Below are 45858 nucleotides of genomic sequence, written 5' to 3'. Positions count from 1 at the left end.
AGGATGTCGATTTCCATGTCTGGTTCGATTTCCTCGGCTTCACCCTTCTAAACCCGTGGTATCGGCTGATAAGGTCGCTCTTCAACAGAGCAGTTTTGACCGCTCTGTAACGGGTGAAAACACATCTTTTTGCTACTCGCATCGGTATCGCCGACCGATGGGATCCGTTCCTCAACCGAGCACTCCGCGTCGTAACCAGTTATCCGTGACTCGCGAAAGCAGGCCACGAGACCAGTCGGTCGACGATCCGAAAACCAGGTACAAGAATGACTGAACGGTCATCCGACCGCGACTTTCGGACGCTTTTCCAAGACGGTGACGCGATCGGGACGTGGATCTCGATCGGTCATCCCGCGATCGTAGAGGCCGCGGGGAGAGCGGGATTCGACTTTGTGCTCGTCGACACAGAACACAGTGAGGTGAGCCTCGAAACCGTCGCGGAACTCACCAGAGCGGCGGCAGGCGCCCCAGACGACCTCGCCGTGATCGTTCGGCCCGCGTGGAACGACCCGGTTCGGATCAAGCGCATACTCGACATCGGTGTGGACGGCATCATGGTCCCGATGATAGACACGCCGGACGCGGCCGAAGCGCTGGTCCGTGCGACGAGGTATCCGCCGGACGGTGACCGCGGGGTTGCGTCGGGCCGTGCGGCTGGCTACGGTCAAAACTTCGTGGACTACGTCGAGGAGAGCCACCGATCGCTGATCACGATCGCACAGATCGAGACACCGACCGGAGTCGGAAACGCGGCGGAGATCGCGGAGACAGACGGTATCGACGCGCTCTTCGTGGGTCCGGCGGATCTGTCGGCGTCACTGGGGGTCTTCGCCGAGTGGGACGCTTCCGAACTGAACGATGCCATCGATAGCGTGCTCAACGACGGCGCGAGTGCTGGCGTTCCCGTCGGCACACTCACCGTCCGCGAGGAGGACGTGAAAGACCGCGTTGAACGAGGATTTGATTTCCTGATTGCGGGAAAGGACATGACGACGCTGATAGAACAGGGTGAACGGATCCGAGACACGTACGAACAAAGCGACGCCGACCGTTCCTGATCGACACGACGCGGGACTATTCAACTAGACGAAAGGGGGAGGTAGACGATAGTGACTATCGCCTCCCACTCACGCGTGAGACCGATCTCAGTCGTTCATCCAGACGCCGGACTGCGGTTCGTAGGGGTCGGTCGGGATCTCTACGAGAGTCGGTCCTTCGCTCGCGATCGCGTCGGCGACGACGGTTTCGACTTCGTCAGGGGTCTCCGCCCGCTCGACGTCGAGACCCAGTCCCTCGGCGACGGTGGTGTACGAGACCGGAGTGTCATTCCAGCCGTACTCGCCTTCGTCCATCCGATAGCTCCGACCGGCCTCCTCGCTGATGATCGCGTAGTCGCTGTTGTTGAGGACGATGACCGTTACGTCGATATCCTCGTCGGCCAGCGTATGGAGTTCGTGGACACACATCAGCAGGCCCCCGTCACCGGTGAGTGCCACGACGTCTTGGTCGGGGTTGGCGACCTTCGCTCCGATCGCGGAGGGTACTCCCGAGGCCATCGTCGCCCACGAGCCAGGATTGACGTAATTCCGAGGATCGAACGCCGGGAACGTCAGGAGCGTCCAGAGTCGGAACCCGCCCGCGTCGACGGCGATAACCGCGTCGCGCGGCGTCCCCTCCCGAATCGCGTCTAACGCCGTGACCGATGTTAAGGGGGCCTCCGTCACTCCACGCAGTTCCTCGAGGCGAGCTTCGACACCGGCTCGCGTTTCGCGAGCCCGTTCGACGCCGGTCCCACCCGCAATCGTTCGCTCGGCGAGCTCGTCGTCCAGCGAACTGAGCGTTCGCGCCGCGTCGGCGACGATCCCCACTGCCGGATCGTAGCCGGTCCCGATATCGTCGGCACTGATGGTGACGTGAACCAAGTTCTCGGGAACCTCGATCGACCAATTGTGGAGCGAGACCGCGTCGAAATCGGTTCCGACACCCAGCGCCGCGTCAGCATCGGCGATGAGCTCTTTGACGTCGGTCCCGGTGCCGCCACAGAGCACGCCCCCCATCAGTTCGTGGTCGTCCGGGAAGGTTGCTTTTCCCTTGTACGTGACGACCACCGGCGCCTCGAGGCGCTCGGCTACTGCTCTCAGCTCGTCGCTCGCCTCAGACGCGCGAATGCCGCCGCCAGCGATAACGATCGGCGTCGACGCGTCCGCGAGGAGGTCGGCCGCGGCCTCTACTTTCGCCTCGGGAACGCCGCTGAACGTCGCCGGCTCCACCTCGCCCCGTTCCGCCAGGATGACGTCCATCTTGAGGAAGTTCTTCGGGATGCCGATCCGGACGGGGCCTTTCGGGGCCGTCTGTGCGATGTCGATGGCCCGCTGTAATTCGGCGACCGTGCTCTGTGGCGTCTCGACCGTGATGTTCTCTTTGACGACGTTGTCGTAGGTGTCCGGAGGCGTCTCGTGAATCCCGTCGCCGCCGCGGATCTCCGGTTCGGTCTCGACCGCCATGTGGAGGAGCGGCGTACAGTCGTTCAGCGCGTTCTTCAAGCCATTCATCGCGTTCATGTCGCCCGGTCCCGGGATAACGACCGTGCCTGCCATCTTCCCGCTCGTTTCTGCATATCCCCACGCCTGATGGGAGACGGCCGTCTCGTGTCGAGCCATGACGAATCGGATGTCATCGCGCTCGCTGATCGATTCGTTAAGCGGAAGCGACTGCTTGCCGGGAATGCCGAACAGGGTACCGATGTCGTTTTCGGTCAGACAGTCGATAATAGCCTCGTTGACCTTCATTGAAATGGGGTCCGTAGGGTAGTAGTGTAAAGCTTTAGGTGAGAGTGTCCCGGGGCGAGTGAGCCGGATCGTCCCGTGTTGTAACGATCGTGTCCCCGATCCTGCCCTCTCTCTCTCGATATTTTAGGCGAGGCCGGTACGCTTTTACCCTGATAATTGATGAGCGTAGCATGGACGTTCTACATACGGCCGTCTGGGTCGACGACATCGAGACGCAGCTGTCGTTTTACTGTGACGGACTCGGACTCGAGCGCACGCGCGAGTTCGATCTCGACGGCGTGACGAACACGTACGTAGCTGGAGAGAGCGACACGGAGATCCAGTTCAAGCACGATGGTACGGAGCGAAATCCGGGACCGGCCGGAATCGACCACATCGCCGTGGGGGTCGACGACGTAGATGCGACCGTCGAGCGTCTCGTCGACGACCACGGGAGCGAAGTCGTCAACGAGGCCCGAACGCTTGCGGACAAGGGTGTTCGGATCGCGTTCGTGACCGACCCCGAAGGCTACGTGGTCGAACTCATCGAAACCCTCGAGGAGTGAGCGAACGAGCGTAGTATGAGAGGCGAACGACGGGGTCCTCTTGGCAAGGTGCTTGCGACCGAGCGGCGATTCTACGCCCGGATGCCTGGCAGAGACATCTACAGCAAACTGTTCTTCCGGACGCTGTTGTGGTTCACGCTTTTCAGTGCCGCTTACACGCTCCTACGTACCGTATGAAGACCGACCCGCATGGGTTATATCACGGTCGACCGCATACGCTCCGGCTTGACAACGATCCACTTGTCACCGGAGCAATCGAATCCGGCGTGAGTGCACTAGTTGGATACTCGATCGGACGAGGTTTCAGCGCGGTTTGGGATGAACGGGACGCGTAACCGGATTCGATAAGCACTCGTCAGCGAGTGATTGTTTCGGACACGAATATATCCGGAAAACTCAGAGAGCCTCTGGATCCGTTTCCGATGTTTCGCTCATCGGAGAGTATCCGCGGACTCGTCACGACGATTCCGCGCGGCGATCCTCAGCGCGATTCCGTGCCGCGATCTCAGACGATACTCGGCGTATACGGGTATTCGTACACCTCACCGTTGTTGGCTTTCACCGTGGCGATGAGTACCAACACCAGATCGATGATCGCGAAGATCGGGATCAACAGTAGGCCGACGAGCACGACCGAGAGGAGCCCCGAGACCACGAACGCGACGAACATCACGATCTGGAAGTTCAGCGAGTTCTTCGCGTTCCGTTTCACCAGGTCGTCGTCGTCGTCCGCGAGCACTAAGAACAGGACCGGTCCGAGAACCGAGGCGACGAGCGCCGAGGCGTGTGCCAGCGCCGCCAGCGTCGTGTCACCCTCGACCGTTCCCGGCTCGCCGTCGTCAATCTCTACGGACATATGTCACGGATGAAATAGGAGACTCATAAATATTGCGTCGATACCGTCGTTTTTACCCGCCCCGGAGCCGAACACGGCACCGAGATGTCCTCGCGAACGCGAGCACACGTGTACGTCACCGGGAACGTCCAGGGCGTCTTCTACCGGGCGACGACGCGGGACGCCGCCCGCGAGCGCGGCGTCGACGGCTGGGTTCGGAACCTCGACGACGGGCGCGTCGAGGCCGTCTTCGAGGGGACCGACTCCGCCGTCGAGGGGATGGTCGAGTGGTGTCACACGGGCAGTCCGGCCGCCGAGGTCGACGAAGTCGACGTGACGTACGAGGACCCCGACGGGATCGAGGGGTTCGAGATCCGGCGGTGAGGCGCGTTCGAGATCCCCCTCAAACCCGCGCTTTGAGTTCGATCCGGTAGCCGAACGGGTCGCGGACGTAGGCGGCCGGGGCCTCCCCGGTCGCACCGAGCGGCGACTCGAGCGTCCGCTCGAGTTCGATCCCGGCCTCGTCGAGTTCCGCTTCGATCGCATCGAGCGACTCCTCGACGACCACGCAGACGTGGTCGTAGTTCGTCGCCGTCGGCGGCTCGAACTCCGCGGTCGGCCAGAGATGTATCACCCCGGTCGCCGAGAGCCGCACGTCGAGGAAGGGCTTCTCGTCCGCCTCGAAGAGCGCGTCTTCGATGCCGAAGCCGAGTCCGTCGCCGTAGAACTCTCGAGCCGTCTCGACGCCCCCTTCGGGGATCCGGAGGTTGACGTGGTCGATGTGACGTGCCTTCACGGGGAGAGATTCGGCCTCGACTCGCAAAACCGTGGGGGTCGACCGCGGCGTCCGGGTCCGGGGTCGACCGCGGCGTCCGGGTCCGGAGTCGACCGCGGCGTCCGGGTCCGGGATCGATCAGCGGCTCAGGCGAACGCGCGGAGCACGCCCGCGCCGTCGGTGCTCGTCGCCACGTCGGGCAGCGTCGCGCGCTCGGGATGGGGCATCAACACCGCGACCGTCTCGCGCTCGCCGAGGACGCCGGCGACGTTGTCGGTCGACCCGTTCGGGTTCGCCTCCTCGGTGACGTTCCCGGCCTCGTCGCAGTAGCGGAAGAGGACGCGGTCCTCGGCGACGAGCTCGTCGTGGGCGTCGACCTCGATCTCGAAGCGCCCCTCGCCGTGGGCGATGGGGACCTCGATGGTGTCGCCCTCGTCGTAGGCGGCGGTCCAGGGGGTGTCCGCGCGCTCGACGCGGAGGTGGACCGGCTCACACTGAAACCGCGCGGAGGCGTTGGTCGTGAACGCGCCGGGGGTGAGCCCCGATTCCGAGCCGATCTGCGCGCCGTTACAGACGCCGAGGACGGGGACGCCCGCCTCGGCCGCCTCGCGGACCTCCGCCATGACTGGGGCGCGCGCGGCCATCGCGCCCGCCCGGAGGTAGTCGCCGTAGGAGAAGCCGCCCGGCAGGACGATCCCGTCGGGCTCGGCGGGGAGACCGTCCTCGTGCCAGACCCGCTCGGCGTCGATCCCGAGGTGCCGGAGCGCGCGGACCGCGTCGCGGTCGCAGTTGGACCCGCCGAACTGGACGACGGAAACCGTCATCGCTGCGCGACCGCCACGTCGTAGTCGTGGATCGTAGGGTTCGCCAGCAGCCGCTCGGCCATCTCGTCGGCCCGCGCCTCCGCCGACGCGGCGTCCTCGGCCTCGAGGTCGAGTTCGAACCGGTCCGCCGAGCGGAGCGCAGAGAGCTCGAACCCGAGCCGCTCGAGCGCCTGTTTCGTCGTCTCGGCCTCCGGGTCGAGCACCCCCCGCTTCAGCCGGACCGTCACGGTCGCGGTGAATTCGGTCATCGTCCGATAGTGCGGGGTCGTGTGTAAAAACCGTTTTGGAACACCTCGTCTATACACGAGCGTGGATCTATTTCGGTCGATCATCGGGAATCCCGGCCGAAACGGAACGAAAGGGGCAAACCCCTCCGGGGTCTGGTGAGGGTGTATGCCCACGTTCGAACCGGCGGAGGTGATCGGCGCATGACCCGCGAACTGACCGAGATCACGGTCGTCGGAGGAGACGAGACGGGACTCATCGCGCGGGTCACGTCCCTGCTGTTCGAGCGGGGAATCAACATCGAGGGGCTCGACCAGGCGGTCCGCGAGGGGGTCTTCCGGATGACGACGCGGGTCGACACGTCGGAGATGACCACCTCCCGCGGCGAACTCCGGCGGGCGCTCGCCGAGCTCGGCCGCGACCTCGACGTCGACATCCAGGTTCGGTTCCCGAGCGACCGGGACGCGAGGCGGGTCGCGCTGCTCGTCACGAAGGAGACGCACGTCCCCGAGGCGATGTTGGAGGCCGAGGCGAACGGCGACCTCGCCGAGGACGGCGAGGCGGAGATCCCGGTCGTGATCGGCAACCGCGGCGACCTCCGGTCGCTCGCCGAGCGCTACGACAAGCCCTTCTACGACGTCGGCGACGGGAGCGGCAACACCGACGAGGGACGGCTGCTCGATCTCTTGGCCGAGTACGACGTGGACCTGATCGCGTTGGCGCGCTACATGCGTATCCTCTCGCCGGAGGTCGTCTTCCGCTACGAGGGCCGGATCATCAACGTCCATCCCTCCCTCCTCCCCGCCTTCCCCGGCGCGGAGGCGTACCGACAGGCGAAGGACGCCGGCGTCCGGATCGCGGGGGTCACCTCCCACTACGTGACGACGGACCTCGATCAGGGTCCGGTCATCGCCCAGCGCGCCTTCGACGTCCCCGACGGCGCGACCGTCGAGGAGATCAAACGCCGCGGACAGCCCCTCGAGGCCGAGGCGTTGCTGGAGGCGGTCCGGCTCCACCTGGCGGACGCGATCGCGGTCCACCGCGGCACCGTCCACGTGCGGGAGGAAACGGAGTCAGAGCCGGATCTCGGGCTTCCCGCGGCCGCGATCGAGGCGAACCCCGAGGAGCCGGTCGACGGCGAGCCGCTGACTCGCCCGGACGCGCCGACCCCCGGGTCCGACTGAGCGGTCGAGCCGATCCGGCACCCGGATCGACTTCGCGGATTCTTCGTGGATTCCTCGCGGACTCCTCGCTGTCACCGACCCGCTCACCGGTGTGCCGCGAGAGCAAAGACCGCTTGAAACCGTCGGCGTCAGGGCGAGCGTCGCGGATCGCGTCGACATCGAGCGATCGGACGACGCCGAGCGATCAGACGACGAACTCGATCGGGTACTCGGTGAGGTTCTCGTGGCCGTCCTCGGTGACGACGACGAGGTCCTCGAGCCGGACTCCGCCGACCGCGGGGTCGTAGAGACCGGGCTCGACGGTGACGACGTGGCCGGGTTCCAGCTCGCCGGCACCGCTCGAGAGGCGGGGGGACTCGTGGACGGCTAAGCCGATCCCGTGACCGGTCGAGTGGATGAACCCCGTCTCCGTCTCGGGGTCGGTCCGGAAGGTCGGCTCGCCGGCCGCCTCGTACACCTCGCAGGCGGCGGCGTGGACGTCCTCGCCGGTCGCCCCCGGTTCCACGGCGTCGAGGGCGGCATCGAGCGCCCGCTCGGTGAGGTCGTACCACTCCCGGGCCTCGGAGTCGGGCTCGCCGACGCAGAACGTCCGCGTCATGTCCGCGTGGTACTTCGTCGCCTTCGACCGCGGGAAGACGTCGACGATGATCGGCTCGTTCGCCCGGAGCGGCCCCGAACCGCGGTCGTGGGGGTCGGCCGCCTGCGCGCCGCCGGCGACGATCGTCTCGTCGAGCGCACAGCCGTGTCGCAACAGCGTGACCTCGATCTCCTCCGCGACCCGCTCGCTGGTGAGCGGCTCCCCGTCGTGGAGGAGCGTCCCCGGCTCGACGGCGTCCACGTCGCCGGTGTCGCTCGTGTCGCCGTCGGCGACGGCGTCGCTCGATGCGCCTCCGCCGCCGGCGACGTCGGCCTCGGCGAGCAGCGACTCCGCGGCGCGCATCGCCGCCTCGTTCGCGTGCTGGGCGTCCCGGATCGCGGCGATCTCCTCGTCGGTCTTGACCGCTCGGACCTCCTCGAGGACGTCCTCGTCGTCGACGACGACGTCGATCCCGCGCTCGCGGAGCGCGTCCGCGGTCCCGACCGGACCGCGAGGCGGCATCGAGACCGACTCCACACCATTCTCGCGGACGAATCGGGCGTACATGTCGTACCGTTCCTCGCGCCCGCCGTACTCGTAGTCGTAATCGGCGTGGCGCTCGACCGTGTCGGCGGCGGCCTCCGTCCGCGCGCGTCCGTACTCGAGTCCCGAGACGAGCACGTGGATCTCTCCGTCGGCGTACAGGGTGAGGAAGGGGTCGGGGCCGGTGAACCCCGAGAGATACAACTGGTTCGCGTCGTCCTGAGAGGCATCGAGGAGGTAGCCGTCCGTGTCGGTGTCGCCGAGAAGGCGGTCGAGCCGCGTCCGGTTCATGCCGATCCTGGCGGACGGAAGGTCAAATCGGTTGCCCTCGCGGAACCGCTCGCGGACGAAACAGATATATACTGGATTTTCGGGGAGAGACGGCTCGAACGGTCACGAACGAACACGACGGTCCATCACTCCCGAAAACGTATCGTATCGCCTCATCACCCGGGTAAGACGGCCGTTTCTCGTTCGATGTCGAAAGAAAGATTTATCCGTCTCTCCTCCTTATCGACGGGTGAGGAAAACGAAACCGAGATCCATCTCTCGGTCCCGCGGTCCCTCCACGAGTACCAAACACAATGAGCGACAACGTTCGAACTTACACGACCGAGCGGGTCGACGACGAACAGGAGGCCGAAACCTCGGCCGACGAGGAACTCCGCTGTCCCGAGTGCGGCGGCCAGCTCGCGACCGACACCGAACACGGCGAGACGGTGTGTGCGGACTGCGGGCTCGTCGTCGAGGAGGACGAGATCGACCGCGGGCCGGAGTGGCGCGCGTTCGACTCGCGAGAGAAGGACGAGAAGTCCCGCGTGGGCGCGCCCACGACGAACATGATGCACGACAAGGGCCTGTCGACCAACATCGGCTGGCAGGACAAGGACGCCTACGGCAAGTCGCTCTCCGGTCGTCAACGCGAGAAGATGCAGCGGCTCCGCACATGGAACGAGCGGTTCCGCACACGCGACTCGAAGGAGCGCAACCTGAAGCAGGCGCTCGGCGAGATCGATCGGATGGCGAGCGCACTCGGACTTCCGGACAACGTCCGCGAGACTGCCTCGGTCATCTATCGCCGCGCGCTCGACGAGGACCTCCTCCCCGGCCGATCCATCGAGGGCGTCGCGACGGCGTCGCTGTACGCGGCCGCGCGACAGGCCGGAACCCCCCGAAGCCTCGACGAGATCGCGGGCGTCTCGCGCGTCGAGAAGGACGAGATCGCGCGGACGTACCGCTACGTCGTCCGCGAGCTCAAACTGGAGATCCAGCCCGCCGACCCCGAGAGCTACGTGCCGCGGTTCGCCTCCGACCTCGGCCTCTCCGACGAGTCGGAGCGTCGCGCCCGCCAGCTCCTCGACACCGCGAAGTCGCAGGGGATCCACTCCGGGAAGTCGCCGGTCGGCCTCGCGGCCGCCGCCGTCTACGCCGCCGCCCTCCTCACCAACGAGAAGGTGACCCAGAGCGAGGTGAGCGAGGTCGCGAACATCTCCGAGGTCACCATCCGAAACCGCTACCACGAGCTGCTCGAGGCCGAGGACGGCATCACGATGGACTGATCGCCTCCCGGGTTCACCGCACACCGCCGACCGCCGCCCACAGCGCGTCCAGCCGCTCTTCATCGGCGGCCGCGACGTACAGCGGCCCCTCCCGGCGGACCGCCGCACCGGACTCCTCCGCGAACAGCTCGGTGACGGCGCGCTCCTCCTCGTCGGGGTGGAACTGGACGAGCCCCTGGAGCCGACCGCGAGCGAAGAGGCCGGAGTGGACCGTCGGGGCCCAGCTGTCGATGGTTCGTTTCACCTCGGCGGCCAGCCCGTCGCGTATCTCGTCGGCCCGCCGGGAGAGGTCGGGGTCCCGCGGGACGTCACGGCCGACGATCGTCGCGACCGTGCTCGCCTCGAGGGCGACGTCGCTGTCGGCGGTCGCCCGCTCGCCATCGTAGGCGACGCCGTCGTTCCGACGCGCGAGGTACGTCTCCCCGGTCGCCGGCTGCCTGACGGCCGCGAGCATCGGCTCGCCGTCCGCGAGGTCGACGACCGCGACCGACGTGGCGAAGGTCGGCAACCCCGCGGTGAAGTCGTTGGTGCCGTCGAGCGGGTCGATCACCCACCGGTAGGGACCAGTCCCGTCGAAGCGGCCGGCCTCCTCCGCGAAGACCGGGTGATCGGGGAACGCTCGTCGGACCACGGGGAGCATGCGCGCCTCCGCCGCCTCGTCGGCGGCCGCCTTCACGTCGGTCGCGCCGTACTCGCCGGCGGCGTCTCCGTCTCGGTAGCGTTCCCGAAGCTCCGCGCCGCCGGCCAGCACCGCCGCGCGGGCGACGGCTTCGAGGTCGTCCAGATCCGTCATCACCGGACGTTCGACCACCGAGGTGATAGAACCACGTGGAAGGCGGCGACGGAACGCCCGTCGACGCCGTTATTCCGAACGTACAAATCGAGTCGGCACGAGCGGGTCGGTATGGAGACGACCCGCCACTTCACGGCGACCACGTACGTCGTCAACGACGGCGCGACCGCCCTCCACGAGCACGATCGGCTGGGCATCCACCTCCCGCCGGGCGGCCACATCGAGCGCGACGAGCTGCCGCACGAGGCTGCGCTGCGAGAGGTTCGCGAGGAGACGGGACTCGAGGCCGAGCTCGTCGCCGACCGTGCGGACGTCGAGACGCCGAACGGGCGGCCGCTCCCGGAGCCGGCCCACCAGATGCTCCACGACATCGACGTCCATCCCGACGGATCGGTGAGTCACCAGCACATCGATCACCTCTTTTACGCGCGGGTTCCGACCCGTCGGATCGATCCCGTCGGCGACGACGAGGCGGACGCGGAGGCGTGGTCGTGGTACACTCCCGAGGAGCTTCGGGAGAGCGAGTTCGACGCCGACGTGATCGACTTGGGCCGAGAGGCGATCGAGACGGTGAGCGACGCGAAGCGATCGGGGGACGACGCGGCGTGATCGCGATCGATACGACGTCATCGCGATCGACGCAGCACGGCCGACCCGGGTGAATCCGGGCGATCCGGTGTCTGACGGCCGTCTCACGGTCCGGAAAGTATTTGGGTCGGTGCTAGCGAACTAGCGGTAAGAATGGACGCACAGCGAAGGGAGGACATCACCGGGTGGGACGCGCGGGAGTTCGACGGCGGGTTCGACGGGCTCCGCCGGTTCGCGGACCGCGGCTTCTCCGGCGCGGCGACCGACGGCACCGGGTGGTTGTTCATGTTCGACGGTCGCGTCGTCGGGACCGTCGACGCGGATCTCGACGGGTTCGCGGACGCCTCCGGGACGATCTACGAGGCGCCCCACCAGGCGCTTCCGGTTCTTTTCGCGATGCAGGAACGGGGCGGCGAACAGCGCGCGCGGTACTACACGAAGGACACGCCGCTCTCGGAGGCGGACCGGAAGCTCTCTCAGGGGGGGTTTACCGGGTACGTCGAGCTCTCCGAGAACGTGCTCTCCGGGGACTACTACGTCACCTACACCGGCGGCGAGTCGATGGCGGCCGCGTTCGTCGGGAACGCGCGACGGCTCGAGGCCGGCGAGGACGCGTTCGATCTCGCGAACGACGAGGTGGGTATTTACACCGTCTACGAGGTCGATCTCGACGTCAGAGAGGTCCCGGAGGCGGATCGAGGAGCCGACGTCGACGCGTCCCAGTCGAACCGATCCGACGGAACCGGAGCCGACGGAAACGGGGCCGACGGAAACGGGACCGAGAGAACCGAATCCGATGGAATCGAATCCGACGGGACCGAAGCTGGCGGGACCGGATCCGACGGGACCGGATCCGACGGGACCGAATCCGGCATCGCTGCCGGCGCCGGCGCAGCAACCGCCGAGGAGACGGAGCCGAACGACCGGGACGGCGACGTCGACGGCAACGGCGAAGTGTCGGCGAACGCGGCCGCCGCAGACGAGGACGACGACCGCGCGCCCGAACACGGTGACGGAGATCCCGGGCAGCGGGACGACCACCGCGGCCGCCGCGAGAGCGAGCGTCCCGACAGCGGCGATCGGACCGACGACGAGCGCGGGGGCGACGAGCACGGAGACGCGACGGACCGATCGACCGGGCCGGGGACCGATCCGACGGGAGTCGAGAACGCCGAGTCCGAGAGCCGAGATGCCGAATCCGAGAACCGAGCGACTCCGACGGAACGGCGAGCCGATCGACGAGTCGAGCCGGCGACCGGATCGAACGGTCCCTCGGACGACGACGTCTTCTCCGAGGAGGCGCAGTGGCGCGAGACGAAGTCGATCCCGGCGCTCGATCCGTCAGAGACCGACGAGCGCGTCGAGAACCCGAACCGGTCGTCCGCGAGCACGAACCGTCGGACCGGCGGTTCCTCGAACCGATCCGGCGGGTCGTCGGGGGGGTCGGGAAGCCGATCGCGAACCGACGGGAACTCCTCGGAGGGGCCAACGGCGGACCACGGTTCCGCCGGGGGATCGTCGCCGAGCCCGCGCTCGACGGACCGGCCCGGTTCGGGGCGAGCGGCCGTCTCCGGACGGGCAACAAGCGAGGTCCGCGAACGGATCGAGGAGCTCGAGTCGGCGCTCTCGACGGCCGAGTCCGCCCGCGAGGAGATCGCGGCCGAGCGCGACGAACTCGAGGCGGAGCGCGACCGGATCCGCGAGGAGCTGGACGTGGTAACGGGCGAACGCGACGAACTCGAGACGGAGCGCGACCGGCTCGAGGACGAGCTCGAGCGGGTCCGAAACGAGGTTGACCGCCTCCGTGACCGGCTCGATCAGGCGGAGTCACGGCTCCCCGAGGGCGAGCGGAGCCTGTCGCCCGCCGAGGCGCGTGACGGGACCAACCTGTTCATCAGGTACGACTCGAAGGGCGGCGCGACGCTTGACGACGCCCACGACGGGGCCGTGGGGCGCGACGAGCTTCGGGATAACCTCCGGATCGAACACCACACGAGCTTCGAGACGGAGGGGCTGGTCGTCGACGGCGAGCCGTTCGAGTCGTTCCTCCGGGGAACGATGGAGTACGGATTCACTCGCTGGCTCGTCGAGGATCTTCCCTTCGAGGTGGGCGAGACGGGCAACGGAAGCGCGCTGCGCGACCTCTACGACGCGCTCCCGGAGATCGACCGCGCCGAGATCGGCGGCTCCGTCTCGGTCGTGATCCAGGAGAACGGCGAGGAGGTCCGCGAGCAACGCTCGTTCGACCTGGTGTTGCGCGACCGCATGGGGAACCCGCTCTTCGTCGCCGAGCTCAACGACTCGCGCGCGCCGACGGCGGGCGCGACCCTCGAGTCGCTCGTCGCGAACGGCGGAGTGATAGCGGAGTCGAACGAGGCGTTCGCCGGGGCGTTCGCGGTGACGGCGAGCTTCTTCGAGCCGGACGCGCTGGAGGCCGCGAGCGACGCGGTCGGGGGCGGGCTGTTCAACCGTTCGAAGCGGAAGAGCTTCGTGAAGCTCTCGCGCAAGCGCGGCTACCACCTGTGTCTCGTGGAGTCGCGCGAGGGCGGGTTCCACCTGACGGTCCCGGACCTGTAGAGCGGAGTCGGACGAAGTCGGTACTCACGTCGTCGGGAAGGCGAGTCAGTCGTCGGGTCGTTCGGACGGCGCGTCGAAACGGGACAGTCGATCAGTTCTCGACTTCGGCGGCGTCGTCGATCCGCATCGAGCCGAGCTTCTCGACCGTGTCGTCGAGCTTCTCGTCGAGTTCGTCGACGAACTCGTGGGTTCGCTCGGTCGTGATCGCTCCCTGACTGGAGGGTTCGATGAGGTTCTCCTCTTCGAGGACCCGAAGGGAGTATCGGACCTTGTGGTGGGGGTAGCCCGTCTCGTTGGACATCTTGACGATCCCGATCGGTTCGTTCTCGATGACCATCCGCAGCACCTGAAGGTGCCGCTCCAGCATATCTACCTCTTTCTCGAGTCGATCTATCATGCCATATGTTAACTCGTCATGCCCCTTTTTAAAAGTTGCTGTCGAGGGGCGGAGGACGAATTCCGGCTTAGGGATTGACATGCGAGTAGTTAACGGTTCGGATCGACGATCGGTCGATGACGCGGCCGAAACTCGGTCGAGAAACGCACGAACGACGACATCTCCATGAGATCGGTTCGAAAACGATCCACGTTCGTGTGGTTATCACGTCGATGGACCGTAATCTGTTTTACCCCCCGGTCGGAAGGGGGTAGCGGTATGACAGTCACCATCGTCGGCTCCCAACTCGGGGACGAGGGCAAGGGCGCGCTCGTCGACCGGTGGGGAGGGGACGCGGACGTCGTGGTCCGTTATCAGGGCGGCGACAACGCCGGCCACACCGTCGTCGAAGGCGGCGAGGAGTACAAACTATCGCTGGTACCGAGCGGTGCCGTTCGCGGCACGATCGGCGTGTTGGGCAACGGCTGCGTGGTCAACCCGCGGACGCTATTCTCGGAGATCGACGGGCTGCGCGAGCGCGGGCTCGACCCGGACGTCCGGGTCGCGCGCCGGGCGCACGTCATCCTCCCGTATCACCGCGTCCTCGACGGGATCGAGGAGGCGGGGAAAGCCGACGACGACTCCGGCGTCGAGGTCGGAACGACCGGCCGAGGGATCGGCCCCACCTACGAGGACAAGGCGGGGCGACGGGGGGTCCGGATCGGCGACTTACTCGATCCGGACGTGCTCCGCGATCGGCTCGAGTACGCCGTCTCACACAACCGCGCCGTCGCCGAGGGCGTCTACGGGCTCGACGTGAGCGACTCCGAGCACGCGGAGGCCTTCGACGTCGACGCGCTCTTCGAGGAGTTCTCCAAAGTCGGCGAGCGGCTCGCCGACGACGGGATGACCGTCAACTGTAGCGACTTCCTCCACCGCCGCCGGGAGGCCGGCGACCGGATCCTCTTCGAGGGCGCACAGGGAACGTCGATCGACGTCGACCACGGGAACTACCCGTTCGTGACGTCCTCGAACCCGACCGCCGGCGGGGCGGCAGTCGGCTCCGGACTCGGCGTCACGACCGTCGGGTCGGGCGAGGTCGTCGGCATCGTGAAGGCGTATCTCTCGCGGGTCGGCGCGGGACCGATGCCCACCGAACTCGACGGTGACGACCGCGAGGAGTCGCTCGCGGACGATATCCGCGAGAAGGGCGGGGAGTTCGGGACGGTCACGGGTCGACCGCGCCGGATCGGCTGGCTCGACCTCCCGATGTTGCGCCACGCCTCGCGCGTCTCCGGGTTCACGGGGGTCGCGATCAACCACGTCGACGTGCTCGCCGGCCTCGAGGAGCTTCGGGTCTGTGTCGGCTACGAGCTCGACGGCGAGCGCATCGACACCGTGCCGACGACGACCCAGCGGTGGGAGCGGTGTGAGCCGGTGTACCGCGAGTTCGACACCTGGTCGGAAGTGGACTGGACCGCGGTCGCGGCGGAGGGGTACGAGGCGCTCCCCGAGGCGACGCGGACCTACGTGGAGTTCGTCGCCGAAGAGACGGACGCGGCGGTGTACGCGGTCGGCGTCGGGCCGGACCGCGAGGAGACGATCGAACTGGCGAACCCGTTCGAGACGTCCGACGCGTAGACGGGTTCGATCGGACGATAAACGAACCCCGCGTTTTTCGTTGTTTCACGAACGTTTTGTCGCGGTGGGTCGGAGTACCGGGCATGGACCTACTCGACGAGAGTATCGTGCCGGAACGCGCACGGGAGATCAAACGCGAGGCCCGCGAGTTCGCCGACGAACACATCGCGCCGAACGCCGAGGCGTACTACGCGTCCGGCGAGTACCCCTGGGAGATCCTCGAGGCCGGGATGGACGCCGGACTCGTCGCACAGGACATCGGCGAGGAGTACGGCGGGAAGGGGTTCGACCTCGCACAGGTGCTCGCCATCGCGGAGGAGTTCTATCGCGCCGACGCCGGCATCGCTCTCACCCTCCAACTCGCCAGCTTCGGCTGTGAGATGCTCGAGCAGTACGGGACCGAAGAACAGAAGCAGACGTACCTCCGGCCGGTTGCCGAGAACGACCAGATATCGGGGCTCGCGGTCTCGGAGCCGGAGACCGGCTCCGATCTCGCCGGCATGACCACGGAGGCGGAGAAGGTCGAGGGGGGCTACGAGATCACCGGCGAGAAGTACTGGGTCGGCAACGCGGTGGAGGCCGACTGGCTCACCGTCTACGCGAAGACCGGCGACGGCGACGATCGCTACTCCAACTACACCCTGTTTATCGTCGAGACCGATTCGGAGGGGTACGAGGCCGAGCACATCCCCGAGAAGATGGGGATGCGCGCGTCCAAGCAGGGACACATCGTCTTCGACGACTGCTTCGTCCCCGAGGAGAACGTCGTCGGCAGCGAGGGCGGCGGCTTCTACGTCCTCGCGGACTTCTTCAATCACGGTCGGGTGATCGTCGGCGGCCACGGACTGGGGCTCGCCGCCGCCGCCATCGAGGAGGCGGAGGCGTTCGTCCACGACCGCAACGCGTTCGGCCGCACCGTCGACGAGTTCCAGGCGGTCCAACACACGCTCTCCGACATGCGGATCGGCTTCGAGTCCGCCCGCGCGCTCAACTGGCGCGCCTGCGAGAAGGTCGCGAACGGCGAGGACGCCGGCTACTGGGCGGCGCTGACGAAGACGAAGTCCACGGAGGTCGCCGTCGACTGCGCCGAGAAGGGGATGAAACTCCACGGCGGGCGTTCGATCCTCACGGACCGCCGGATCGCGCGCGTCTACCGCGACGCCCGGATCCCGGTGATCTACGAGGGAGCAAACGACATCCAGCGCAATCTCATCTACCGGCAGTCGCGTTGAAAGGGTCGGACAAAACGATTTTCTGCGGCCCTCTGCCCGGTTCGATCCCCGTTCTTCAGTCCGCCGACTCCGCGCCCGTCGGGGACGGCTCGGTGTCGGCCTCGATCCCGTGAGCCGCGTTGTCCTCGACGTACGCTACCGCGTCCGCGCCCCCGACGGCGACGATCGCGAACCCGACCTTCGAGACGAAATCCAGGTAGACGAACACCAGCATCTCCGTCGCGGGCGTGAGCAGGCCGAACCCGGTCGGCGCGAGCAGCCAGACGACGGGATACAGCGTCCAGAGGACGACGGTGATGTTCCGGAGCGTGTAGAAGACGGCGCGCACGCGGTCCGCCCGCGCCGCGGCCGACCGCGGGAGCTTCACGAGGAGCCCGTACACGAGCCCGAGGTACGCGAACGAGGCGACCGCGAACGCTCCCCACGAGACGGTGCCGCTCGTCGAGACGGCGACGACCCCGCCCGCGATCACGACCACGTCGACCGCGATCAGCGTCGCGATCGTCGCTCGATCGGCCCGAACGAGTAACGCGAGGTACGCGATCAGAAGCGGCGTCGTGAGCAGCCAGTCGGCGTACCGCGCGGCCGGAAGCGTCCCGCCGGGCGTGGGGACGTTGCCGACGCCGAGCCCCATCGCGGTGTACGCGACCGCCGCGATCCCCGTGACGCCGGCGAGCGTCGCGTAGTACTTCGCCTCCGAGGGCCGCCGGTACCACAGCCACAGCGAGGGAACCGTTCCGGCGAGCATCCCGAGCGCGCCGATCCAGGCCCAGACGGTGACGTTCGCGAGCATCTCAGTTCACCCCCTCCGGGTTGCCGCCGGCGAAGTCGAACGCGGTTCGGCCGCCGTCGGCTCCCGGGTCGTCGTCGTGGTCGAGGTCCCGGCCGCCGTCGGAGGTCGCCACTCCTCGCGGGGAAGCTCCCTCCAAGTCGAAGTCGACGTCGCCGGTCTCGTCCGCTTCGTCGGCGTCGTACTCGAAGCTCTCGACGGTGCGCCGGAGGCGGCCGGCACGGCTCGAGAGGGCCTCGGCCGCGTTCTCGACCGCGACGAGGGTCCGCTCCTGTTCGTCGACCGCGCCGGTGACGTCGCCGGCGGCGCTCGCGGTCTGCGCACTGATGGCGGCGACGTCCTCGACGTGGCCGACGACGGTGTCGACCGTGTCCGCCTGCGACTCGGTCGCGCGAGTGATCTCGGTCATGCTCTCGTCGGTTCGCTCGGAGGCCTCGGCGAGCCGCTCGAGCGCGTCGATCGAGGTCTCGACCGTCTCGACGCCGGTCTCGATCCGGTCTTCGGTCTCCGCTATCGACTCCACGCCCGCCTCGGCACGCGCCTGGACCGCCCCGATCCGGTCTTCGATCTCGGCGGCGGACTCCTGGGTCCGCTCGGCGAGGCTCTTGACCTCCTCGGCGACGACGGCGAACCCCGCGCCGTCGGCGTCCGAGCGCGCCGCCTCGATCGAGGCGTTGAGCGCGAGCATGTTGGTCTGTTCCGCGATCTCGGCGATCGTGTCGACGACCTCGCCGATCTCCGCGATCTCCTCGGCCAGCGCCTCGACGTCCTCCGTCGTCTCGGAGGTGACCGCCTCGACGGCGTCCATCTGTGCGAGCGCGGCCTCGGCCGCCTCCTGTCCCTCCTCGCCGACCGCCGCGGCGTGCTCGGCCGTCTCGGCGACCCCGCTCACCGTCGCCGCGACCTCCTCCGCCGAGGAGGCGAGCGACTCGGCCTCGTCGGTCGTCGCCCGCAGGTCGTCGCGCTGGGTCCGCGCCCCGTCGGCGATCTCCGAGACGGCGCCGGAGACCGTCCCCGTCGTCGATCGGAGGTTCTCGGTCCGGTCGTCGACCGTTCCGGCGACGGTCGCGGTGTCCTCGGCGACGGACGCGACCGACGCGACCGTCCCCTCCAGCTCGTCGGCCATCTCGTTGAACGCGATTCCGACGCGTCGGATCGGCTCGCTCTCGCAGTCGGGATCGACCCGACGGGTGAGGTCGCCGTCGGCGAGCGCCCGCATCGCCTCCTCGTAGGCGGTCGCCTTGCGCTCGATCGTCGCGGCCCGCTCGTCGGCCTCGCGCCGCGCCGCCTCGGCGTCCGCGCGCGCCTCCTCGGCCTCGCGGATCTCGCGTCTGAGCGAGCCGCGCATCCCGTCGAACGCCGAGAAGAGGCGCCCGATCTCGTCGCTCCGTCCGGTGTCGAGAGCGACGTCGAGGTCGCCGTCGGCCATCCGCTCGGCCTTCCGGGTGAGCTGTCGCAGCGAGACGACCGTGTTCGACCCCACGGTCACCCCGATCAGCGCGATCCCTATCACGGCGAGTAACGTCATGCCGACCAGCCCGGACCTGACCTCCTCCCCCGCGGGACCGAGATCCCCCGTACGAGCGTAAACGACGACCCCGTACGCGACCGAGACACCCATCACCCCGACCAGCGACGACGCGAGCTTCACGCCGTAACTGGCTCGGAGTTGAGATAGCGGTTCGAATCCCATCGATAGTGGATACGAAGGGAGTTTCCACGGATAAAATCGAGCGTCGGAGTATCAGACGTGAGATCTCGGCCGTCACGGTCCGTCGACCGGAAGGGAACGGAGCGCGAGTCGGACGGCGTCGTCGCGATCGGACCGGACGGACGAAAACACCAAGCGACCCCGCCGAGACGTCCACCCATGCGACTCGAGGACTACTGGGGGATCGGCCCGAAGACGAGCGAGCTGTTGACCGCCGAGCTCGGCGTCGAGCGGGCCGTCGAGGCGATCGAGTCGGCCGACGTTCGCGCGCTCGTCGACGCCGGGCTCCACCGCGGGCGCGCGACGCGGATCCTCCGCCGGGCGAACGGGGAGGCCGGGATGGGCGTCCTCGCGACCGGCGACACGCGCGAGGTGTACGACGACCTCCTGGCGATCGCGGCGGGCTACGCCCTCACCGAACACGCCGCCGACCGGATCCGCGTCCTCACGCCCTCGCTCGACCGGGACGCGATCGAGGCTCGCCTCGAGGAGGTCGTCGCCGCCCGCGACGCCTGGCGCAGTCTCGACGACGAGGAGCGCGACCGCGTGGTCGATGCGTTCGCGGCCTACGACGAGGCGGGCGGCACCGACCGGGCGGCCGTCGAGACCGCGCTGGCCCTCCGTGAGGTCGGACTGACGGGTGAGACGTTCGACGCCCTCGACGACCTCGACGACGACGCGCTCCGGGAGGCCGCGGAGGCGCTCGGCGACGTCGAGGGGTCGCTCGGCGACGACGACGTCGAGGTGACCACCGGCGCGGACGACGAGCTCGACCGGCTCCGCGAGCGGCTCGCGGCGGCCGAGGACCTCTCGGATTCCGCGTTCGACGTGCTCGAGACGGTTCGAGACGGCTCCCTTCGCGACTTCGAGGCGCTGGAGGCGGCGACCGTCGACCACGTCGCGACGGAGACGGGCGTCGACCCCGCGACGGTCCGGGCGGCCGCGCCCGACGACGCGCTCGACGCCGCCGACTTCGTCTCGGCCACCCTCCGCGGGCTCGTCGAGGAGCTGTCCGCCGCGGTCGACGAGCGCGAGGCGGCGGTCGCGGCCGACCTCCGCGACCGGATCGGCGACGCCGGCGGCGACGTCTCGCGGGCCGTGGAGGTCGTCGCCGACGTCGCCGTCGACCTCTCGCTCGGCCGGTTCGCCGCCGAGTACGACCTGGTCCGGCCGCGGCTCGTCGGGGACGGCCTCGCGGTCCGGAGCGCCCGGAGCCCCTTCGTCGACGGCGACGTCCAGCCGGTGTCGTACGCGGTCGGGGACCACTCGCTCGCCGGCGACGCGGGCGTCTCGGCCGCCGACTCACCGCCGACCGGCGACCGGGTGAGCGTCCTCACGGGCGCGAACTCCGGCGGGAAGACGACGCTCCTGGAGACGCTGTGTGCGGTGGCGCTGCTCGCGTCGATGGGCCTCCCGGTGCCCGCCGAGGAGGCGGAGGTCGGGACGTTCGACCGGATCGTCTTCCACCGCCGACACGCCTCCTTCAACGCCGGGGTGCTGGAGTCGACGCTGCGGTCCGTCGTCCCGCCGCTCGTCGAGGAGGGGCGGACTCTCATGCTCGTCGACGAGTTCGAGGCGATCACCGAGCCGGGACGGGCCGCCGACCTCCTCAACGGCCTCGTCGACCTCACCGTCGAGCGCGGCGCGCTCGGGGTGTACGTCACGCACCTCGCCGACGACCTCAGCCCGCTTCCCGAGCCGGCCCGGATCGACGGGATCTTCGCGGAGGGGCTCACGAACGACCTCGCGCTCCGCGTCGACTACCAGCCGCGGTTCGGCACCGTCGGGAAGTCGACTCCCGAGTTCATCGTCTCGCGGCTCGTCGCGAACGCGAGCGACCGGGCGGTCCGCGGCGGGTTCGAGCACCTGGCGGCCGCGGTCGGCGAGGAGGCCGTCCAGCGGACCCTCTCGGACGCGCGCTGGACGCCGGAGGACGACCGATCGGCGGATGAGTGATCCCGAGCGCTCCGGCGAGGGAACCGACCCGACCCGGATCCGGTCGATCGCGGTCCACCGCGAGGACGTGGCGAACGCTCTGGAGGCGACGCTGCGGACCGACAGACGGGTGGTCTTACGCGTGACGCCGCCGTACGCCGGTCGGATGCGCGCACGGATCCACGTCGTGGAGGAGGTGCCCGAGGTCGACGCCGACGGGGCCAGGGGACCGATCCACGTCGACGCGGCCGACCTCGTCGCGGACCAGCCGCCGTACCCCGAGGTCGACGAGACCGCGGCCGCGTTTCCCGACGCCGACGTGGAAACCCGCCGCGAGCGACACGCCGAGGCCGTCGACGACTGGCGGGCGGCCGTGCGCGAGGCGGTCGGCGGGACCGTCGAGATCCCGGTCGACGGGGCCGAGAAGCGGCCGGAGGAAGGGACGGAGGAGAGAGAAGTTCACGAGGTCGACGTGGTCGCGCTCGGGTGACCGCGGCCGGCGATCGGCGGCCCGACGACCGCCGTCCGCCCGCCACGACGTCACCGGAGGGGCGTCAGCGCTCGGCCTCGATGTGGCGGCCGATCCGGTCGAGCCCCTCCTCGAGCTCCTCGGTGTGGAGGCCGAAGCCGATCCGGAACCGGTCGGGATGGCCGAAGACCTCGCCGGGCGCGAGGACGACGCTCTCGGCGTCGAACACCGAGCGACAGAACTCCTTGCCGTTCTCGAACCCGTCGGGGACGGTCGGGAACCCGTTGACGCCCGTCGGCTCGAACCACTCGAGGCCGTGGCGATCGAGGAAGTCGGCGACGCACTCCCGGTTCGCCTTCGCGTGCGCGCGGTTCGCCTCGAGGATGTCGTCCTCCTGCTCGCCGAGCGCCTGTCTCGCGAGGTGGCTCCCGACGAGCGGCGGCGAGATCGTCGTGTAGTCCTTCCACCTCCGTACTCCCTCCGCGATCTCCGCGTCCGCGACGACCCACCCGACGCGCGCGCCCGCCATCCCGTACGACTTCGAGACGCCGGCGGCCGAGATCGCCCGCGGCCCGAGCGCGGCGGCCGGCGCGTGCGGGTCGTCGGCCAACATTCGGTACACCTCGTCGACGAGGAGGTACGCGTCCTCGTCTGCGACGAGGTCGTACAGCGCCCGCATCGTCTCCGGGCCGAGGTACTTCCCCGTCGGGTTGCTCGGGTTCGTGAGGACGACGAGCCGGGTGTCGGGCCGCATCGCCTCCGCGACGGCGTCGACCGAGAGCTCCCACGTCGGCGGCTCCGTCCGGACCTCGGTCACCTCGCCGATCGACTCGGGGACGCTCGCGAGCGACTGGTAGGTCGGGGAGACGACGACGCTGTGGTCCCCCTCGTCTAAGAGCGACATGAACGTGAGGTAGTCCGCCTCCTGCGTCCCGCAGGTGAGGACGACCTCCTCCGCGTCGCGGCCGTAGCGCTCGGCGATCTCCGCGCGGAACGCCGGCTCCCCGTCGGTGGGGATGACGTAGCCGAGCTCGCCCACGTCGAGGTCGAACCGGTCGACTGGGAGGCTCCGCACGCCGCTCTCGGCGAGCATCAGGTCGGCGTCCGGTTCGTACTCGTCGAGCCAGCGTTCGAGTTCGAAGGGGGGAATCTCCATGGTTGACCCGTATAGACGGGCGGCCGGTGATAACCGTTCGGTGTGGGCGAACGCGGCCGGATTCGGGCGACTCCAACCGGATCGGCGGCCGGAGCGCCTACAGCCGGATACGCTCGACCGCGGTGCCCGCGGCCTCGAACTCGTCGCCGGTCGCGGCCGCGACCACGACGGTCCGGGCGTCGTCGTCCGCGAGGCTGATCTCGAACTCGCCGTCGGTCGGCGTCGCGATCGCCGACCCGTCGGCGGTGAGGACCGCGACCCGCTCGCCGGTCGTCTCGCCGGCGACGACGATCGCGTCGTCGACGAGTTCGGCGGCGGCGGTCAGCTTCGGCCCCGCGGGGCGGTCGGACTCGACGAAGCGATCGCGGACGACCGTCGGCGTCTCGACGGGCTCCCCGGCGTCGACGCCGTGGGCGAGCCGGATGAACCCCGCCATCGACCAGGCGAGCGGGGTCGCCCCCCCGGTCCCCTCGCCGAACTCCCACCCGTACTTCGTGGGGTGCTCGCGGTCCCACACCTGCTCCGGGAGCATCCGGCCGTCGTTTCCGAAGCCGGCCATCGTCCCGAGCAGCGAGTCCGGCTCGAGTGCCTCCTCGTCGGTGCCGCCGAAGTCGTCGGGCCCTCCGGCGCGGGCGCGAAGCTCGTACTCGCCGCGCTCGCCGGTGAAGATGGGCCAGAGTCGGCCCTTTCCGTCGCCGGTTCCAGCCCACGGACCGCCGGGGTCGCCGTAGCCGAGCTCGCCGTAGGCGTCGCCGATGTAGCGGTACCAGGCCGGGCCGTGCGGGGTGTCGACCCGGATCGAGTCGTCGACGACCTCGACGGAGTTGCGGACGACCGGGTCGTCGGCGGGCTTCACGCCGAGCCGGACCAGCTCGAGGAAGCCGCCGTCGACGATCTCGCGCTCGTCGTAGGTCGGGCCGTCGTTGGCGATCGTCCGCGGACGGCCGGCGTTCGGGTCGCCGTCGGCGGTGATCCGGAGGTAGTAGGGCGTCTCGTCGTGGCGGTCCGTCCCGGTGTCGGTCGCGCACCACTCCTCGACGCGGTCAGCCCAGTCGTCCGCGAGCGCGAGCCACGCGAGCGCGTCCGCGCGGAGGGAGTCCGGAGTCGGCGCGTCCTCTTCTGGATCCGCCGCGGTCGACGCGCCGGACGCGTCGTCACCCTCGCCGGCGTCGTCGCCGGCCGACTCGAGCCGATCGGCCTCCGCGAGCGCGAGCGCGGCCGCGCAAGTGAGCCCCGCGATCTCGGCGGCGATGCTCGAGGGCGAGTAGCCCGCCTCCTCCTCCCAGCGCTCCTGGGCGGTCTGCGGGCCGTTTCGCGCCACGTAGGCGACCGACCGACGGATCTGGTCGTAGTCGTAGTCGGCGTCCGGAAGCGTCACGCCGTGTTCGTACAGCTGCCAGGCCATCACGGACGGGAACGCGATGTTGTCCATCTGCTCGCCGCCCCAGCGGGTCCGTCCGTCGATGTAGGTGTTCTGCGGGAGGAACCCGGAGTCGTCCTGTTGGGTGTTGTAGAGGTACGCGAGCGCGTCCGCGCCGCGCTCGATCTCGCCCACCTCGATCAGGGCGGTGAACACCTGATAGAGGTCGCGCGACCAGACGAAGTTGTAGCCGTAGCCGCGGTCCACCTCGGCGAACTCCGTCTCGCCCCACGGGACCGAGGGGCTGGCGATCCCCGCCCCGTCGTGACGCTTGTCCTCGACGGCCGCGAGCGTCATGAGCGCGAACCGGTACTGCGCCTCGAGGTCGGGGTCGGCCGTCACGGCGTCCGGGTACTCCCGCCCGGCGAGCCACTCGCGCCAGGTGTCGACGTACGCCGACTCGACGGCCTCGAAGCCGCGCGAGAGCGCGCCCTCCCCCTCGCCGAGCGCCGCCACGGTGTCGCCCTCCTCGGCGAACCCGAGCGCGACCGTCTCGGAGACCGTCGTTCCGCCGCCGAGGAGGCCGGCAAGCACGACGTTTCCGCTTGCGTCCTCGCCGGCCTCCTCGGCCGCCGGCCGCTCGCCGCCGCCGAACAGCGACTCGAGCCCCTCGTCGCCCGCGGCGAACGCACCCGCCCAGTCGAAGCCGTCGGCGCTCGTGAGCGCGGCGGCGACCTCGAACGGCTCCCCGTCGTCGTCGACCAGCTTCCCCGGCGGGCGGTTCCCGTTCTCGCCGTGAGCGAGCAGGTGGTAGGGACCGTCGCCGACGCGGCTCCCGCGGTCGTCGGTGCCGACGTTCGCGAGCGCGGTGTCGGCGACCGCGTACACGTCGTACGCGCGGGCGCCCTCGAACTCGACGTCGGCGAGGATCGCGTCGCCCGCGGTGTCTACCGCGTACTCCACGGTGAGCGTCCAGCTGTGGCCGTGGCCGTCGCCGGACTCGCGGATCGTCTGTCTGTACGCGAGCGCGTCCTCGGCGCTCGGCTCCGTAGTCCGGGTGATCGTCTCGGTCGTCGTCACGTGTCCCGTCCCGTCGAACGTCCGGACCGTGTGTCCCGTCTCGGGGTCGGCGATCAGGAAGTCGAACGTCCGGAGGTTCATCACGTCGATCCGGGGGAATCGCGCCTCGGTCAGCGCCCCCTCAGTCAGCGTGAACCAGACGGGGACCGGGTCGTCCGCGGCGTGGTCCGCGGGCGTGCCGACGCCGAACTTCCGGCCGGTCGTCCACCGCGGGGCCTCCGGGCCGCTGGGGCGGTCGTGCGGCACCGGAAGCGCCCCGTGCCGCGCGAGCGTCGCCGTCGCGTCGAGCCGGAGGGCGTGCGCCCACGCGATGGGCGTCGCGCTGTCGAGGTCGCCGTCGTCGAAGACCTGCTCCGCGAGCAGCCCGGACTCGTTCGCGAAGGGGCCGTCGGGCTCACACAGCGCGTACAGCCGGCGGGCCGCGGAGAAGAGCGGCTCCGACCGCTCGTCGCGCGACTGGAGTATTCCGCCGACGGTTCCGGCGGCGACCGCGCCCCACAGCGTCGCGATCGACCACACCTTCGCGCCGCCTTGTTCGGCCGTCCGCCAGTCGTCGCCGACGAACCGGACCAACCCCTCGACGTGCTCCGTCTCCCGACCGAGCGCGTCGATCGACGTCCGGACGTGCGTCGACACCTGCGAGATCAGCGCGTCGAGGTCGACCGCGTTCGGGACGGGATCGAGCGGGGAGTCCGCCTCGGTCGTCGCGTCGGCGACGGTCGGGCGTTCCTCGGCGAGCGCGACGTACTCGGCGAGCGCGTCCGCGAGCGCGAACGTGCTGGCGTCGGCGCGCTCGTCGCCGTCGCCGTCGCTGGCGCGCTGCGGGAACCGCTCGAGTTCGGGGATCCAGCGGTCCTGGAGGCCGGCGGCCGCGTCGTCGGCGGCGGTCGCGGCCGCGATCCGCAGATCCGCCTCGAGCGGCGCGCGCGCGACCGACGCGAAGGCGCGGAGGTAGACCGCGCCCGTATGCGTGAACCGGCCGATCGCGTTCTCCCAGCAGTTCTGACAGCGGCGGGGGAGCCCGTCATCGAGCGTCGTCTCCCGGAGGAACGCGACGCCGTCGGCGATCGCCTCGTCGACCCGGCCGCGGAGGGGTTCCGGCACGTCGGTCGTCCGCCGGAGCTCCGCGAGGAACGCGACGACCGAGGCCGGCTGGTCCAGCTGGTCGTTCGGGGTGTCCCCGTTCCCGGACTCGATCCGGGCGTTCGCCCAGCCCGGCGCGACCTTTCCGGAATCGGCCCAGACGCGGTGGGGCCAGCTCCCGTCGGCGTCCTGGGTGCGACAGAGGAAGGCCGCCGACGCGAGGAGCTCCGCGCGCGCGTCCAACCCGAGTTCCTCGCTCGCGTCGAGCAGCGCGCTTGAGGCCTCCGCCTCGTCGCGGAACCAGGTGTAGCCGTAGCCGCCGGAGGTGGCGTAGAAGTGGTCGAACTCCGGACCGGCGATCCGGCCGCCGGAGGCGGATTCGAGGAGGTCGAGCGCGCGGAGGTCGCTCGCGACCGTCGAGCCTCGCGGCGCCCCGTCAGGGACCGTCGGCGCGCGCGCCTCGGCCGCCTCGCGGACGCTGTCGGTGGCGGCGTGGGCGGTCGCGACCCGCGAGACCGCCTCGAGTCGCTCGGCGCGGTTGGCGTCCTCCGCGAGCCGCGTTCCGTCCGGAGGCTTATCCGAGTCCGGTCTCGCCTCGCCCGATCCCGTCCCGTTCTCGTCAAGGACCGGCCGGCTGACGAGGGTGACGCGCTCGGTCCGGCCGTCGCGCTCGAAGGGAGCCCGGACGACCACGTCGGGCGTGAGGCTCGTGTCCTCTCGCTCGTCTATCTCCCCGCGGTGCGGGGTCCGGCCGTCGTCCTCGCCGAGCAGTTGCGGGATCGTCTCCTGTCGTTGGCCGTGCGCCGCCGAGAGGCCGGTGGAGGCCGTGAGGAAGTCGTGCTCCCGGCGGTGGAACACCTCGATCACGTCCCCGCCTTCGGGACCCGATCCCTCGTGGACGAGGTTGCCGACGCGGCCCTCGACCATGTCGGGCGCGAACGCGCAGCTGGCGACGAGGTCGGCGTTCGCCGGGGGCGATCCGCGGAGGACGACGTGGGTGAGGTGGGCGTCCCCGACGACGAGATCGAACTGGTGGACCGTGTATCGGCCGGCGTCGTACTCGGTCTCGACGAGCGGGGTGTCACCGTCGTAGTGCTGTCGGGTGGTCTCGAGGTCGGCAAGCCACCGGACCCCGCCGCTGCCGGCGATCCCGATCCGGATCCGGTCGGTCCCGCCCACGCCGGAGAGCGCGTACGAACAGTCGTGAGCGTCGCCGTCCGGCCCGACGTGGACCAGCCGACCGCCGTCGCCGGTGAACGCCCCGACGGTGGTGGGCCGCTCCGTCGAGTAACGTTCGCCGCGGCGACGTTTGTGTTCCGAGATCGCGGTTCGCAGTCGCATGCGAGTCCTGCCGGCCGCGGGAGCAAAAGCCTTGACGGACCGGGCGAAGTTACTCACCGCCTCTCGGCGCGCCAGTTTGGCGTCGAGAGCAACAACGAAGACCCCGGGCGTCGATGGGCCGACATGCACCACCCCGGACCCCCACGGTTCGTCTCCGCCGGCGAGACGGTACAGCTCGCGCCGCGGGACCCGGACCCGGACGGACGCTACGCGTGGCGGGTCGCGGACGCGCCGCCGACGAGCGAGTCGACGGTCGGCGCCGAGGCAGTGACCGAGTTCACCCCGGACGTTCCGGGCTGGTACCGGCTCGGACTCGAGGCTCCCGACGGGGATCACCTGTTGACCGTGCTGGCGTTCGACGCGGCCTACGCGGGCGTGGACGTCGCCGGCGGCAGCGGCGAGGCGATCCGCGACCGCGACGCGGACCGCGCGGGGATCGGCTACGCGAGCGGTCGACCCGCCGACGACGGCGGCCCGCCCCGAGTCCGTCTCGACGCCGAGATCGAGGACGGTGGGATCGTCGTCCGTGCGGTCGCGACGCCGAACCCGTCCTCGTCGCTCGCGGCCGACGACCTCGCCGTGCGGTTCGTGATCGACGACCGCGACGTCGCCGAGGCGGTCGCAGCGGGCAGGACGAACCCGCGCGACGCGGTGACCGTGACCGAGACGGGAACGGAGGCGGAGACGACCGCGACCCTCCGGCTGCCGACCGGATCGGTTCCCGACCGGCTCCGCGTCCACGCGGTCGCCGTCGCCCGCGATCCCGGCGAGGACGCCCGCGTCAGCGTCGCCGACGCCGTCTCGATCGACCGGGTCGACGCCGGCAGAGCCGATCCGTTCGCCGGGTCCGAGGCTCCCGGCGACCCGACGGTGGGCGAGTCCTTCGCGGTGACGCGACCGAACCGACCGCCCGCGTGGACCGCGGACGCGACCGTCTACGAGGTGTACGTCCGGACCTTCACCGACGCGGAAACGGGAACGCTCGCCGCCATCGCGGATCGGATCCCCGAGGTGGCCGAGCTGGGCGTGGACACGCTGTGGCTCACGCCGGTGCTCGAGAACGACGGGGAGCCGCACGGGTACAACGTCACGGACTTCTTCTCCATCGCCGACGACCTCGGCGACCGCGAGGACTACGAGCGACTCGTCGAGACGGCCCACGACCACGGGATGCGGGTGCTCTTCGACCTCGTGTTGAACCACACCGCGCGAGATCACCCGTGGTTTCGGGACGCCTACCGGAACCCCGACTCGCCGTACCGCGACCGCTACGAGTGGCAGGCGTCGGGCGAGCCGGGCACCTACTTCGACTGGGAGCTGATCGCGAACCTGAACCACGCGAACCTGGCGGTCAGGCAGTACCTCCTCGACGTGGTCGACGAGTGGGCACCCCTCGTCGACGGCTTCCGCTGTGACATGGCGTGGGCGGTTCCGGACTCGCTCTGGCGGGAGATCCGCGACCGAGCGAAGGCGGGCGACCCGGAGTTCCTGTTGATGGACGAGACGATCCCGTACGTCCCCCGGTTCCACGAAGGGATGTTCGACGTCCACTTCGACGCGACGCTGTATTTCACCCTCCGTCAGATCGGTCGCGGCCACGAGCCGGCCGACGCCGTGATCGACGCGGTCGAGAGGCGCGCCGCGGTCGGCTTTCCCGACCACGCCGGCTTCCTCCAGTACGTCGAGAACCACGACGAGACCCGCTACCGGGTGGAGTGCGGCGACGACGCGGCGGCCGCGGCGATCGCGGCGACGTTCACCCTGCCGGGCGTGCCGATGGTGTACGCGGGCCAGGAGATCGGCCAGCGCGGCCGGCGGGACGCGATCGCCTGGGAGCACGCCCGCGAGGAGGTCCGCGAGCGCCACGCGCGGCTGTCGGCCGCCCACGACGCGCACCCGGCGCTCGGCCCCGCGGGCGACCTCGAGCGGGTCGACTACCGCGTCGCCGGCGGCGGGTCGGAGGAGCGACCGATCGCCGCCGAGGGCGACGCGGTCCACCCCGACGACGTGGTGGCGTTCCGCCGCGAGCACGGGTCGGAGGCGCTCGTGGTCGTCCTCAACTTCGCGCCGGGCGAGGCGCTCGTCGACGTCGACGCCGACCACGGGCGGTTGGACGTCGTCACGGGCGACCCCTGCGTGGAGACCGATTCCGGGGGGGAAGAACGGATCCGCGTCGACGACGTCGCGGTCGTGCCGGTGGGATAGGGCGGAACCGCAACGAGACGCCCCACGCGGACGCAACGCTTGAGTCGGTGGCCGTCGCAGGCGTATCCATGCGATTCGATCGCTCCGACGGAGTGTTCTGTCACGTCACGTCGCTGCCGGGCCCACACGGGATCGGCGACCTCGGCGACGGCGCGGCGGCGTTCCTCTCGTTTCTCGGCGAAGCCGGCGCCGACTACTGGCAGGTGTGCCCGCTCGGTCCGACCATCGGCGCCGCCGGGGAGTCGCCGTACCAGTCGCCCTCCGCGTTCGCCGGAAACCCCCTCCTGATCGACCTGGAAGGCCTCGTCGACGACGGCTGGCTCGAGGCGGACGATCTGGATCCGGTCCCCGAGTTCCCGACCGACCGCGTCGACTACGAGTCGGTCCGGGAGTACAAGCTCCCGCTGTTGCGGACCGCGTTCGGCCGGTTCGAGTCGGCGGAGGATCCGACGTCGACGGAGGAGTTCGACGCCTTCCGCGAGCGGGAGCCGTGGGCGAGCGAGTACGCGCTGTTCCGAGCGCTCTCGGCCGCCAGACCGGAGGACACCTGGGTCGAGTGGCCGGAGCCGCTCCGCACGCGCGACCCGGACGCGCTCGCGGCGGCGCGAGAGGAGCACGCCGAGGAGGTCCGGTACCACGAGTTCTGTCAGTGGACGTTCGACCAGCAGTGGGCCGCCCTGCGCGACCGCGCCGCGGAGGCGGGCGTCGACATCGTCGGCGACGTGCCGATCTACGTCGCACTCGACTCCGCGGACGTGTGGGCGAACCCCGAGGCGTTCCGGCTCGACGAGGGGAACCGCCCGGCCGCGGTGGCGGGCGTGCCGCCGAACGCCGGCGACGACGGGCAGCGCTGGGGGAACCCCGTCTACGACTGGGAGCGTCTCGCCGAGAACGACTACGGCTGGTGGATGGACCGGTTCCGCCGCCTGTTCGATCTGGCGGACGTCGCCCGCCTCGATCACTTCCTCGGGTTCGTCCGGTACTGGGCGATCCCCGCCGACGCCGACGACCCGGCCGCCGGCGAGTGGCGCGACGGACCGGGGCGGGCGCTCTTCGAGGCGGTCGAACGCGAGTTCGGTGAGGCCCCATTCATCGCGGAGGACCTCGGGTTCGAGGACGCGCGGATGGACGATCTCATGGCCGAGTTCGGCTTCCCCGGGATGCGCGTCCCGCAGTACGCGAACTGGACGGAGGCGGGCAACCCGTACCAGCCGATGCACTACCCGGAGCGGGTCGTCGGCTACACCTCGACGCACGACACCGACACCTGGGTGGGCTACTACGAGGACCTCGATCCCGAGCAACGCGACGCGCTCCACTACAACCTCGGTTACGGCGGCGACCGCCCCGCCGAGTGGGCGATCGTCGACGAGGTGTGGGGCTCGGAGGCGATCCTCGCGATGACGACGGTCCAGGACCTGCTCGGGCTCGGCAGCGACGCGCGGTTCAACGAGCCCGGAACCGTCGACGGCAACTGGGAGTGGCGCGTCGAGCGCGACGCGCTGAGCGACGACCTCGCCGGGCGGCTCCGCGAACTCGGCGAGTTCCACGTGCGGTGACGGCGACCCGAACCCTCCCGCCGTCGGCGCGCGCGAAACGAGCGTAGCGAGTCGCGCGCGAGGGAGCGCCGGCCGGGCCGCCGGCTCCGCTCGGCGGCCCGGCCGGTGCGAGGCTGGGGAGGGTGAGGTGCGGGAGGATACGGACCGCGTCGTCCGTGGTCCTCAGTAGCCGCCGTCGCGACCGATGATGAAGTACAGCACGATGCCGAGCAGGGGGGCGAAGAAGACGACGAGCGCCCACAGGATCGGCGGATGCTCGCTCCGTTTTTGCGCGTCGTTGTACGTCCAGACGATCATCGCGATGTGTACCGCGAACATCAGGAGGGCGAAAAGCAGGGAGAACACCGCGATGGCTCCACCCTGCAGCGGGACGACTGGTACCATACGACCGCGGTCGATTCCCGACGACAAGTGTTTTTCCCTCGAGATCGACGCCGGTTTCGTCGTCACCGAACGACGACTCGTGAACGACGAACCGTGAACGACGGCTCGCGAACGACGAACCGTTTTTATCCCGGCGGAGAACCCTAGGCGTATGGAACTCCCAGTCGACGCGGACCGACTCAGAGCGGACATCGAGGCGAACGCGGCGTTCGGCCGACTCAATCTCGAGGACCCCGAGTCACGCGGGCGAACGAACCGCACCGGCAGCGAGGCGAACCGGCAGGCCCGCGATCACTTCGTCGAGCGGCTCGAGGACGCCGGCATGGACGTGACCGTCGACGCGATCGGCAACGTCGCCGGCGAGTGGGTCCCGGACTCCGCGGACCCCGACGCCGCGCCCGTCGCCTGCGGAAGCCACCTCGACAGCGTCCCCGAGGGCGGGATATTCGACGGGCCGCTCGGCGTGTACGCCGCCCTCGAGTCCGTGCGCGCGATGCGCGACGCCGGGGTCGAGCCCGACCGCCCGGTCGTCGTCGTCAGCTTCACCGAGGAGGAGGGCGCGACCTACGGGAACGGGCTGCTGGGTTCGAGCGTCGCGACCGGCGGGACCGACCTCGAGGAGGCGCTCGGCTACGAGAACGACGACGGCGAGGCCCTCGGCGATGCGCTCGAGTCGATCGGCTACCGCGGCGAGGGAACGGAGACGCTCGACCCGGCGGGCTGGGACGCCTTCTACGAGCTCCACGTCGAACAGGACACCACGCTCGAGGAGGCGGGCGTCGACGCCGGGATCGTCACGACGATCACGGGGATCGGCCACTGCGAGGCGACGATCCTCGGGGAGGCGAACCACGCGGGCGCGACCGCGATGGACGACCGGACGGACGCGCTCGCGGCCGCGAGCGAGTTCGTGCTCGACGTCGAGGCCGCCGCCAATGACGTGGTCGCGGAGTCCTCCGAGACCGCCGTCGGCACGGTCGGGGCGCTGTCGGTCTCGCCGAACGCGACGAACGTGGTTCCCGGCCGCGTCGAGGCCGGCGTCGACGTCCGGGACGTGAAGGCGGAGTCGATGGAGACGATCGCGGAGGCGGCCCGCGAGTCGCTCGACCGACTGGAGCGCGAGCGGGGCGTGGAGACCGACTTCACGCGGCCGTCTACCGTCCTCCCCGAGCCGATGAGCGACCGGCTCCGGGAGATCGCCCACGGTTCCGCGGACGCCGCGGGCCGGTCCGCGATCGACCTCCACTCGGGTGCCGCACACGACGCGATGCGCGTCGCGCGGGTCACCGACGCGTCGCTGCTGTTCGCTCCCTCGCGCGACGGGGTCTCGCACAACCCGCGCGAGTGGACCGACTGGGCGGACTGTGCGGCCGCGACGGAGGTCCTCGCGGGGGCGGTCGCGTTGACCGCTGGCGCGGACGAGTAGTCGACTCGGGCGCGGCCGGAACCGTTTTGCCGCCGCCCGCTGACCACCCGTCGTGAGACGATCGGTCCCGCTCGGCTCCGTGCTCGTCGGAGTCGTCGCTGCCGCGGTCGGTGTGTTCGTTGCCACCGCCGAGCCGCTCGCCGGGTGGCCCGCGGTCGGCGGGCATCCGTCGAACCTCGTCGCCGAGCGGCTGGCGTTCGTGCTCGCGCTGTTCGCGCTGCTGTTCGGTACCTACCGGCTGCTCGCGGACGTGCTGATGCGCTCCGCGAACAAGCGCCGAGCGTACAACACGCGGAACCTGCTTCGGCTCGCGTTCGGGTTCGTCGGGACCGTCGGGACGCTCGCGGTGTTGACCGACAACTGGCTCGGTCTGCTGTTCTCGCTCGGCGTCATCGGATTCGCGGTCACCTTCGCGCTCCAGCAGCCGCTGCTCTCGCTCATCGCGTGGGTGTACATCACGGTCAAGCGGCCGTACGGGGTCGGCGACCGGGTCCGCATCGGCGACGCCAAAGGCGACGTGATCGAAGTGGAGTTCCTCGTGACGACGCTGTGGGAGATCAACGGCGAGCTCGTCAGCACGAACCAGCCGTCCGGCCGGGTCGTGACCGTCCCGAACAGCGTCGTGCTCTCATCGAACGTGGTCAACTTCGGTGGCGGCGGGTCTCCGTACGTGTGGAACGAGGTCGCGGTACAGGTCGCCTACGAGACCGACCTCGAGTTCGCGCGCGGGATCATGCGCGAGGAGGCAACGGACCTGCTCGGCGAGGAGATGGCCGACGGGATCGCCGCCTACCGGGACGCCCTCTCGGAGACGCCCGTCGAGCTGGAGGTCCACGACGGGCCGACCGTCAACGTGACGCAGGGCGAGTCGTGGGTCGAACTCCGTCTCCGGTATCTCACGCACCCGCGACGCGGCCAGCGGGTGAAGAACGCGCTGTACGAACGGATCCTCGACCGCTTCAACGAACACCCGAGTCGGGTCGCGTTCCCGGTGAGCCGGAACCGGTAGTCGGGAGCGACGACCGGGATGAGACCCTCGGCGGGAACGACGCGGAGCGGTGGAGTTAGGTGCCGCCCTCACGATTTGAACACGATGGAAGCGGCACTCTGGTACGTGTTGACCGGAACGCGGGGCGGCGCGAACCGCGTCCGGCTGTTGCGAGCGCTCGACCAGCGCCCGCGGAACGCGAACCAGCTGGCCGAGGGCCTCGATCTCGACTACAAGACTGTTCGACACCACCTGGACGTCTTGATGGAAAACGGCGTCGTCGAGAGCAGCGGCGACGACTACGGCGCGGTCTACCTGCCGACGCCGCGAGCGCGCCAGCACTGGGAGACGATAGAAACGATCATGGAGCAAACCGATGACACGTGAACGGAGGCCTCGATCGCCGGATCGGCGCGAAATTCGGAACGAATTTGGGAAAGCGGTTATACCCCCACACCCGATAGCAGGTGTACGATGAGTTTCTGGTTCGACGTGGCACGGTTCTCCGCGGGGCTGAACGTGGTCCTGCTCCTCGCACTCGTCTGGGTGTGGGGACGGAACTACCTCCAGTTCCGGTCGAAACACACCCTCGGACTGGTGATGTTCGGGGGGTTTCTGCTCGGGGAGAACGCGCTCGCGCTCTACATCTATCTGGTCGATCCGATGCTGTCGGCGTGGTTCGCGAGCGAGGCGGTCCCGCCGGTCGCCTGGCGGGCGATGATGGGGCTCCACGTGCTCCAGACGGTCGGACTGCTGTTCCTCGTGTGGGTCACGTGGGACTGACGAGAGCGACTGTTACCGACGACCCGTCTTCCGTTCCGCGCGTGTCCCACCGCTGATCACGGACCGAGAACCCCCTTCGTCTGAGCGACGCCACCGCACCCCGTACCGTCCTCGTCGGAGGTCGGATCGCCGTCTCCACGGTCGATCCGGTTCGGTTTCGGAACGAATTTGGGTGGGAAGGTGGCCGTAGTTCGGCAAATCGCTTTTTACGTCCTCTCGGTCGACTCTTCCATGCGCAACAGCGCATTCACATCGGCGATGGTGATCGTGCTCGTCGTGTCGGCAGTCGCCGGCGCGGCGGGCGCGGTCACGGCACAGAACACGGAGCAAGCGGCGAGCGTGAGTTTCTCCGGCGGGACGTCCGGCGGGTCCACGGTCGTCGTCGACGAGGTCCGCGTTCCCGACGGCGGGTTCGTGACGATCCACGACGACACGCTGACCGACGGTGACGTGCTCGGCAGCGTCGTCGGCACGAGCGCGTACCTCGAGGCCGGGACACACGAGAACGTGACCGTCGAGCTCACCGACGGGATCGACACGGGGACGTTCCACGCGATGGCCCACCGGGACACCGACGGCGACCGCGCGTACACGTTCGTCTCCTCGAACGGCGAGGTCGACGGTCCCTACACGGTCGACGGCGAGATCGTGATGGAGAACGTCGAAGTAACCGCGTCGGCGACCGTCGAGGCCAGCGACCAGCCCACCGAGGGGAGCTCGGTCGTCGTCGACCGCGTCGAACTGAGCGAGGGCGGGTTCGTGACGGTCCACGACTCCTCGCTCGCCGACGGTGCGGTCTTCGAGAGCATCCGCGGCACCAGCGGCTACCTGGAGGCCGGCGTTCACGAGGACGTTCGCGTGCGGCTCGACGACCCCCTGGCCGAGAACGACTCGCTGTTCGCGATGGCCCATCAGGACACGAACGACAACGAGGCGTACGACTTCCCCGCCACCGAGGGCGAATCGGACGGTCCCTACCTCGACGGCGACGACGAGATCGTGATGGCCGGGTTCGACGCCCAACTCGACGAGGAGGCTCGCGCGACGTTCGAGGCGCAGGCGAGCGGCGGCAACGCGGTCGTCGTCGACGAGGTGTACCTCCCCGACGGCGGATTCGTGACGATGCACGACTCCTCGCTCGCCGACGGCGCAGTCTTCGAGAGCATCCGCGGCACCAGCGACTACCTCGAACCGGGCATCCACCGGGACGTCGTCGTCTCGCTCGACGAGCCCCTGACCGATGACGACTCGCTGTTCGCCATGGCCCACCGGGACACGAACGATAACGAGACGTACGACTTCCCCGCCACCGAGGGCGAGGCGGACGGTCCGTACACGACCGACTCCGGCGACATCGTGATGGACGACGGCGCGGTGACCGTCTCCGCGGGCGTCGCCTTCGACGGGCAGACCGTCGACGGAACGACGGTCACCGTCGACCGGGTCGACGTGAGCGAGGGCGGATTCGTGACGATCCACGACGCGTCGCTCGCCGGCGGTGCGGTCTTCGATTCGGTGCGCGGTACGAGCGAGTACCTCGAGCCCGGCGTCCACGAGGACGTCGTGGTCGAACTCGACGATCCGATCCGCGACACGCATCAGCTGATCGCGATGCCGCACACGGACTCCGACGACGACCGAGTCTACGACTTCGTCGAGACCGAGGGCGAGAGCGACGGTCCCTACGTCGACGGTGACGAGGAGATCGTGATGGCCGACGCGACGGTACAGCTCACCGCGTTCGTCGAGGCGGCCGACCAGGAGACCGACGGCGAGACGGTCGTCGTCGAGGACGTGACGCTTCACGACGGCGGGTTCGTGACGGTCCACGACTCCTCGCTCGCCGATGGCGCGGTCTTCGAGAGCATCCGCGGCACGAGCGACTACCTCCAACCCGGCACGCACACCGCGGTCGAGATCACGCTGGACGACCCGCTGACGGAGGACGACACCGTCCTCGCGATGGCCCACCGGGACACGAACGATAACGAGGCGTACGACTTCCCCGCCACCGATGGCGCGTCGGACGTGCCGTACGTCGCCGCCGGATCGCCGGTGATGTCGCCGGCCGAGCTAACGATCCCGGGCGACGACGGGATGGACGGAGAAGACATGGACGGAGAAGACGCGAATGACGACGAGACGATGGACGGCGGCGACGGCATGGATGCTGGAGAGATGAACGACGAGGGAGAGATGAACGACGAGGGAGAGATGAGTGACGACGGTGAAATGAACGACGACGGTGAGATGGGTGACGACGGTGAAACGAGCGACGAGGCGACTGCGGACGGAACGACCGGCGACGACACGCCCGGATTCGGCGTCGTCGTCGCGCTCGTCGCGTTGATCGCGGGTGCCCTCGTGGCACGCCGCCGATCGTGAGATCCGACCAGGAACGCCCGAGAAACGATCCGTATCCGACTGCCTTCTTTATATATCTCGGATTTCACGGTATCCGGTAGCACGGTTCGTCCGTCGGATCGGATTGAGTCGAGTATATCGGCCTCAATCGGCCGCACATCCGCTATCTGTCGGTTTCATTGATGATATACTGAGCGAAACATTTATACACTGTAGACACTTACTGTTTGTTAACGAATCGGGCATCCCCGGCCCCGCATTTTCGTCGGGAGTTCGATCGGAGAACACCCATGACAGAGACACGCATTCGAAGCTACGATCGGGACGAGGAGATCGACCGAACCGCCGCTTCGGAACGAACGGACGAGGAGATCGCCGAGAGCGAGTCGGCGGAGAACAGCCGGGTGACGAGCTGTCCGGAGTGTACGGGACGCCTCGTGACGGACACCGAGCACGGCGAGACGGTGTGTGAAGACTGCGGGCTCGTCGTCGAGGAGGACTCGGTCGACCGCGGGCCGGAGTGGCGCGCGTTCGACTCGGCCGAACGGGACAGCAAGTCCCGCGTGGGCGCGCCCACGACGAACATGATGCACGACAAGGGCCTGTCGACCAACATCGGCTGGCAGGACCGGGACGGGTACGGGAAGTCGCTCTCGAGCCGCCAGCGGCGTCAGATGCAGCGGCTCCGCACCTGGAACGAGCGGTTCCGCACGCGCGACTCGAAGGAGCGCAACCTGAAGCAGGCGCTCGGCGAGATCGACCGGATGGCCTCGGCACTCGGGCTCCCGGACAACGTCCGCGAGACCGCCTCGGTCATCTACCGCCGCGCGCTGGGGGAGAACCTCCTCCCCGGCCGATCCATCGAGGGCGTCGCGACGGCGTCGCTGTACGCGGCCGCCAGACAGGTCGGGAATCCGCGAAGCCTCGACGAGTTCACCGCGGTCTCGCGCGTCGACAAGATGGAACTCACGCGGACGTACCGCTACGTCGTTCGCGAACTCGGCTTGGAGGTACAGCCGGCCGACCCCGAGAGCTACGTCCCGCGATTCGTCTCGCGGCTCGACCTCCCCGAGGAGGTCGAACGCCTCGCGCGGGAGCTCCTGAAGAGCGCGAAGGACGCGGGGATCACGAGCGGCAAGTCGCCGGTCGGGCTGGCGGCCTCGGCCGTCTACGCCGCAGCCCTCCTGTCGAACCGGAAGGTGACCCAGAGCGAGGTGAGCGAGGTCGCCGACATCTCCGAGGTCACCATTCGCAACCGGTACAAGGAGCTGCTCGAGGCCAGCGACCACCTGGCCGCGTAAGCCCGCCGGCGAGAACTCGCGAGGACTTCCCGACGACGAAGAGCTCCGTGTGGATAGTGACCGCGTCACGTATGTTTTTAATCCGACGGACTGTACGTGCCGGCATGGTCGAAGCGTTCGTCAGATTGGTGTGTCCGGAATGTACCAAGGAGTGGCAAGAGAACCCGTCCGAACTCCCGAAACTGCGCACGAACTTCAGCTGTTCCAACTGTCACGCGACCCGGCGGCTCACGGAGTTCATGCGGACCGAACGCGATCTCGAGACGGTCCGGCAGTTCCAGTGACGGGACCGTCGAGGACTATATAGACGGGTGGTGTGGTAACTAGACTCAGGATAGTAATATAAGCCTCCGGTAGCAAAGGACCGTTACTCATGAAGAAACAGGAGCTCATCCACCTTCACGGCCTCCTGGCCGAGGTACGAAAACAGTGCGAGTTCTGGAACGACGACCTCGACCTCGACGCGTATGAGGAACTCGGCGTGAAACCGACATCGATACACAAATCGAAGACCGACCACAAGGCGGCTGTTTTTAAACTGACCGAAGGGATCACGGAGCCGATGGAGGAGGCAGAGTCGGAGCCGCTGGCCCCCACCGCGGACTGATACTCGTCGAGTAGCCTACCGTCGTTCGATACGTCCTAAGTGGCGACCACGTCGATGAGCCGAGGCGATCACTCGCTCTCGTCGGTCGAGGAGCGTTCCGTCGTTTCCTCCTCGTCCATCTCCTCGACGGAGAGGACCTTGAGCGGGATGTTTCGGAGCCGTTGGCCGATCTCCTTTCTCGCGATCCGTCTGGCGTGTTCGCCGCGATCGACGTTGAACACGTCCATCCGGAGTTCGAGCGCGACGAGCGCCTCGTCGGCGGCGATGAACGCGGGAGGGAGCTCCTCACCAGAGGGAGAGGTGCGGCTCCCCATGTCGATCTCGACGTAGTTGAGATCGGGGTTCAGCATCTCGCCCGTCTTCGAGACCGCGATCCGGACCGCCTCGTCGGCGGTCCCAACGTCGTACACGGGAACGGCGGCCTCCACGACGACTCGACAGTCCATCACGTGAACACGTACCGTGCGAACGAGTATGAAGGTTCGGCCGCAGGGACGACTTCCCGCCCCGAACGGCTCACTTCCCGCCCGCGCGGAGGTGGTAGAACACGTACGTCTGGGCGTATCCGGCGTACTCACTGCCGAATCGCTCGCGAATCGCACGAGAGGTATCGACGTAGGACCCGCGGTCGCAGTCGGGGAAGTACTCCTCGATGGTCGTGTTGATCCACGTGTCGAGCGGCACCGCCTCGAGGAATCCCAGCGAAAAGAGCGCGACGCAGTCGGCGACTTTGTCGCCGACGCCGACGAACCGAGTCAGCGACTCCCGAGCCTCCTCGTACGGGAGATCGACCGCCTCGCCCGGGTCCGCCTCCCCCGACGCGACCATCTCCGCGGTCCGTCGGACGTAGGGCGCTCGGTATCCGAGGGAGAGGTCGCGGAGTTCGGACTCGCTCCGATCCGCGAGCTGCGCCGGCGTCGGAAACGTGCGGTACGTCTCCCCGTCGAGATCGACGGGATCACCGTACGTCTCCCGAAGCCGACGCTGCATCCCGTGTATTCTGGCGACGCGCATCTGCGCCGAGCAGATGAACGAGACGAGACACGGGAACGCCGGGTCCCGAACCAGTCGCATCCCTTCGTATCGGTCGAAGGCTCGCTCCAGCAGCGGAAGGTCGGGGGTCGCGTCCCGGATCGCGTCGAGGTCGTCGTCGAGTCGGAGCAGGTGGGTGAGAAGCGGCACCGCGTCCGTCGACGCCTCCCACTCGAGCGTCCCGTCGTGAACGCCGCCGACCTGGCGGACTCGGAGGGGAACCCGCTCGTCCGTGACGTCCGGGATCGGGGCGACGACGGTCTCGTACCACTCGTCGCCGCCGTGGGCGTGGAGGTCCTCGTAGGTTCGACCGTCGGCGCGGTTCCACAGGTAGCTCTGTCCGCTCTCGACGGTCGCCTGGAGGTCGAAGGGTCCGGCGAGGTCGGCGACGTCGATCGCTCCTCGTTCCATCGGATCCCGGAACGTGACGCGGGCGTATCGGCGTTTCGGTACCCCGGACCGCCGACGGCGACGGCGCGGGACGGGGCGGGACGACGAGAACGGAGCGAGACGGCGACGACGGCGCGCGACGGCGAAGGGGCTTTTCCCGTCGGCCCCGTAGGTCGGGCATGCCGACGTACCGCCGGAGGACCCGGATAGCCGCCCCCATCGAGGACGTGTGGGCGTTCCACTCGACGGTCGACGGACTCCTCGAGTTGACGCCCGGCTGGATGAACATGCGTATCGAGGCCGTGGAGGGACCCGACGGCGAGCGTGACCCCGAGGTGTTGACCGCGGGCTCGCGGATCCGGATGTCGATCCGGCCGTTCGGCGTCATCCCCCGCCAGCGGTGGGTCTCGCGGATCGTCGAGCGCGAGCCGGACGGGGAGACGTCGCCGACGGGGAGCGCGTACTTCGTCGACGACATGGTGGACGGTCCGTTCCGGACGTGGGAGCACACCCACGCCTTCCACGCCGACGGGGAGGAGACCGTGCTCGAGGACACCGTCGAGTACCGCCTCCCCCTCGGCGCGCTCGGCGACGCGGCGGGACCGTTCGCGAAGCTCGGGTTCGAGGGAATGTTCCGGGACCGACACCGTCGGACCGCCGACCGCTTCGACGCGGCGTGACCGCAGCGGCGCCGACGTCGGGGAGCGACCCGAGCCCGAAACCGGAGGTAGGGTAGGGCGGGACCTACTGCGGCACCGTTCGAGGCGGAGCCATCTCGAGGTCGAACTCGAAGACCGCACCGTCGTCGTTGTGGACGTCGACGGTCCAGTCGTGCGCCTCGGCGATGCGATCGACGATGGCGAGCCCGATGCCGGAACTGTCCGCGGTCGAGAAGCCGGAATCGAACACGGACTCGCGGACGTCCGGCGAGACCCCCGGCCCGTCGTCGGAGACGTACATCCCCACGACGCCGTCCGATCCGACCCGCGGACCGACCTCGATCGCGACCTCCGGCCCGCCGTGGTCGACCGCGTTCCGGAAGAGGTTCTCCAGGGCCTGCCGGAACCGTCCGGGATCCGCCTCGACGCGCCCCGTCCCGTCGGCGACCGTGAGCGTCGCGTTCGGGGCCCGGACCGACTCCCACGCCTCCTCGGCGAGGGACGCGACCGGCACCGTCTCCGTCTCGCCGATCGTCTCGCCGCGCCGTGCGAGCATCAGGAGGTCGTCGATGAGCGTCTCCATCCGGTCGACCGCGTTCTCCATCGCGTCGTAGTGTCGCGACCGAACGTCGTCGGCCGCGAGATCCAGATAGCCGGAGAGCACGTTGAGCGGGTTCCGGAGGTCGTGTGAGACGACCGCGCTGAACTGTTCGAGCCGTTCGGCCTGCGTCCGAAGCTCCATTCGCCGCTCGTTGCGCGTGACCGCGGAGGCGATCAGGTCCGCGAGCGTTCTGTACAGGTTCACCTCCCGCTCGGTCCAGGAGCGCCGCCCGTCGACCTCGAAGGAGACGACCCCGGTCAGCTCCCACTCCGTGACCAGCGGCACGTGGACGGTCGCCGGCGGAACGTCCTCCGTGCCCGAGGCCGGGGCTCCTCCTCCGTCGGCGGAGACCGCGGGAACGGAGACGTTCTCGAACGTCGACAGGCGATCCGGCTCGGGGAAGTCGTCGAACGCGCGCACCGTCGGCGAGAACCCGTTCGGAGACCAGTAGTACTCCGGCGAGAACCCGTCGTCGCCGTCGAGATAACAGACGATGCGATCGAGTTCGGCCCGCTCCCCCACGCTCTCCATCGTCCACTCGATCTTCGTCTTCACCTCGTCCGAGCGCGTGCTCATGAGCGTCGTCGCGGCGTCCAGGAGGACGGTCGTGAGCCGTTCGAGACCCGGATCGGAGAGTCGGTTGCGGGCGGGACCGATCGTCGCAGCCAACCTCGCGACGAGCGGGTCCGATTCGGGATCAGAACCGGAGAACGGCCCCACGGTGTCGGCTGCGCCCGCGCGAAACGCCGTTCGGACCGCCTCCGGCTCCCCCTCCGGAACGACCACCACGCCGGGGAGCCGCCCGAACGGGTCCGACGAGGCGGCCGTGTCCTCCACCGCCGAGGAGAGGACCGAGGCCGTCGTCACGACGCCGCAGGCGTCGGCGAGCCGGTCCGGGTCCGCGTCGTCCGTCGGGAGGGATCCGGGGTCCGCCCGCCGGACGACCGGAGCGTCCGGACCCGGAAAGGCGACCGCCGTCGCGGCGGTTACCCGATCGAGGAGTGGCGAGCCCGCGTCTGCGAGAACGACGATCGAGCGCCGATTCATGTCCACGAGTTCGCGTCTCACCACTTGAACGTTGAGCCCCGAGTATCGGCATTGAAAACCGACTCAGCGGGACCCCGTGGTCGTGAGGTAGATCCCCGAGAGGACGATCACGCCGCCGAGGACGGTAAAGCGGGTCGGAACCTCGCCGAGGAGCGCCAAGGCGAGGATCGTCGCCCCCACCGGCTCTCCGAGCAGCGACACCGAGACGACGCTCGATTCGAGATACCCGAGCGCCCAGTTGATCACGGTGTGTCCGAACAGCCCCGGCCCGATCGCCAGACCGAGAAAGACCGCCCACTCGCGGGGAGGGTATCCGATGAGCGGGTTATCCTGCGCGAGCACGAGAGCGAACAACGAGACCGTACAGACCCCGTAGACGACGACCACGTACGGGACCAACGCGAGCCGTTGCCGCAGTGACCGCCCGGCGAGGACGTAGCCGGCGGCCGTCACCGCCCCGATCAGCGCCAGCGCGTTGCCGTAGAGCGGCGCCGGGCCGACGAGGACGCCGCCGAGGAAGTCCCCCAGCGACATGACCGCGATCCCGCCCACGGCGATCCCGATACCAACCGCGATCCGGCGGGTCACTCGCTCGCGGAGCAGCAGCCACGCGCCGAGGGCGACGAACACCGGCTGCGCCTGAACGAGGGTGACGCTCGCGGCGACGCTCGTCCACTCGAGGCTCTCGAACCACGAGGCGAAGTGTATCGCCAACGCGACCCCCGACAGCGTCGCGAAGCCGAGATCCCGCCGGTCGATCCGGGCGAAATCCTCGCGATACCGCCACGCGGCGACCGGAAGCAGCGGCAGGGTGGTGAAAAGAACCCGATAGAAGGCGGCGACCGAACTCGGCGCGTCGCTCCACCTGACGAGGATCGCCCCCGTACTGACCGCGAGAACCGCGGTCACGAGTCCCAGTTCGGGGGGCACCCGTGGAGCGGCTCCGTTCGAGGTCACACGCTCGCTTTCCGGCGAACCCGGTTACCGCTTTCGGGAGGTCGACGGAGGTTTGAATCGCGGAGTCGAAGGGGACGACATGTGTTCGGACACCTTCGGCGTCGGCGTGCGCGTCACCGAGGAGGAGCTACGGTTCCTCGTTCACGTCCCGACGGACATCGACTCGGGATGGACCGACCCGGAGACGTTCCAGTCGCTCGTCGCGGAGGTCGTCTGGGAACGGCTCGACAGGCGATCCGTCCTCGAGACGATCGCGACCGAGTACGACACTGGAGACACGGTGACGCTGGGAACCGTCACGCTCGATCCCGACGGCTCGGTCGTCGGTCACGATCTGACGGATCCGAGACGCTCCGACGAGGAAGGATGACCGTCGCGTGCGTCATCCCTCGAGTTCCCGAGCCGGGTCGTCGTCGGAGACGACCGCGAACGCGACGCCGACCGCCGCCATCCGAACCGGATCGTACGCCGTGAGGTCGTATCTCGTCGATCCGACCGTTTCCGCCCACGTGTCGAGGACGCCAAGCGAAACGAGTCCGGAGAGCGTCGCTCCGAGCGTTCTCGGTGTCGTTTCGGGGTCGGAAAGGGCGGCGTGAATCTGCTTCGACTGCGGGTAGTTCCGAGTACAGGACTCGACGCCCCGCTGGGCCTCGGCCCAGTAGCGTCGCGTATAGCCGAACGTGGTCGGGTCCTCGGCTTTGAGCCGGTCGACCGCAGCCGTCAGCTCCGGATCGACTCCCTCGACACCGTCGGCGCGGTCGAGAACCGACGGCAGTACGGACACCGCCTCCCCCGTGAGCGACCAGCCGATCGTGACCGGCGCCTCGACCGCGGCGGCCTCCACCGCGATCGACTCAAGCGCGCCAACCGCCTCTGATACCCCACGTGCGGCGGCGAACGGCGCGAGATCGTCGAGTATCACTCGCGGTTCCGACCCTTCGAACTCCGCGAGACTCTCGGAAACCGTCTCCAGGATCCGATCGATACCGACACCCGATCCGAGGACCGTGTACGCGAGACGCCGCTCCGGGAGGACCTGCGTCGTTGCCGGCGCGGTCGCGCTGCGAGAGACGTCGCTCGCGACCACGATGGCCTCCCGCCGTGGCGATCCCCCGATCCGGTCGCGCCAGGCACGTCTCCACGCCTCGAGATCCGTCTCCAACAGGATCGAGACGACCGATCGATCCGTTACCCCGTCCCGAACGGACGGCGATCCGGCAGATGCGACCCGGATCGTAACGTCGCTCTCGCGTGTCGTCGGGACGGTCATGAACGTATTGTCTTCAAACAGAAATAACATAAACTTATTGGTGAAACAATCAATATTGAGATCTCCGAAGCGACCGAACGCTCGATAGAACGACAATTCAGCGCGAATACGAGCCGTTCAAAACGTGACGTCGTCCGCGCTCTCCGATCGTTTCGAGATCGACACGTCGGTTCGGTGGACGGGAAGCGTGGCTACTCGCTCAATACACGTGAAAACAGCCCACGAACGCGATGTCCGTGGGCTGTGGAAAACGGGAATGATCCCGATGAATGGTGAGGCGGCGAACCGCGGTTCCCA

General features: G+C 68.9%; 41 protein-coding genes. 23 read left to right on the top strand and 18 right to left on the bottom strand.

From position 1 onward, the window contains the following. Positions 1-266: 266 nt before the first annotated feature. Positions 267-1058, top strand: a complete 792-nt coding sequence (locus FN829_RS15140) for an HpcH/HpaI aldolase family protein (RefSeq protein WP_142987779.1) — start codon at positions 267-269, stop codon at positions 1056-1058. An 87-nt stretch (positions 1059-1145) separates the two neighbouring features. On the opposite strand, the gene FN829_RS15135 is transcribed toward FN829_RS15140, so the two are convergent. Beyond that, entirely contained in the window at positions 1146-2789 is a 1644-nt protein-coding gene (locus FN829_RS15135; protein ID WP_142987778.1) for a thiamine pyrophosphate-binding protein, read from the bottom strand. Positions 2790-2959: 170 nt separating this feature from the next. On the opposite strand from FN829_RS15135, the gene FN829_RS15130 reads away from it, so the two are divergent. After that, complete coding sequence (locus FN829_RS15130) at positions 2960-3334, top strand: VOC family protein (RefSeq protein WP_142987777.1); 375 nt, start codon at positions 2960-2962, stop codon at positions 3332-3334. Between the two features lie 505 nt (positions 3335-3839). Here the strand turns inward: FN829_RS15130 and FN829_RS15125 are convergent. Next, positions 3840-4190 carry a DUF4870 domain-containing protein gene (locus FN829_RS15125; RefSeq protein ID WP_142987776.1) on the bottom strand — a complete coding sequence of 117 codons (351 nt, stop codon included), beginning with the start codon at positions 4188-4190 and terminating at the stop codon, positions 3840-3842. An 84-nt stretch (positions 4191-4274) separates the two neighbouring features. Between FN829_RS15125 and FN829_RS15120 the strand changes: the two genes are divergently transcribed. Beyond that, positions 4275-4553 (top strand): acylphosphatase, encoded by a 279-nt coding sequence (locus FN829_RS15120; protein ID WP_142987775.1) that lies wholly within the window; start codon positions 4275-4277, stop codon positions 4551-4553. A gap of 19 nt (positions 4554-4572) precedes the next feature. On the opposite strand, the gene FN829_RS15115 is transcribed toward FN829_RS15120, so the two are convergent. The 3 genes from FN829_RS15115 to purS all read right to left on the bottom strand — a co-directional run bounded on the left by FN829_RS15115 (position 4573) and on the right by purS (position 6016). Next, complete coding sequence (locus FN829_RS15115) at positions 4573-4965, bottom strand: VOC family protein (RefSeq protein WP_142987774.1); 393 nt, start codon at positions 4963-4965, stop codon at positions 4573-4575. 125 nt (positions 4966-5090) lie between these two features. Further along, entirely contained in the window at positions 5091-5768 is a 678-nt protein-coding gene (gene purQ / locus FN829_RS15110) for a phosphoribosylformylglycinamidine synthase I (protein ID WP_142987773.1), read from the bottom strand. Beyond that, on the bottom strand, positions 5765-6016 hold the full coding sequence (gene purS, locus FN829_RS15105; protein ID WP_142987772.1) for a phosphoribosylformylglycinamidine synthase subunit PurS: 252 nt from the start codon (positions 6014-6016) through the stop codon (positions 5765-5767). The genes purQ and purS overlap by 4 nt, the downstream gene beginning before the upstream one ends. Positions 6017-6196: 180 nt before the next feature. On the opposite strand from purS, the gene FN829_RS15100 reads away from it, so the two are divergent. Then, positions 6197-7177 (top strand): formyltetrahydrofolate deformylase, encoded by a 981-nt coding sequence (locus FN829_RS15100; protein ID WP_142987771.1) that lies wholly within the window; start codon positions 6197-6199, stop codon positions 7175-7177. Between the two features lie 184 nt (positions 7178-7361). Here the strand turns inward: FN829_RS15100 and FN829_RS15095 are convergent, their stop codons facing one another. Continuing rightward, positions 7362-8588 (bottom strand): M24 family metallopeptidase, encoded by a 1227-nt coding sequence (locus FN829_RS15095; protein ID WP_142987770.1) that lies wholly within the window; start codon positions 8586-8588, stop codon positions 7362-7364. Positions 8589-8881: 293 nt separating this feature from the next. On the opposite strand from FN829_RS15095, the gene FN829_RS15090 reads away from it, so the two are divergent. Beyond that, positions 8882-9856 (top strand): transcription initiation factor IIB, encoded by a 975-nt coding sequence (locus FN829_RS15090; RefSeq protein ID WP_142987769.1) that lies wholly within the window; start codon positions 8882-8884, stop codon positions 9854-9856. Positions 9857-9869: 13 nt separating this feature from the next. On the opposite strand, the gene FN829_RS15085 is transcribed toward FN829_RS15090, so the two are convergent. Then, positions 9870-10649, bottom strand: a complete 780-nt coding sequence (locus FN829_RS15085; protein ID WP_142987768.1) for an inositol monophosphatase family protein — start codon at positions 10647-10649, stop codon at positions 9870-9872. 111 nt (positions 10650-10760) lie between these two features. Between FN829_RS15085 and FN829_RS15080 the strand changes: the two genes are divergently transcribed. Together FN829_RS15080 and FN829_RS15075 are read left to right on the top strand one after the other, a co-directional pair. Next, positions 10761-11258: an NUDIX hydrolase gene (locus FN829_RS15080; protein ID WP_142987767.1), complete on the top strand. Its 498-nt coding sequence runs from the start codon at positions 10761-10763 to the stop codon at positions 11256-11258. 132 nt (positions 11259-11390) lie between these two features. After that, the gene (locus FN829_RS15075; protein WP_142987766.1) at positions 11391-13814 is read left to right on the top strand and encodes a DUF7527 domain-containing protein; all 2424 of its coding nucleotides are present in this window, start codon (positions 11391-11393) and stop codon (positions 13812-13814) included. A 91-nt stretch (positions 13815-13905) separates the two neighbouring features. Here FN829_RS15075 and FN829_RS15070 read toward each other — a convergent pair whose 3' ends face one another. After that, positions 13906-14211: a hypothetical protein gene (locus FN829_RS15070; protein ID WP_066416926.1), complete on the bottom strand. Its 306-nt coding sequence runs from the start codon at positions 14209-14211 to the stop codon at positions 13906-13908. Between the two features lie 258 nt (positions 14212-14469). Here FN829_RS15070 and FN829_RS15065 point away from each other — a divergent pair, with 258 nt between their 5' ends. Continuing rightward, complete coding sequence (locus tag FN829_RS15065) at positions 14470-15831, top strand: adenylosuccinate synthase (protein ID WP_142987765.1); 1362 nt, start codon at positions 14470-14472, stop codon at positions 15829-15831. Between the two features lie 83 nt (positions 15832-15914). After that, positions 15915-17063 carry an acyl-CoA dehydrogenase family protein gene (locus FN829_RS15060; protein WP_142987764.1) on the top strand — a complete coding sequence of 383 codons (1149 nt, stop codon included), beginning with the start codon at positions 15915-15917 and terminating at the stop codon, positions 17061-17063. A gap of 55 nt (positions 17064-17118) precedes the next feature. On the opposite strand, the gene FN829_RS15055 is transcribed toward FN829_RS15060, so the two are convergent. Both FN829_RS15055 and FN829_RS15050 read right to left on the bottom strand, forming a co-directional pair. Next, positions 17119-17856 carry a bacteriorhodopsin gene (locus FN829_RS15055; RefSeq protein WP_142987763.1) on the bottom strand — a complete coding sequence of 246 codons (738 nt, stop codon included), beginning with the start codon at positions 17854-17856 and terminating at the stop codon, positions 17119-17121. Position 17857: 1 nt separating this feature from the next. Continuing rightward, positions 17858-19546 (bottom strand): methyl-accepting chemotaxis protein, encoded by a 1689-nt coding sequence (locus FN829_RS15050; RefSeq protein ID WP_142987762.1) that lies wholly within the window; start codon positions 19544-19546, stop codon positions 17858-17860. A gap of 177 nt (positions 19547-19723) precedes the next feature. Between FN829_RS15050 and FN829_RS15045 the strand changes: the two genes are divergently transcribed. Next, complete coding sequence (locus FN829_RS15045; RefSeq protein WP_142987761.1) at positions 19724-21520, top strand: MutS-related protein; 1797 nt, start codon at positions 19724-19726, stop codon at positions 21518-21520. Continuing rightward, a complete protein-coding gene (locus FN829_RS15040) occupies positions 21513-21989 on the top strand; it encodes a hypothetical protein (RefSeq protein WP_246066559.1) in 477 nt (158 codons plus the stop codon). The genes FN829_RS15045 and FN829_RS15040 overlap by 8 nt, the downstream gene beginning before the upstream one ends. A gap of 64 nt (positions 21990-22053) precedes the next feature. Here FN829_RS15040 and FN829_RS15035 read toward each other — a convergent pair whose 3' ends face one another. Both FN829_RS15035 and FN829_RS15030 read right to left on the bottom strand, forming a co-directional pair. Further along, positions 22054-23124 carry a pyridoxal phosphate-dependent aminotransferase gene (locus FN829_RS15035; protein WP_142987760.1) on the bottom strand — a complete coding sequence of 357 codons (1071 nt, stop codon included), beginning with the start codon at positions 23122-23124 and terminating at the stop codon, positions 22054-22056. Positions 23125-23221: 97 nt separating this feature from the next. Next, the gene (locus FN829_RS15030) at positions 23222-27988 is read right to left on the bottom strand and encodes a glycoside hydrolase family 15 protein (RefSeq protein ID WP_142987759.1); all 4767 of its coding nucleotides are present in this window, start codon (positions 27986-27988) and stop codon (positions 23222-23224) included. A 123-nt stretch (positions 27989-28111) separates the two neighbouring features. On the opposite strand from FN829_RS15030, the gene malA reads away from it, so the two are divergent. Further along, complete coding sequence (malA, locus tag FN829_RS15025) at positions 28112-30193, top strand: alpha-amylase MalA (protein ID WP_142987758.1); 2082 nt, start codon at positions 28112-28114, stop codon at positions 30191-30193. A 68-nt stretch (positions 30194-30261) separates the two neighbouring features. After that, the gene (malQ, locus tag FN829_RS15020) at positions 30262-31752 is read left to right on the top strand and encodes a 4-alpha-glucanotransferase (RefSeq protein WP_142987757.1); all 1491 of its coding nucleotides are present in this window, start codon (positions 30262-30264) and stop codon (positions 31750-31752) included. Between the two features lie 162 nt (positions 31753-31914). Here the strand turns inward: malQ and FN829_RS15015 are convergent, their stop codons facing one another. Next, positions 31915-32136: a PLDc N-terminal domain-containing protein gene (locus FN829_RS15015; protein ID WP_142987756.1), complete on the bottom strand. Its 222-nt coding sequence runs from the start codon at positions 32134-32136 to the stop codon at positions 31915-31917. Between the two features lie 151 nt (positions 32137-32287). Between FN829_RS15015 and FN829_RS15010 the strand changes: the two genes are divergently transcribed. From FN829_RS15010 to FN829_RS14975, 8 genes are all read left to right on the top strand, one after another. Then, positions 32288-33562 (top strand): Zn-dependent hydrolase, encoded by a 1275-nt coding sequence (locus FN829_RS15010; RefSeq protein ID WP_142987755.1) that lies wholly within the window; start codon positions 32288-32290, stop codon positions 33560-33562. A 52-nt stretch (positions 33563-33614) separates the two neighbouring features. Continuing rightward, positions 33615-34571, top strand: coding sequence for a mechanosensitive ion channel family protein (locus FN829_RS15005; protein ID WP_142987754.1), 957 nt, complete (start codon positions 33615-33617; stop codon positions 34569-34571). A gap of 84 nt (positions 34572-34655) precedes the next feature. Next, positions 34656-34937, top strand: coding sequence for an ArsR/SmtB family transcription factor (locus tag FN829_RS15000; protein WP_142987753.1), 282 nt, complete (start codon positions 34656-34658; stop codon positions 34935-34937). 87 nt (positions 34938-35024) lie between these two features. Then, complete coding sequence (locus FN829_RS14995) at positions 35025-35333, top strand: hypothetical protein (protein WP_142987752.1); 309 nt, start codon at positions 35025-35027, stop codon at positions 35331-35333. Between the two features lie 231 nt (positions 35334-35564). After that, on the top strand, positions 35565-37718 hold the full coding sequence (locus FN829_RS14990; RefSeq protein WP_142987751.1) for a DUF7282 domain-containing protein: 2154 nt from the start codon (positions 35565-35567) through the stop codon (positions 37716-37718). 269 nt (positions 37719-37987) lie between these two features. Then, entirely contained in the window at positions 37988-38998 is a 1011-nt protein-coding gene (locus FN829_RS14985) for a transcription initiation factor IIB (RefSeq protein WP_142987750.1), read from the top strand. A gap of 104 nt (positions 38999-39102) precedes the next feature. Next, positions 39103-39282 (top strand): DUF7836 family putative zinc-binding protein, encoded by a 180-nt coding sequence (locus tag FN829_RS14980; protein ID WP_142987749.1) that lies wholly within the window; start codon positions 39103-39105, stop codon positions 39280-39282. An 89-nt stretch (positions 39283-39371) separates the two neighbouring features. Beyond that, on the top strand, positions 39372-39605 hold the full coding sequence (locus FN829_RS14975; RefSeq protein WP_142987748.1) for a UPF0058 family protein: 234 nt from the start codon (positions 39372-39374) through the stop codon (positions 39603-39605). A gap of 68 nt (positions 39606-39673) precedes the next feature. On the opposite strand, the gene FN829_RS14970 is transcribed toward FN829_RS14975, so the two are convergent. Together FN829_RS14970 and FN829_RS14965 are read right to left on the bottom strand one after the other, a co-directional pair. Next, complete coding sequence (locus FN829_RS14970) at positions 39674-40051, bottom strand: DUF555 domain-containing protein (protein ID WP_142987747.1); 378 nt, start codon at positions 40049-40051, stop codon at positions 39674-39676. Positions 40052-40121: 70 nt separating this feature from the next. Continuing rightward, complete coding sequence (locus FN829_RS14965; RefSeq protein ID WP_142987746.1) at positions 40122-41048, bottom strand: DNA-3-methyladenine glycosylase family protein; 927 nt, start codon at positions 41046-41048, stop codon at positions 40122-40124. 158 nt (positions 41049-41206) lie between these two features. Between FN829_RS14965 and FN829_RS14960 the strand changes: the two genes are divergently transcribed. After that, positions 41207-41707, top strand: a complete 501-nt coding sequence (locus FN829_RS14960; RefSeq protein WP_094531135.1) for an SRPBCC family protein — start codon at positions 41207-41209, stop codon at positions 41705-41707. 64 nt (positions 41708-41771) lie between these two features. On the opposite strand, the gene FN829_RS14955 is transcribed toward FN829_RS14960, so the two are convergent. Beyond that, positions 41772-43334 (bottom strand): sensor histidine kinase, encoded by a 1563-nt coding sequence (locus FN829_RS14955; protein WP_142987745.1) that lies wholly within the window; start codon positions 43332-43334, stop codon positions 41772-41774. A gap of 63 nt (positions 43335-43397) precedes the next feature. Then, the gene (locus FN829_RS14950) at positions 43398-44291 is read right to left on the bottom strand and encodes a DMT family transporter (RefSeq protein WP_142987744.1); all 894 of its coding nucleotides are present in this window, start codon (positions 44289-44291) and stop codon (positions 43398-43400) included. A 79-nt stretch (positions 44292-44370) separates the two neighbouring features. Here FN829_RS14950 and FN829_RS14945 point away from each other — a divergent pair, with 79 nt between their 5' ends. Next, positions 44371-44661, top strand: coding sequence for a hypothetical protein (locus FN829_RS14945; protein ID WP_142987743.1), 291 nt, complete (start codon positions 44371-44373; stop codon positions 44659-44661). A 12-nt stretch (positions 44662-44673) separates the two neighbouring features. Here FN829_RS14945 and FN829_RS14940 read toward each other — a convergent pair whose 3' ends face one another. Further along, positions 44674-45561: a hypothetical protein gene (locus FN829_RS14940; protein WP_246066558.1), complete on the bottom strand. Its 888-nt coding sequence runs from the start codon at positions 45559-45561 to the stop codon at positions 44674-44676. Positions 45562-45858 lie beyond the last annotated feature (297 nt).

The organism is Halorubrum cibi, assembly GCF_900182635.1.
GTDB classification, from domain to species: Archaea; Halobacteriota; Halobacteria; order Halobacteriales; family Haloferacaceae; genus Halorubrum; species Halorubrum cibi.
The sequence above is the reverse complement of the archived record's forward strand: the minus strand, read 5'-3'. Positions and strand labels throughout refer to the sequence as shown.

Bases quoted from the DNA above. Each gene is read 5' to 3' on its own strand.
- FN829_RS15120 (WP_142987775.1), top strand. From the start codon at position 4,275: ATGTCCTCGCGAACGCGAGCACACGTGTACGTCACCGGGAACGTCCAG.
- FN829_RS15070 (WP_066416926.1), bottom strand. From the start codon at position 14,211: ATGATAGATCGACTCGAGAAAGAGGTAGATATGCTGGAGCGGCACCTT.
- FN829_RS15130 (WP_142987777.1), top strand. From the start codon at position 2,960: ATGGACGTTCTACATACGGCCGTCTGGGTCGACGACATCGAGACGCAG.
- FN829_RS14955 (WP_142987745.1), bottom strand. From the start codon at position 43,334: ATGAATCGGCGCTCGATCGTCGTTCTCGCAGACGCGGGCTCGCCACTC.
- FN829_RS15010 (WP_142987755.1), top strand. From the start codon at position 32,288: ATGGAACTCCCAGTCGACGCGGACCGACTCAGAGCGGACATCGAGGCG.
- FN829_RS14960 (WP_094531135.1), top strand. From the start codon at position 41,207: ATGCCGACGTACCGCCGGAGGACCCGGATAGCCGCCCCCATCGAGGAC.
- FN829_RS15030 (WP_142987759.1), bottom strand. From the start codon at position 27,988: ATGCGACTGCGAACCGCGATCTCGGAACACAAACGTCGCCGCGGCGAA.
- FN829_RS15100 (WP_142987771.1), top strand. From the start codon at position 6,197: ATGACCCGCGAACTGACCGAGATCACGGTCGTCGGAGGAGACGAGACG.
- purS (WP_142987772.1), bottom strand. From the start codon at position 6,016: ATGACCGAATTCACCGCGACCGTGACGGTCCGGCTGAAGCGGGGGGTG.
- FN829_RS15095 (WP_142987770.1), bottom strand. From the start codon at position 8,588: ATGAACCGGACGCGGCTCGACCGCCTTCTCGGCGACACCGACACGGAC.
- FN829_RS15085 (WP_142987768.1), bottom strand. From the start codon at position 10,649: ATGACGGATCTGGACGACCTCGAAGCCGTCGCCCGCGCGGCGGTGCTG.
- FN829_RS15045 (WP_142987761.1), top strand. From the start codon at position 19,724: ATGCGACTCGAGGACTACTGGGGGATCGGCCCGAAGACGAGCGAGCTG.
- FN829_RS14965 (WP_142987746.1), bottom strand. From the start codon at position 41,048: ATGGAACGAGGAGCGATCGACGTCGCCGACCTCGCCGGACCCTTCGAC.
- purQ (WP_142987773.1), bottom strand. From the start codon at position 5,768: ATGACGGTTTCCGTCGTCCAGTTCGGCGGGTCCAACTGCGACCGCGAC.
- FN829_RS14975 (WP_142987748.1), top strand. From the start codon at position 39,372: ATGAAGAAACAGGAGCTCATCCACCTTCACGGCCTCCTGGCCGAGGTA.
- FN829_RS14940 (WP_246066558.1), bottom strand. From the start codon at position 45,561: ATGACCGTCCCGACGACACGCGAGAGCGACGTTACGATCCGGGTCGCA.
- FN829_RS14985 (WP_142987750.1), top strand. From the start codon at position 37,988: ATGACAGAGACACGCATTCGAAGCTACGATCGGGACGAGGAGATCGAC.
- FN829_RS14945 (WP_142987743.1), top strand. From the start codon at position 44,371: ATGTGTTCGGACACCTTCGGCGTCGGCGTGCGCGTCACCGAGGAGGAG.
- FN829_RS15035 (WP_142987760.1), bottom strand. From the start codon at position 23,124: ATGGAGATTCCCCCCTTCGAACTCGAACGCTGGCTCGACGAGTACGAA.
- FN829_RS15090 (WP_142987769.1), top strand. From the start codon at position 8,882: ATGAGCGACAACGTTCGAACTTACACGACCGAGCGGGTCGACGACGAA.
- FN829_RS14980 (WP_142987749.1), top strand. From the start codon at position 39,103: ATGGTCGAAGCGTTCGTCAGATTGGTGTGTCCGGAATGTACCAAGGAG.
- malA (WP_142987758.1), top strand. From the start codon at position 28,112: ATGCACCACCCCGGACCCCCACGGTTCGTCTCCGCCGGCGAGACGGTA.
- FN829_RS15080 (WP_142987767.1), top strand. From the start codon at position 10,761: ATGGAGACGACCCGCCACTTCACGGCGACCACGTACGTCGTCAACGAC.
- FN829_RS14970 (WP_142987747.1), bottom strand. From the start codon at position 40,051: ATGGACTGTCGAGTCGTCGTGGAGGCCGCCGTTCCCGTGTACGACGTT.
- FN829_RS14990 (WP_142987751.1), top strand. From the start codon at position 35,565: ATGCGCAACAGCGCATTCACATCGGCGATGGTGATCGTGCTCGTCGTG.
- FN829_RS15000 (WP_142987753.1), top strand. From the start codon at position 34,656: ATGGAAGCGGCACTCTGGTACGTGTTGACCGGAACGCGGGGCGGCGCG.
- malQ (WP_142987757.1), top strand. From the start codon at position 30,262: ATGCGATTCGATCGCTCCGACGGAGTGTTCTGTCACGTCACGTCGCTG.
- FN829_RS15065 (WP_142987765.1), top strand. From the start codon at position 14,470: ATGACAGTCACCATCGTCGGCTCCCAACTCGGGGACGAGGGCAAGGGC.
- FN829_RS15040 (WP_246066559.1), top strand. From the start codon at position 21,513: ATGAGTGATCCCGAGCGCTCCGGCGAGGGAACCGACCCGACCCGGATC.
- FN829_RS15135 (WP_142987778.1), bottom strand. From the start codon at position 2,789: ATGAAGGTCAACGAGGCTATTATCGACTGTCTGACCGAAAACGACATC.
- FN829_RS15060 (WP_142987764.1), top strand. From the start codon at position 15,915: ATGGACCTACTCGACGAGAGTATCGTGCCGGAACGCGCACGGGAGATC.
- FN829_RS15125 (WP_142987776.1), bottom strand. From the start codon at position 4,190: ATGTCCGTAGAGATTGACGACGGCGAGCCGGGAACGGTCGAGGGTGAC.
- FN829_RS15055 (WP_142987763.1), bottom strand. From the start codon at position 17,856: ATGCTCGCGAACGTCACCGTCTGGGCCTGGATCGGCGCGCTCGGGATG.
- FN829_RS15075 (WP_142987766.1), top strand. From the start codon at position 11,391: ATGGACGCACAGCGAAGGGAGGACATCACCGGGTGGGACGCGCGGGAG.
- FN829_RS15140 (WP_142987779.1), top strand. From the start codon at position 267: ATGACTGAACGGTCATCCGACCGCGACTTTCGGACGCTTTTCCAAGAC.
- FN829_RS14995 (WP_142987752.1), top strand. From the start codon at position 35,025: ATGAGTTTCTGGTTCGACGTGGCACGGTTCTCCGCGGGGCTGAACGTG.
- FN829_RS15050 (WP_142987762.1), bottom strand. From the start codon at position 19,546: ATGGGATTCGAACCGCTATCTCAACTCCGAGCCAGTTACGGCGTGAAG.
- FN829_RS15015 (WP_142987756.1), bottom strand. From the start codon at position 32,136: ATGGTACCAGTCGTCCCGCTGCAGGGTGGAGCCATCGCGGTGTTCTCC.